This is a genomic window from Stenotrophomonas thermophila (assembly GCF_001499715.1).
Lineage (GTDB): Bacteria > Pseudomonadota > Gammaproteobacteria > Xanthomonadales > Xanthomonadaceae > Stenotrophomonas > Stenotrophomonas hibiscicola.
In genome coordinates this window covers 1-54,303 of the sequence record NZ_CVIW01000004.1, presented here as the reverse complement: position 1 = coordinate 54,303, position 54,303 = coordinate 1, and the positions used below count along the sequence as shown (strand labels likewise).

Genomic DNA, 54,303 nt, shown 5'->3' with positions numbered 1-54,303 from the left:
CAGCGTCTTGTAACCGCCACTGCCCACCAGCGAGATCTCGGCACGGGTGCCGGTGGCACCGGTATTCAGCAGGACCTGGCGAATTTCACCGGCCCACGCGCTGACGCTCGCCAGACCCAGTCCGACGGCGGCACAGATGGCGATGAGACGGTTCCCCGGGCGCATGGCTCAGGATTCAATCACCGCGCTGAACGGAATGCAACACCTTTTTCCTTAATAATCCGTAACCTGCCGGTGTTTGTTCTCGTCAGCCGACAGATATGGCCTGCAAGTCGCCTCCTTGGGGAAGCCGTTTCAGCCATTCATGCCCTGCGTCGCTGGCGCCAGTGAGACGAACGCGACGCCCTTGTCCCTCGATCTCCAGCGCCACCACCAGGTCGGTTGGCGGCAGCGCACCGGCACCGCGTTCCGGCCATTCAACCAGCCACAGTACCGCGCTGCCCTCGTCCAGCCCGAGGAAATCGAGTTCGCCGGCCTGCCCGATCCGGTACAGATCCAGATGCCAGGCCTCGCCACCGCCGGCCAGCGGATAGCGCTCGACCAGGGTGTAGGTCGGGCTGCGGATGGCGCCCTGGACACCCAGCGCGCGCAGCAGTGCGCGGGCCGTGGTGGATTTGCCGGCCCCCAGGTCGCCGCGCAGTTCGACCAGCGCCTGCGGCGGCCGGGGGGCCGCCAGCCATTGCCCGAGCAGTTCAGTGGCATCGCTGTCGGCAAGGAAGAAATCGATCATCGGGAAAGTTCCGGGTTGGCCAGTCGCCGCAACGGCGACAGCAGATCAGTAGGAAGCAGGCCGCGCGCGCCATCGGCGGCCGCGGCGTCGCCCGCGAGCCCATGCAGCAGCGCACCGGCCGCGGCGGCGTCGAAGGCGGCCAGGCCCTGCGCGCGCAGGCTGGCGATGATGCCGGTGAGCAGATCGCCCATGCCTCCCACGGCCATGCCGGGATTGCCTGCAGCGATCAGCCGTGGCGCCTGCCCGGGCGCCGTCACGATGCTGCCTGCGCCCTTCAACACCACCACGGCGTGGAAGCGTTCGGCCAACGCCTGCGCACAGCGGTAGCGATCGGCCTGGATGTCAGCGGTACTGCAGCCGAGCAGACGCGCGGCCTCGCCCGGATGTGGCGTAAGGATGGCGTCCGGTAGCGCGCGCGGATCCTGCGCCAGCAGGTTCAGTGCATCGGCATCGACCACCAGCGGTCTGGCGCTGGCCAGCGCACGCGCAAACAGCGCGCGCGCCCATTCGTCCTGGCCCAGGCCCGGCCCGATCGCCACCACCCTGGCCTTGTCCAGCAGCGCCGGCAGCACATCGCCGTCTTCCAGCGCATGGGTCATCGCCTCCGGCAGGCGCGCCAGCAACGGGCCGACGTGATCGCGGCGGGTGCCCAGGCTCAGCAATCCGGCGCCGGCACGCAGCGCGGCCTCGGCCGCCATGGCGATGGCACCGCCGCTGCCATGGTTGCCGCCGACGCACAGCACGTGCCCGGATTCGCCCTTGTGGCTGTTGGCGCGGCGCGGCGGCAGCAGTGCCGGCAAGCGCGCCTGGGTCCAGTGCTCCACGGCGGGTGACACGCCCTGCCATGCGGCCGCGGGCAGCTGCAGCGGCGCCAACGCCTTCCGCCCGCAATGATCCAGCGCATCGCCGGTATACAGCCCGCGATGCGGCACGATGAACTGCAGGGTCAAAGCGGCCTTCACGGCCACGCCCGGTACGGCACCGCGATCAGCGTCGACGCCACTGGGGACGTCCAGCCCCAGAACCGGCGCTGCCTGAGCGTTGAGGGCGGCGATCAGCGCCTGCGCCGCGCCTTCCGGCACGCGATCGAAGCCCAGACCGAACAGGGCATCGACCCAGATATCGACCTCGGGCAGCACGCCGTCGAAATCGGTGAGGGTGCCGCCGTCGGACGTGAATTCCGATGCTGCACGCTGTGCCAGCGACGTCGCCGGTGGCTTACCCGGCAAGGCGATCACCGCCACCGCGCGCCCGGCCTTCCGTGCGTGGCGGGCCAGCACCAGGCCGTCGCCGCCGTTGTTGCCTGCTCCGACCACCACGCCGATCCGCTGCGCCTGCGGCCAGTGCTGCAGCAGGCACTGCCAGGCGGCCTGGCCGGCCTGCGCCATCAGGCCCCAGCCGCCCTCGGCAGCCAGTGCCGAGGCCTGCACATCAAGCGCACGCGCGGCAGCGGAATCGAACAGAGCGGCAAGGTTGGCCATGCGGGGATTTTATACTGGTGCATATGTCTCCCGCCCCGCCCCTGTCGATCCGGTCCAGGCCGTACAGCGCATCCGCGAACTGGCGCGTGCGCATGGCTTCCAGCGCTGCGGCATCGCCGGCATCGAGCTGGGCGAGGACGAGGCGCACCTGGCCGACTGGCTGGGCCAGGGCCTGTACGGCACGATGGACTGGATGGCGCGCCACGGCACCCTGCGCGCGCGCCCGGCCGAGCTGCTGCCCGGCACGGTGCGGGTGATCTCGGTAGGCATGGACTACAGCCACAAGGACGACACCGAAGCCTGGGCAACCCTGGCCGACCCGGGCCGCGCCTACGTAGCGCGCTATGCGCTGGGCCGCGACTACCACAAGCTGATGCGCAACCGGCTGCAGAAGCTGGCCACGCAGATCAACGATGAAGTGGCGCCGCTGGGCTACCGGGTATTCGTTGATTCGGCGCCGGTGCTGGAGCGCGCACTGGCGCGCAACGCGGGGCTGGGCTGGATCGGCAAGCACACCTGCCTGATCGACCGCAACGGCGGTTCCTGGTTCTTCATCGGCGAGATCTACATCGATATCCCGCTGCCGATCGATGCGCCGGCTACGGCACACTGCGGCACCTGCACGCGCTGCATCGATGTCTGCCCTACCCAGGCCATCACCGGCCCGCAGCGGCTGGACGCGCGGCGCTGTATTTCCTACCTGACCATCGAGCACGACGGTGCCATCCCCGAAGACATGCGGCCGTTGATCGGCAACCGCATCTACGGCTGTGACGACTGCCAGCTGGTCTGCCCCTGGAACAAGTTCGCCAAGCGTACCGACGAAGCCGATTTCCGCGCGCGCAACAACCTCGACACTGCCCGTCTGGACCAGCTGTTTGCCTGGGACGAAGCTGAATTCCTGCGCCGTACCGAAGGCAGCCCGATCCGGCGCAGCGGCCATGAACGCTGGCTGCGCAACATCGCCGTGGCACTGGGCAATGCACCGTCCTCGGCCGAAGCGTTGGCCGCGTTGCATACCCGCGTCGATGATCCCTCGCCGCTGGTGCGTGAACACGTGCAGTGGGCGCTGGGCCAGCACACGGTGCGCTGACGTGCGATCCTGAGCCCCCGTTCCGCCCGCAGCACGCCGTTCCCATGCAGCCACGCAACAACGACATCCTCACCCCCAGCCAGCTCAACACCCTGGCCCGCGACCTGCTGGAAGGCAGCTTCCCGGCGATCTGGGTCGAGGCCGAACTGGGCAGCGTGGCGCGTCCCGCCTCCGGGCATCTGTATTTCACCCTGAAGGACGCACGTGCGCAGCTGCGCGCGGCGATGTTCCGGATGAAGGCGCAGTACCTGAAGTTTGTGCCGCGCGAAGGCATGCGCGTGCTGGTGCGCGGCAAGGTGACCCTGTACGACGCCCGTGGCGAGTACCAGATGGTGCTGGACCACATGGAGGAAGCCGGCGAAGGCGCACTGCGCCGCGCCTTCGAGGAGCTGAAGGCACGCCTGGAGGCAGAGGGCCTGTTCGACCCGGCACGCAAGCGGCCGTTGCCGGCGCACGTGCAGCGCCTGGCGGTGATCACCTCGCCCACCGGCGCCGCCCTGCGCGACGTGCTGAGCGTGCTCGGCCGCCGCTTCCCGCTGCTGGAAGTGGACCTGCTGCCGACCCTGGTTCAAGGCAGCAGTGCCGCCGCGCAGATCACCCGGCTGCTGCAGGCCGCCGATGCCAGCGGCCGCTACGACGTGATCCTGCTGACCCGCGGTGGCGGTTCGCTGGAAGACCTGTGGGCCTTCAACGATGAAGCATTGGCCCGTGCGATCGCCGCCAGCCGCACCCCGGTAGTGTCTGCGGTGGGCCATGAAACCGACTTCAGCCTGAGCGACTTCGCCGCCGACCTGCGTGCACCGACGCCATCGGTGGCGGCTGAGCTGCTGGTACCGGACCAGCGCGAACTGGCCCTGCGCCTGCGCCGCACCGCGGCACGCATGGCGCAGCTGCAGCGGCACACGATGCAGCAGGCGATGCAACGTGCTGACCGTGCCCTGCTGCGCCTGAACGCGCAGAGCCCGCAGGCGCGACTGGACCTGTTGCGCCGCCGCCAGCTCGATCTGGGCCGGCGCCTGCATACCGCGTTCAACCAGCAGCAGGAGCGCCGTGCTGCGCGCCTTCGCCATGCAGCGGCGGTCCTGCGCGGGCACCACCCACAGCGCCAGCTCGACACGATGCAACGCCGCCTGGCCGCCCTGCGCGGACGACCGCAGGCAGCGATGCAGCGTCTGCTGGAACGCGATGCGCTGCGCCTGCGCGGGCTGGCGCGTTCGCTGGAAGCGGTCAGCCCGCTGGCGACTGTAGCGCGCGGCTACAGCATCCTGACCCGCAGTGACGATGGCACGCTGGTGCGCCAGGTCGATCAGGTACAGCCCGGCGACGCATTGCAGGCGCGCGTGGGCGACGGCGTGATCGACGTGCAGGTCAAGTAAAGGGGTTCGGCAGGGCTGCGCCCTGCACCTGCAGAGGCAAATGCAACAGCCGAAGCAACAGCGAAAGCGGCTCTGGATTGTTGATAGCTTGGCGGGGTGGTGTGGCTGTGCAGGACACGCCGTAAACCCATCCCTGGGGGCTCGATGGCGCCATCCATGGCGCCAACGGTCCTGCACAGCCACACCGCCCCACCCTCGACAGTGTCCCGATGACGGTCGGTAGATCCACGCCATGCGTGGATGAATCTCTTTCAGATATCGAATCAATTCGGGGTCAGATCCGTTTTCCTGCGGAAAACGGATCTGACCCCAAGCGCCATTCCGGCAGATCGCGGACATCTGTCGAAGGCGGGGTGGGTCCGGTTGCGGGGGCGTGAGCCGCATGGATGCGGCGACCGAGCTTACATGGCCGTACTTGCAGCGGCCCCCGCAACCGGACCCACCCCGCCATCCCACGGAATGCACGCTGTTGCTGTTGCTGTTGCTGTTGCTGTTGCTGTTGCTTCGGCAGGGGCAGGGCTGCAAGCCCTGCCGAACAACCCCCTACTTTGCCTGCTCGCAGAACTTCTGCCGGTACTCGAGTGCCTTCGGCATCAACGCCTGCAGGTTCTGGATACGGGTACCCGGGTTCGGGTGAGTCGACGCGAACTCCGGCGGTGACTGGCCACCACTGGCCTGGCCCATGCGCTGCCACAGCGGCACCGCCTCGCGCGGGTCGAAGCACGCCGCTGCGGCCAGCATCAGTCCCACTTCGTCGGCCTGGGTCTCGTGGCTGCGCGCATACGGCAACAGATACCCATAGCCCATCGCCGACATCATCATCTGTTGCTGCTGCGCATCCATGCCGCTGGCGGCGCCGGCCATCTGCCCGATCTGGGTCAGCTTCTGCTGCGCCATCCGCTGCGCACCGTGGCGCAGCAGCGCATGGGCAATCTCGTGGCCCATCACCACCGCCATCGCGTCGCGCGTGCGCGCCACCGGCACCAGGCCGGTATAGACCGCCATCTTGCCCCCAGGCAGGCAGAATGCGTTGGCCTGTTCAGATGGGATCACGTTGACTTCCCACTGGAAATCACGCGCGAAATGCGCCGGCTGAACGCCGTGCTCCTGCGCCAGTGCAGTCTCCACCACATCAACCTTGGCAATCAGGCGCTGGGCGATGTCGCGCACATCGCGCGCGATCGGCGCGTTGGAGTCCATCGGCGGCTCCTCCGAGAGGATCTGCTGGTAGGCCTGCAAGCCCAAGGCGGTCTCCTGGCGGGCGTCCAGGCTGCTGTCAATCATCACCTTCTCGCCGGTGTAGGGGTCCACCGTGCGATTGGAAAACCAGTAGAAGAGCGCATAGCCGGCGGCCAGCAACAGCACCCACCAGCGGATGTTGCCAAACAGGCCGCGACGCTGCGGGCCTTGGGGCGAGCGGGAAAAGGGATCATTGCGCATCAGGGGTCGTCCAGCAGGCCCCGCCGGCCGGCGGGCACGGCGCAATCTTAGTGCGCGGGCGCCAGCAGCGGGTGAAGCCCGGTGCCGCTCAGATGCCCCGCACCAGGCGGAAACCGATGCGCGCGCTGGTGGTGTCCGAATCCTGCGACTGCCGCCACGCCGCACGGGTCTGCTCCGGCGCGTTGGCCCAGTTGCCCCCGCGGATCACCCGCGCGCGACAGCCCGGGTTGAACCAGGCCGCGCCATCGGAGGGCGCGCGCCGGTAGCTGGCATGCCAGCAATCGGCCACCCACTCGCTGAGATTGCCCGCCATGTCGTGCAGGCCGAAGGCATTGGCCTGGAAACTGGCCACCGGCGCGGGCCCCCACCAGCCATCGCCATAGCCGATGAAGGCGTTGTGCCAGTGCCGTCCCGATGGCGAGACATCCTTGCTGCCAGTGAAGTTGCCAGCACCGGGCGGCGGCGTGCCGGCGGCGCCCCACGGATAGCGGCCACTGCTGCCGGCGCGCAGCGCGTATTCGAACTCGGCCTCGCTGGGCAACCGGTAGCTGCGCCCGGTCTGCTCGGACAACCACGCCGCATAGTTTTCGGCATCGCGGATACTGACATGCATCACCGGCGAATTGGCCATCGCGAGGCCACCGTCGTAGTCCGAACGCCAGTCCACGCCGCTGCGGCGGATGAAGTTGCCGCTGCGTTCGTCATAGACCACCGAATGGCCGCGACGGGTCGCACGCGGGCGCGCATTGGTCGCCTTCACGTAGCGCTGGAAATCGCTGACCGTCACCTCGGTGATCGCCATCGCGAAGCCTCGATCAAAGCGTACATAATGCGATGGCCGCTCGGCATCGCTGGCGCCCGGCTCGGCATCACCGGCCCCCATCTGGAAGCCGCCGTGCGGGACCACCACCATCTGCGGCCCGCGCCCGCCATCGCGCATGGCATCGCTGAATACCTGCCCCGGGCGGAAGCTGCCGTAGTGCGTGGCCAGGTCAATGCGCTCACGCAGCTGGGCCACCACCGGGTCTCCCGGCAGGGCGATGCGCAGGGCCTCGGCCAGCTTCTCGCGTGCCGGCTTCAGGCCCTGCGGCGTGGACAGATCGCGCAGGCCGTCATCGCGCAGCTGCAGCAACACCGCCGCACGGATCTGCTCGATGCGCTCGAACGCGTCGGCAATGGTCGGCGATGAGTCGCGCACCTTGCTGGCTTCGGCCAACCAAGTGCCCGCGCTGGCGAAATCGCGCGCGCGTGCAGCATCTTCTGCGCGGCGGATCAGCCCGCTTTCGGCTGCGGCCAGTCCCTGCCGCGCGCGGCTGTTATTCCCATCCAGTGCCAGTGCCTCGCGGAAGTTGCCAATAGCCCCGTCCCCGTCTTCGCCGATCCGGCCCGAGCGCAGGTCCTCTTCACCGGCGCGGTTGTAAGCGACCACCCGCTGGGCAAGCTCCACCCGACCCTGCAGTGCGCGTACCTTCTCGTCCTTGGGCGCCAGGGTCAGCAGCACCAGCGCCTGGCGGCTGGCCTCGGCCAGCGCCTCGCGCTGCTTCAGCGGCCGCACCAGCAACGCATCCGCCTGCTGCTGCAGGCGCTGGCGGGCACGCTGCAGGCCCTGGCGGGCCTGGCGGTCATCCGGGTCCTCTTCCTGTACTGCCAGCCACAGCGGAATGGCGGCATCGGCATCCTCATACAGCCGGCCCTCAGTGAAGGCCTGCCCGGCCGCGCGGCGCAACTGGGCCAGGCTGCGGCCCTGGCGGTCCACCCGCGGCGGCGTCCACTGCTGTACATCCTCGGCGGCATCCTCACCGGCGATGGTCACGCTGCCCTGCCCGGCCTGCGGGCGCTCGTCGCTGTCTGCGTTCGCGGACGGGCGCGCCTCCTCCCCGGCACTCCGGTCCACTGCCGTGGGGGGCGACGGCGTGCAGCCTGCCAGGGCCATGGCCAAGGCGGTGCACAGCGCGGACGACAGCGGAAAACGCAAGCAGGATCTCCTTCGGCAGGGACGCGCACCGACGTTAGGCTATTCTCCCCTGCCTGAGCAAACCCGAGTAGTAGGCCCTGACCCGTGGCAACCTGGATCACCACCCCCGCCGAGCTGGATGCGTACTTCCAGCAGCGTCCGGCCCGCATCGGCCTGGACACCGAATTCATCCGTGAACGCACCTTCTGGCCGCAGTTGGCTCTGGTGCAGATGGCGGTCGGGCAGGACATCCTGCTGATCGATCCGCTGATTCCCGGCATGACCGAGGCACTGGCGCCGTGGCTGGCCGATGAATCGATCACCAAGGTGATGCACAGCGCCAGCGAAGACCTGGTTGCCTTCAAGTGGACCTGCGGCGTGTTGCCGCGACCGCTGTTCGACACACAGATCGGCGCCTCGCTGGCCGGCATTGGTGGCGGCATGGGCTACCAGAAGCTGGTCGCGGAAATCACCGGCGTGGCGCTGGCCAAGGGCGAAACCCGCTCGGACTGGATGCGCCGTCCACTCTCGGAGTCGCAACTGCAATACGCCGCCGACGACGTCGAGCACCTGTTCGCGCTGCATGACGCCATTGATGCCAAGTTGCAGGCGCTGGGCCGCCAACAGTGGCTGCACGACGACGGCGAGCGCCTGCTGGCCAGCGTCGCCAATGACGAGGACCGCTGGCCACATCTGGCGATGCGCTCAGCGCAGTTTCTCGATGCTCCCGCGCAGCGCCGCCTGCTGCGCCTGCTGCGCTGGCGTGATGTGCAGGCACGCAGCAGCGACCGCCCGCGCAGCTGGATCCTGGACAACGAACTGGCCGCCACGCTGGCACGCACGCCACCGGCCGATGCCGCCGCGCTGGCCACGCTGTTTGAACAGTTCCCGAAGGCACCGCGCAAGCTCGCCGGCGCGGTGTGGCAGGCGCTGGACACGCCGCTGGCCGATGAGGCCGAGGCACCGCTGGCGTTGCCCGCCAACGACACCAACAAGCAGGCACTGAAGAGGCTGCAGGACGCCGTTGCCGAGCGCAGCCGCGAGCTGGGCCTGCCGGATGGCGTGCTGGCCTCGCGCAAGCATCTGGAAAGCTACCTGGAGCGCCGCCAATGGCCGGCCGCTCTGGCCGGCTGGCGCCAGCAGGAACTGGAGTCGCGGCTGCAGGCGTTGCTGCCCGCACGTTGATGACAAGGCGCCGGACCACGCCGGCGCCGTGCACCTCAAGCCTGCAGGGGCCGTGCTAGGGTTGGGCGGTACTGACAAGGAGACGTCGATGCAGACCCTCAAGATCGCGACCGCCTGCGCACCGCTGCTAACCACGTTGGGCCTGGCATGCTCTGGGCAGGCCGCACCGCTTTCCTATGCACAGGAAAAGGAGAACACAGCCAAGCTGGTGGACATCATTGACGGTGCCACCCGCGACGGTCTGGTTGCCGTGCTGGTGCCGGCCCCGTATGTCGTGCACAACGGCGGGCCAGGTGTCGGCTCTCCGGTCCCCGGCTTTCATCTGGGCAACCGCTCGACCGACCTACCCGGGTTCTCGACGCGGGTGTCCTTCCAGCACAAGGATATTCCCTCCCAGGGCTATGTGCAGCTGTTCAACACCAACGAACTGGAAACCGGCCCGCAGCGGACGGTGTTGATGGACGTGTTCGAGGTGCATCTGATTCCGCCGGGCACCTATCTGCTGAACGGTGCGGAGAACTACCGCCTGAACACCCGCGTGGCCAAGCTGAAGCCGCTGGGGACCACGGACGAAGTATCGAAGGACATCGGCGCCACCCGCCTGGCCGACGTCGATTACCGTTTCTATTCCTGGAAGAAGGTCTGGGTACCACCCGGCGTCCTGACCGATCAGCACTCCCAGCAGGTCTGCATCTCGGTGCATGTGGCCTCCGGCAACTGCGTGGCATGGGGCACCCAGAACTACGAAACCTCGCGCCCGACCGAAGGCTACTGGGATGACAGGATCGTCCCTGAAGACATCCCTGCCGTACGCATCCAGGCGGTCATCGCCAAGGCCCACGCGCCACTGGCCTTCACTGCCCGCGAAGGGCAGATCCTGCTCAGCCCCTTCATTGTTGCCGCCGACGGCGATATCGATTTCAACGCCAACGACTGCGCACCGGTCGACAAGCTGATGGGATGCGCCCTGCGCCGCTTCACGGTGCACTACCAACCCGCGCCGCTGGACGCTGCACGCAAGCACATCGCAATCACCTCGCGCGGCCTCAACGGCAAGCAGCGCAAGGTACTGGAGCGGATGGAGGCGATGCAGCTGCAGGTGCTGGGCCCCAGTGCGCCGTCCGATGCAGCGCTGGGCAAGGGCGTCAGCGCCACGCCTTGAGCACGGATGATGCCTGGCCAGCAACGAAAAACGGCGCTCGATGAGCGCCGTTTCCGGTACACGACGGGGTAAGGCTTACCAGTTCATGTTCAGCGAGACACCGACGGTGCGCGGTTCGTTGTAGACCGCGGCCATGTAGTTCTCGATCACACCCTTGAGGTTCTTCTCGTTGGTGATGTTGCGCGCGAACAACGCCACTTCGTAGGCACCGTAATTGCCCGAGTAGCCGATCTTCAGGCCACCTTCGAAGTCACCCTTGGAGTTGAACTCCTTGCTGTCGTACAGCACGAAGCTGGTGTAACCCTGCTTGTTCCAGTCGGTGGACACGAACATGGTGCCAGCGTCGCTGACCGGGAAGTCGTAGCGGGCAGCCAGGTTCACGTTGTACTTCGGTGCATTCGGCAGCGGGTTGCCGTCGATCTGCGCGAAGGTGTTGGCGCCGACCTTGATGGTCGGGTCGTTCACCGTGCACACCACCTGGCCGTTGAGGCCGCAGACCTGTGCGTAGACGCGCTTGTCCTTGATTTCGCTGTGCAGCAGGCTCAGGCCGGCGCTCAAGGTCAGGTTCGGGATCGGGCGCAGCTCCATGTCCGCTTCGAAACCATAGGCCCTGGCCTTGTCGGCGTTGAACAGCACGCCGTTGCCGTCCGAATCGTTGCCGTTGAGCTGGATGTCGTTGACGGTGTAGGTGAACGCGGTGGCGTTCAAGCGCAGGCGGTTGTCCCACAGGCTGCTCTTCACGCCCGCTTCCCAGGACAGGATGGTCTCGGAATCGGCGGTGGTGAAGTCGGCATTGAACACGGCCGAGCGGCCCTGGATGGTCGGGCCGCGGAAGCCGCGGGCGACCTTGGCATAGACGCTCACGTCCGGCGTGACCTGATACATCGCGCTCAGATCCCAGCTCGGGGTGGTGTCGGACATCTTGACGTCGGTGCGGCCCTTGTAGGTGACCACGCCAGCGGCAGTGTCAGCCGTCTTCAGCAGGCGGGTGTGCTTCTCGTCCCGGGTCTGGCGCAGGCCGGCGGTAACGGTGAACTTGTCGGTGAAGGCATAGCTCAGCTGGCCGAAACCGGCCCACGAGGTGTTCTTGTTGCGCAGGCGCACCCAGTTGTTCGGGTTACGTGCCGGGCCCTGCAGGAACCACGCGCGCTGGTAGAAGTCGGTGGTGTCGCTGCCGTTGAAGTAGAACGCACCGGCCTGCCACTGCAGCGCGCGGTCGTCATGGCTGGCCAGGCGGAATTCCTGGGTCCACTGGTCCAGGTCGCGGATGCGGCCCATCGACTGGCCGTAGCCGTTCGGCACGCCGTTGACCGGGAAGTTCGCCGCGGCGCCACCGTCGGTGTCACCACGGCTGTAACCGGAAGTGGTCTCGTAGGCGGTGATCGAGGTGAAGTCGATCGCACCGAAGTCGTAGCGTGCCTTCACCGAGCCGCCGTAGGTCTTGTAGGCCTGCGGGTTGTTGTCGGCCTCGTCGTAGGCGACCTTGTCGCGCGGCACGTCGGTCTCGTTCGAGCCCTTGGTCAGCGCACCGCGCAGGAACAGGGTCGAGGTGCCTTCATAGTCGCGGGCGTGGGCCGAGGCCAGGATCGAGAACTGGTCGCTCGGGGTCAGCAGCAGCTGGGCGCGCACGTTGCGGTCGTCGAAGCCGCCCATGGCGTTCTTCTTCGGGCTGACCGTGCCATCGGCGCTCGGGCCCTTGTAGGTGTTGTCGACGTAGTCATCGCGGTGCTGGTACAGCGCCGACACGCGGAACGAGGCGATGTCGTTGATCGGGCCGCCGAAGCCGCCGTCGATCGACACGCTGTTGTAGGTGGCGTAGCTGGCGCTGACGCGGCCGGTGTAGTCCTGGGTCGGCTTCAGGGTGTCGAACTTGACGATGCCGGCGGTGGTGTTGCGGCCGAACAGCGAGCCCTGCGGGCCGCGCAGCACTTCCACCTGGTCCACGTCATAGACCGGGTTGGACTTCAGCACCACGTGCTCCAGCACCACGTCGTCCTGGATGATCGACACCGGCTGCGAGGCTCCCAGGTAGAAGTCGATGTTGCCCAGGCCGCGGATGTAGAAGCGCGGGAAGATGCGGCCGGTGGTGGTTTCCGCATACAGGCTCGGCACGCGGCCGGAGAGTGCCAGCAGGGTGTCGTCGCCGCCGGCGGTGAAGTCGCGCATGCGCTCCCCCTGCACCACACCCACCGAGACCGGCACTTCCTGCAGGTTCTGCTCACGGTGTTCGGCGGTCACGGTGATCGTGTCCAGGCCGGTTGGGGTCGGCGCGCTGTCCTGCGCGGCGGCACCGAAGCTGCCCGCCAGGGCCAGGCCAGCACAGGCCAGGGCCAGCGGGTGACGGCGGAAGGAAACAAAGGAAGACGACAGACCCGACAGGCGGCGGGAATCGGAATGGGAGGGCATGGAATGCTCTGAGGAGGCGTCCGTGCGGCCTGCGCGAGCCGGGCGGCAAAAGGGAGGAGAACTGCGCAAGCGGCCATTATCCCCCAAATTGTTACGATTTCGTTGCGCGGACCCCGCCGCGGCGAACCGAACGGTTTCGGCACCATTGCGCGCGCTCACGCCGCGTCGTCCGGCGTCCCGGATCGGCTTGGCAAGGCGCGGCCACTTGGCTACACTTGAGTCCTGCCGTGGGGCCATAGCTCAGCTGGGAGAGCGCGTCGTTCGCAATGACGAGGTCAGGAGTTCGATCCTCCTTGGCTCCACCACTTTTCAGAAGAACCCGCAGATCGCCATGATCTGCGGGTTTTTTTTTTAGCGCCCGCAACTCAGGCCGGCTCCTGGTCGCCGTCCTTGCGCTGCGGGCCGCGTGAGTGCGCATCGCGCACCTGCTGGTCGCGCTGCCCGGGCCGCTGCTTGGCCACATCGTCCTGCTTCCTGTCCTGGCGGCTTTCCTGGACGCCCTGCTTCGGGTCCTGATCCTTGTCTCGCTCGTTCATCGAAAACTCCCTCGTCGGCGACAGGCCAACGCTGTGCACCACGCTAGAGGCTGGCGGGTAATCCACAGGTCAGTCCTGCGCCAACGTCATGTGCAGGCACTGGCTTGCCGCCACTGCCCCCGCGCAGCCAGAATCCGAGGGCCAACGCCCACCGGTACGCCATGCCCTCTTCTGCCCAGCGCGCAGCACACGCCGTGCCGATGATCATTGATGCGACCGACGGCAGCATCCAGCTCGGCAATCTGCCGACTCTGATCGGCCCCACCCTGTCACGGGATGAGGCACGTGTCGCCTTCGTCACGCTGATGCATGGCGAACGCGATGTCGGCACCGGCTACGTCTGGCTCAGCCTGCACCAGCTCAGCCTGGGCGGCGCGCCCGCTGGCATCAGCCTGTGCTTCTTCGGGCAACAGCTCGACATGGTGACGATGGGCGTCGATCTACCCGGTGCGACGTTGGAAGACGGCTGGCCGACCCAGGCGGCAATCGATGCCGAAGTCGCCTTCATGCGCCGCACGCTGGGTGCGGCGCTAGGGCGCAAACTGGCCGGCGGCCACGCCCGCTTCGACTGGGGCGAGGCATGGGCCCGTTTCGATCCGAAGGGCTTCATGGCCAGCAGCGGTATCCGCTACGCGCCACGCTCCTGACCCCGCTCAGGTACGTGTGATCGACACGCCGCCTTCAACACGCATCGCGGTTCCGGTAACGAAACTGCTTTCATCGCTGGCCAGGAACAGCGCCGCGTTGGCGATCTCCTCCGGCTCGGCCATGCGCTTGAGTGCATGCAGCGAGCGCACGAAGTCGCGGGCATCGCCGGTCGGTGCGGCCTGCCGGCCCATTTCGGTATCGGTGCCACCGGGCAACAGCACATTGCTGCGTACGCCGCGCGCGCCGTACTCGGCCGCGATCACCTGGCTCAGGCCGATCAGCCCCGCCTTGCTCGACGCATAGGCCGCCATGCCCGGGAAGCCCACGGTATGGCCGACAAACGTGCCGACAAACACCAGCGAGCCGCCGCCGCGCGCCAGCAATGCCGGCAACTGCGCGCGTGCCGCGTGGAAAGCGGCATCCAGATTGGTCGCCATCACTTCGCGCCAGGCGTCCACCGGGAACTCCGCCGCAGGTACGCCCGGGCCGAGCATGCCGGCATTGTTGAGCGCGATGTCCAAGCCACCAAATGACTGCCGGGCCAGTTCCACCAGCGCCGGCGCCGTGGCCGGATCCGCCACGTCGGCGGCATGCACCACCACCTGGCCACCGGCGGCGCGGATCTGCTGGGCCAGCGTGTGCAATGGCTCCGGTCGCCGCGCGTTGAGCACCAGCTTTGCCCCTTCGGCAGCAAAGCGCAGCGCGCTGGCGCGGCCAATGCCGGCGCTGGCACCGGTGATGAGGGCGATCTTGTCGTTCAGGCGCATGGTCGTGGTACCGGTTGTGAAGTGGCCATCACGATGCCGCGCCTCCGGTCCGCCAACACTCCGTTTCCAGGCCTCACAGATGAGTGCAGGAAACGGAGTTTCCGCGGAACCGGCACGTGCCAGAATCCGGCCATGGACAGTACCGCCACCACCGCCCTCGATGCCCGCGTCGAACGGGTCTGCCGCCACCTGCAGACCAGCCTCGACGAACCCTCACTGCAGGAACTGGCCGACATCGCCGGCTGCAGCCCGACCCGGCTGCACCGCCTGTTCAAGCAGGCCACAGGGTTGACCCCCAAGCAGTACGCTGCCGCGCTGCGCGCCGACCGCCTGCGCACCGGGCTGGAACAGCAGGAACGCATCACCGACGCCTTCCACGATGCCGGCTTCGGCTCCAGCGGACGCTTCTACGAGAACGCACCGAAGTTGCTGGGCATGACTCCCAAGCAATGGCGCGCAGGTGGTCGTGGCGAAGTTATCCACTTCGCGCTTGCCGAGAGTTCGCTGGGCAGCGTGCTGGTGGCCAGCAGTGCCACCGGCGTGGTCGCGATCCTGCTCGGCGACGATCCGGAGACGCTGCTGCAGTCGCTGCAGCAACGCTTCCGCCAGGCCGAACTGGTCGGCGCCGACCAGGGCTATGAGCAACTGGTGGCACAGGTGGTAGGCCTGGTCGAGGATCCCTCGCGAGGCGCCACACTGCCGCTGGATATCCGAGGCACCGCCTTCCAGCAACGGGTATGGCAGGCACTGCAGCAGATTCCGCGAGGACAGACAGCATCGTATGCCGATATCGCCGCGCGCATCGGCGCGCCCCGCTCGAGCCGCGCCGTGGCCCGCGCATGCGCGAGCAATCCATTGGCGGTGGCGGTGCCCTGCCACCGCGTGGTGCGCCGCGACGGCGACCTGTCCGGCTACGCCTGGGGCGTGGCACGCAAGCGCGAACTGCTGCGCAGGGAAAAGGCCTCGACTGCCTGAAGTGGGTGCCGACCTTGGTCGGCGCGCTCAGCTTCCGGTAGGTGCCGACCTTGGTCGGCACACCGCCAAGCCCTCAATCCAGCTTCACCACCAGCTTGCCGAAGTTGTGCCCCTTCAGCAGCCCGAAGAATGCCTCCGGTGCCTTCTCCAACCCTTCTACCACATCCTCGCGGTACTGGATGCGGCCCTCGCGAAGCCACTGCGGCATCTCGCGCTCGAAGTCCGGCCACAGGTGGTTGAAGTCGTGCACGATGAAACCGCGCACGGTCAGGCGCTGGCGCAGGATCTGGCTGAACAGTGACGGCAGGCGGTCCGGGCCAGGCTGCTCGACACCACGATCGTTGTAGGTGGCGATGGTGCCGCACACCGGAATGCGGGCGAAGTCATTGAGCAATGGCAGCACCGCATCCAGTACATGGCCCCCGACGTTCTCGAAGTACACGTCGATACCCGCAGGCACCGCCGCGCGCAGCTGCTCGGCGAAATCAGCAGCGCGATGATCCAGTGCCACGTCCACGCCCAGCGTCTGCAGATAGGCACGCTTGGCCTCACCACCGGCGATGGCGACCACGCGCGCGCCCTGCAGCTTGGCCAGCTGCGCCACGGTCGCGCCGACCGGCCCCGTCGCAGCGGCCACCACCAGCGTCTCTCCCGGCTGCAGTCGGGCGATTTCATGCAGGCTGGAATAGGCGGTGAAGCCCGGCATGCCATACACACCCAGCGCGGTACTCAGCGGCAGTCCAGCCGGGTCCAGGCGGCGCCCCAGTGCCTTGGCCGGCAGCACCGCGTGGGTCTGCCATCCGCCCGGCGCCAGCACCAGCTCACCCACTGCGACACCCTGAACATTGGACTGCAGCACCTCGGCCACGGTCTGGCCCTCCATCACCGCCCCTACCGCCACCGGCGCGGCATACGACGGGCCCTCATCCATGCGTCCACGCATGTACGGATCCAGCGAAAGATAGTGGTTGCGCAGCAGCACCTCGCCATCGGCCAATGCCGGCAGCGCGGCCCGCTCCAGGCGGAAGTTGGCTGCACCCGGTGCGCCCTGCGGACGCGACGCCAGCACAATGCGGGAAGTGGTCGATGAGTCGGACATGACGACGGTCTCTGCTGTTGCCAGCGTCAGGAAGAGAACGCCGACACTACGCCGCAGCGTGCCCCAATGGCGGTCACGAAAACAGCGTTCCATGTCAGGTGTCGATGCCGTCCACGCGCTGGCCCCGCCACACCGCTTTTGTCGATCACCGTGGCCCGCTGAATTCCGCCGCAGGCGATGATCACCGCGCCGCCGCGCCCGGATGAATCGGCATCCAGCGCGCCCCCGCCCCGCGACGGCGGATCAAGTACTTGCGCCTGCGCAGACGGCAATGTGAAGGTTTTTTGCCAAAATGCTTGCCGTAGGCGACTGACCTCCGTAATATGCGCGTCCTTGGCAGCGACCTCGCTGCAATGAACTACGTGGCCGAGTAGCTCAGTTGGTAGAGCAGGGGATTGAAAATCCCCGTGTCGGCGGTTCGATTCCGTCCTCGGCCACCACGTTCGACAGCCTGCAGAAATGCGGGTCTTTTTTCGGGAATCGCAGTTGATCGTGATTGCCACACAATTTGGCCGAGTAGCTCAGTTGGTAGAGCAGGGGATTGAAAATCCCCGTGTCGGCGGTTCGATTCCGTCTTCGGCCACCATCTTCAGAGACCTGCAGAAATGCAGGTCTTTTTTTTGCGTGACCGTGCCTGCCGGCTCTGTAGTACTGTCCTTGGTCCACTGTATGGAGCACTGATGACATGGATGACGCACCTTCTCTACCCCAACTGCAGCAATCGCTGCGACGCCTGCACTGGCTGGTTGCCGGGCTGTCCATGTTGTTGCTGGGCCTGGCCGCAGTCACGGCCTGGCTGCTTTCGCAGCGCGATGCCCCATTACACGTCGATCATTTGAGCACGCGGCAGCTGCAGGTACTCGACGAGCACGGCGTGGTGCGGGTGGAGATTGGCCAGGACAGCGCAGAAGACGGGCGACGAAGCCGCGCCGCGGGCATCCTGATTTTCGATGCTTCCGGCGCCGAGCGAGGCGGCCTGAGTACATTCGAGGACGACAGCGTCGCTCTTGCCCTGGATGCCCCGAAGGGACAGGGCGAGGACCGGTGGCGGGACCGGGCCGGACTCCGTGTGGACGCCGACGGCTCCGCGCAACTGCTGCTCACCGACAATCTGACCCGCGGCGCAGTACGCCTGCATTCCAAGGGAACCGGCGGCGGAGGGCTGGACACCTTCAAATGGGATATGAGCAGCGGCACGCTGCATACGCGAACGCTTACTTTTGACGGCGACGAGCGCAGTCAACGCCCGTTCGAGCAGTAGTTGCAAAAGTCGGCGGCAATGGTTGCCGGCGCATGGAACCTTTACACGTGGCCTTGGCCGCTCGCCTAAGCTCAGGACTCCTGAACGGAGTACGCCGATGCCTCTGCGCCCTGCCCTGCTCGCATTCCTGCTGCTCGCCACCTGCCCGGCCTTGGCCGCCGAGCCGGTGCGCGCGGTCGACGCGCTGGATATTGACCGCTACGCCGGCCAGTGGCACGAGATTGCGCATCTTCCGGTCTCGTTCCAGAAGCAGTGCGTGGGCGAGATCACCGCCAACTACGGACTGCGCCGCGATGGCCGCATCAGCGTCACCAATGCCTGCCGCAACGGCGACGGAGAACGCGTGGTTGCTGAAGGCGTGGCGCGCCCGGTTGCCGGCCATCCAGGCCAGTTGCAGGTGCGATTCGTTCCGGACTGGCTGAGCTGGGTGCCACTGGTCTGGGCCGACTACTGGGTCCTGGCAGTGGACCCGGACTATCAGTGGGCGTTGGTCGGTGAACCGGACCGAAAGTACCTGTGGATCCTCTCGCGCCTGCCGGAAATGGATCGCGCCCAGCTCGAACAGCTGAAAGCCAAGGCCGAGACGATGGGCTACGACCTCGGCCCGCTGCGCCTGATGGCCCCGATTCGCGATACACCCGCCGACTGAACCTCCCCGCATCCGGCGCGCCACACGCGCCCGATCCGGCGCCGCGCACGCCCGGGCGCCATCTTCACGCGCTACCCTCTGCGACGGGTCGCCACAGGCGATCCAAACGACCATACGCCGTAGTATGCTTATCCAACGCACCCCTTCAGAGGACCTGCGCCCATGCTCCACCGTTTCCGTATCGCCTTGATCGTCCTGTGCACCCTCGCCCTTGTTGCCTGCAACAACGGCATCGTCAAGCGTGTTTCGGAACCGGCGGCCAGCCTGCAGCAGCTGACCGTGCGCGCCGACGGCAACTGGACCGTGGCCCTGCGCCTGCAGAACTACAGCTCCATGCCCATGACCTTCGATGACGTCGCGCTGGCGCTGACCGTCGGCGACAGCGACGCCGGCACCCTGCAGGCCAAGCCGGGCATCTCCATCGGCGGCACCTCAGCCGATGTCATCAATGTTGACCTCGTGCCCAGCTCGGCCGCACGCCTGGTGGTGGCCGACGCGCTGGCCAGCAACCGCACCCTGGCTTACGGCCTGAAGGGAACGGTGGCGGCCACGCCGCAGGAAAAGAAGCAGCGCAGCTTCGATATCAGCAGCCGCAGCACCCTCAACCAGGCGCCCGGCCTGCCGGGCGTGCTGCGCTGATTTCCACCTTCCGTCGCGGCGCCTGGCGCCACTCTCCCTGCCCTGATCAAACCGAGACGTACCGATGAGCAGCTACACCGCCCCGCTTTCCGACCTCCGTTTCGCCCTGCACGATGTGCTCAAGGTCGAACCCCTGTTCGCCCGCCTGGGCTTCACCGACGCCACCGCCGACGTGGTCGATGCCGTACTGGAGGAAGCCGGCCGCTTCAGCGCCACCGTGCTGGCCCCGCTCAACAGCGTCGGCGACGAGATCGGCTGCGTGCTCGACCAGGCCACCGGTGAAGTGACCACCCCGCCCGGCTTCAAGCAGGCCTACGACCAGTTCGTCGATGGCGGCTGGACCGGCCTGACCGCCTCGCCGGAACTGGGTGGGCAGGGCCTGCCGCACACCCTGGGCGTGCCGCTCAACGAAATGATCAACGCCGCCAACCTGGCGTGGGGCAACTTCCCGCTGCTCTCGCACGGCGCCATCGAAGCGCTGAAGCAGCACGGTGAAGCCTGGCAGCACGAGGCCTTCCTCAAGCCGCTGATCGAAGGCCGCTGGACCGGCACCATGTGCCTGACCGAACCGCACTGCGGCACCGACCTGGGCCTGCTGAAGACCAAGGCCGAGCCGAATGCCGATGGCAGCTACGCGATCACCGGCACCAAGATCTTCATCACCGCCGGCGAGCACGACCTGACCGGCAACATCGTGCACCTGGTGCTGGCCAAGCTGCCCGACGCCCCTCCGGGCGCCAAGGGCATCTCGCTGTTCGTCACCCCCAAGTTCAAGGTCGACCGCGAAGGTAACGTCGGCGAGCGCAACACACTGCGCTGTGGCTCGATCGAGCACAAGATGGGCATCAAGGGGTCGGTCACCTGCGTGATGAACTTCGATGGCGCACAGGGCTACCTGGTCGGCCAGCCGCACAAGGGCCTGCAGGCGATGTTCACCATGATGAACACCGCGCGCCTGGGCGTTGGCCTGCAGGGCATCGGCCTGTCCGAGCGCGCCTACCAGAACGCACTGAAGTACAGCCGTGAGCGCCTGCAGTCGCGCGCCCTGAGTGGTGCCAGGTTCCCGGACAAGCCGGCCGACCCGATCCTGGTCCACCCGGATGTGCGACGCATGCTGCTGACGGTGAAGTCGCTGGTCGAAGGCAGCCGCCTGCTGGCGCTGCACGCTGCCACCCTGATCGACATTGCCCACCATGCCGAGGATGCCGCCGAGCGCGAGCGCGCCGACACCCTGGTGAGCTTCCTCACGCCCATCTCGAAGGCCTGCCAGACCGAGTGGGGCATCGAGAACACCTACAACGCCCTGCAGTGCTTCGGTGGCCACGGCTACATCCGCGAACACGGCATGGAACAGCTGGCCCGCGATGCGCGCATCACCACGCTGTATGAAGGCACCACCGGCATCCAGGCGCTGGACCTGATCGGCCGCAAGACCGCCTCCAGCCAGGGCGCCGGCCTGAAGCTGATGCTGGCCGAGATCGAAGCCTTCGCCAAGGAACACGAGGGCAACGAAGCGCTGGCCGAGTTCATTGGCCCGCTGCGCGCCAAGGCCGCCGAATGGGGCAAGCTGACGATGGACGTGCTGCAGCGCGCGGCCGGCAATCCGGACGAACTGGGCGCAGCCAGCTACGACTACCTGTTCTATTCGGGATACGTGGTTCTGGCCTACTGGTGGGCCCGCAGCGTGGCCGCCGCCGATGCCAGCGCGCACGGCGCCGCCTTCGCCCAGGGCAAGCGCGAGACCGCGCGGTTCTACTTCGCCCGCGTGCTGCCGCGCACGCTCAGCCACGCCGCCGCGATCCAGTCCGGCGCCGCCCCGCTGATGACGATGGACGACGAGCGCTTCGGCGCCTGAGCCGGGCTGCCGCCCGGCACCCGCGGTAGTGCCGGCCGCTGGCCGGCAACCGCAACAGCCGGCTTCCTGCGGGATGGCGAGGTGGGTCCAATTGCGGGGGACGGCGCAAGTACGTCCCTGTAGCCTCGGTCGCGCCATCCATGGCGCTCACGCCCCCGCAACCGGACCCACCCCGCCCTCGACAGATTTCTGCTGCTGGTAGGTGTCGACCTTGGTCGACACCGTAGATCCACGCCATGCGTGGATGGAAACCCCCGAAATCCCTCTGGAGAAGAGCCCCCTTTTGTTAAAGGGGGCGCGCCGACAGGCGCGGGGATTAGGAAGAATGCGCGGACCTGAATGTTGACGATTTGCGTATCGCCGACAGGCGATACCCAAATCGCAATGATTCAGGTATAAGCTGTTCTCCCGATGGAGACAGACACTACACGCTTGGGTCTGATCGAAGCCGGAGCTCCCCTTTCTGCTCCGGGCGCCGAAGCATCGCCCAACGCCACGACGCTGCATCGCCCCGGATCGGTCCGGCTGCTCTCGCTTGATGCCCACGGACGCGTACTGGACTGGATCACCTGGCAGGACGCAGCCTGCCTCTACGCCCGCGAAGCGGTTGCCTGGACGCTGGGCGATCCCTGCCTGCACATCCACGGCGGTACCAACCGCTTCAGCGGCCTGCAGAGCGGCATGGACCTGCACCCGATCATTGCCGCCCGCGGCCACGCCCGCTCCCGCGCGATCGATCCGACACCGAACCTGACCAACCCGGCCCTGTTCGCCCGCGACGCCCATCTGTGCATGTACTGCGGCCAGCAGTTCAACCGCCCCACGCTCACCCGCGACCACGTCGTGCCGCTGTCCAAGGGCGGCCTGGATTGCTGGGAAAACGTGGTTACCGCCTGCTTCCACTGCAATTCGCGCAAGAGCGACCGCACCCCGCAGCAGGCCGGCATGCCCCTGCTGGCAGTCCCCTACCGGCCCAGCTGGATCGAGCACCTGATCCTGTCCAATCGCAACATCCTGGCCGACCAGATGGCCTTCCTGAAGGCGCAATTGCCCAAGCGGTCGAAACTGAGCACCTGAACGCCCGAAAATGCAACCCTCACCGTCCTGTCACGGGCGGCGGCGTTTGCTTGCCCACCCCCGTTTGAGGGCGAAAATGGGCGTTCAGAAAAAGTGCGAACATGATGATCGACTCTGCCCGCTATCCCCGCCTCGCGCGCATCCAGACTCCGGATGACCTTCGCACGTTCGACGAATCCGAATTGAGGGCGGTCGCCGACGAACTGCGCGCCTACCTCATCGAATCGGTGGGCAAGAGCGGCGGCCACTTCGCCGCCGGCCTGGGCGTGATCGAACTCACCGTGGCCCTGCACTACCTCTACCAGACTCCGGTCGATCAGCTGGTCTGGGACGTGGGTCACCAGACCTACCCGCACAAGATCCTGACTGGCCGCCGCGACGAGATCCATACCGTCAAGCAGAAGGACGGCGTCGCGCCGTTCCCGAAGCGCGAGGAAAGCGAGTACGACACCTTCGGCGTCGGGCACTCCTCGACCTCGATCTCGGCGGCACTGGGCATGGCCATCGCCCGCCAGTCCGAAGGCGACGACCGCAAGATCGTGGCCGTGATCGGTGACGGCGCGATGACCGCCGGCATGGCGTTCGAAGCGCTGATGCATGCCGGCGGCATGGAGCCGGAACCGAACCTGCTGGTGATCCTCAACGACAACAACATGTCGATCTCCGAGGCGGTCGGCGGCCTGACCAAGATGCTCGGCCGTGCTACCGGCAGCCGCACGCTCAATGCGCTGCGCGAAGGCGGCAAGAAGATCCTCGGTGACAAGAAGAACAACCCGGCGCGCTTCGTGAAGCGCTGGGAAGAACACTGGAAGGGCATGTTCGTGCCGTCCACGATGTTCGAGGAAATGGGTTTCCACTACACCGGCCCGATCGACGGCCACGACATGCCCGCCCTGCTGTCCACGCTGAAGACGCTGCGCGCCTCCAAGGGCCCGAAGCTGCTGCACGTGATGACGACAAAGGGCAAGGGCTACGAGCCGGCTGAAGGCGATCAGATCGGCTACCACGCGGTGGGTCCGTTCGATCCGGACAAGGGCCTGGTGGCCAAGGCCGGTGCCAAGAAGCCGACCTACACCGATGTGTTCAGCGACTGGCTGTGCGATGCCGCCGCCGCCGAACCGCGCCTGTACGGCATCACCCCCGCGATGCGCGAAGGCTCCGGCCTGGTGCGTTTCAGCAAGGAATACCCGCAGCGCTACTTCGACGTGGCCATTGCCGAACAGCACGCGGTCACCCTCGCCGCCGGCATGGCGACCCAGGGGGGCAAGCCGGTGGTGGCGATCTACTCGACCTTCCTGCAGCGCGCGTACGACCAGTTGGTGCATGACGTGGCCATCCAGGACCTGGATGTGCTGTTCGCGATCGACCGCGCCGGCGTGGTCGGCCCGGACGGCGCGACCCATGCCGGCAACCTCGACCTGAGCTTCCTGCGTTGCGTGCCGAACATGGTGGTGATGGCCCCCTCCAACGAAGCAGAATGCCGGCAGATGCTCAGCACCGGCCTGCAGCACCCCGGCCCGGCAGCCGTGCGTTATCCGCGTGGCACCGGCACCGGCGTGGCTGCAGGCACCGACCTGTCCACCCTGCCGATCGGCAAGGGCGAGCTGCGCCTGCAGGGCAGCCGCATCGCCCTGCTGGCCTTCGGCAGCGCGGTGGCCGCCGCCGAGCAGGTCGGCCGCGAACTGGGCCTGAGCGTGGTCAACATGCGTTTCATCAAGCCGCTGGACCGCGAGCTGTTGCTGGCTGTGGCCGCCCAGCACGAGGGCCTGGTGACGATCGAAGACAACGTGGTGGCCGGTGGCGCCGGCTCCGGCGTCGGTGAGCTGCTCAACGCCGAAGGCGTGCTGCGCCCCATCCTGCACCTGGGCCTGCCCGACAGCTACCAGCACCACGCCAGCCGTGAAGACCTGCTGGCCGAAGCCGGTATCGATGCCGCGGGCATCCGCGCGGCGGTACTCAAGCGCTGGCCGCAGCTGGCCGCCGGCACTCCCCCGCTCAGCGCGGCAGGCTGAGGCCGATCACGACCCAGTGGATCCACGCATGGCGTGGATCTACTGCGGAACAGGGGGTCGATCCACGCCACGTGTGGAAGCAGATTCGAAGTAGAGCCACGCCATGCGTGGATGCAGATGCATAGTAGATCCACGCCATGCGTGGATAGCGGGCACCGGAAACAGGATCTGACCGGGAGCCCCAACCCTCAGCCGTAGCTGACCGCTTCCACGAAGGCGCCGCTGGCTTCCACCCGCACCGCAGCGCGCTGCCCGGTGTCGACGAAGTGGAGACGTGCAAGGGTCTCGGCGAAATCATAGGCTCTGGCACCGTCGCGGAACTCGATCGGTTCGGGCCGGTCCGGGTGCAGCACGCGCCATTGGCGTTGCTCGCATTGCAGGCGGATCAACATGCAGCTCACTCCTTGAGGCAGCGTATCGACGGTGGCGGGATGGGCGTGCCGGTTACGGCAGACTTCATCGCGACGGATCAGGGGCACGCAGGGGTGCCCTGATTCGCAGAAGATACGACGTTCAAAATGTGAGCTGTATCAGATTATTCTGATTTTCGAGGGGCGCGCTCAATTCACCTGGAACTGCGCCCGGCAGCCGTCGCTGACCCAGATGCCACGGCGGTCCCAGCCCCAGGTCTGGCCTTCGATGCAGGCACTGCGTGAATCCTGGCGGACCAGGCGCACGCCACGGCGGATGCGGGCATCGCAGTATTCCTGGCGGTGACCGTTGGAATGGCAGGTGATCACCTCGCCCCCGCCCCAGCCATTGCCACCATTGCCCCAGCCGTTGCCATGGCCACCACCCCAGCCACCGCCGCGGCGGTAGTCGCCGACGAACTCGGCACGGCAGCCCTGGGTGACCCAGACGCCGTAGCGCGATTGCCCCCAGGTCTCGCCTTCCACGCACGGCGAGCCGGACAACTGGCGGATCATCCGGGCACGGCCTTCCAGGCGGCATTCATTGCTGCGGTTCTTGATCGATTCGCAGCGTACGATGCCGCCGCCGTCGCGACCGCCATAGCGATCGTCGTCATAACCGTAGCCATAGCTCTGCGCCTGGGCGCCACCCGCCGCCAGCATCGGCAGCAGGGTGCAGGCCAGGGTGCGCCAGGTGAGTGCCTTGCCCATCGGAATCTCCACATGAATACGATGGCGCAAGCATCCGGGATTCGCGGCCCGGCGGACAGGGGGCGCCCCCAAGGCGGTTCTTTCCCCATTCAAACAGCTCAACCGTGGCTGACTGCACCTCGGCTGGGTGGTGTCAACGTCCGAAGTGGAGTGCGTCCACGAAATTGCCAAGCGCCTCGACCCGTACCGTGCTGCACTGGCCGGTGCGGCGGTGGTGCTCCTGGGCCCGCGCTGCGGCGACATCGAAGGCCTCGGCACCCCGTGCATAACGGGTTGCGTCATGCGCCTGCGGGTCCAGTACGGACCAGTGCCGGGCATTGCATTGAACGGTAATGACCATTGGAGACTCCTGCGGAATGGATCAAGCCGGCGACGGAAGGCCCTGAGCACCGGTACCCCATCAGGCTAGCGATCGCCTCCGGGATGGCCCATCAGATTTGTACGAAAATGCCGCGCCGCGCTGTCAGGGCGCCCCGCCATCACATCCCTGAGGCCGTTTAGTGAGTCCCCTTTCGTGACCCTTGTCACGGAGTTGGCGGAGCTTCACACTACCGTCACCAACAGGGGCCCCTTCCACATGCGCACCTTCTTCTCGCAGCAGCGTTGGACGTTGCTGAAGTTCTACTTCGTGGCCAGCTACCTCGTGCTGATCGAGGAACTGATCCGCGCCGCCATGCACTGAGCGCTTGCTGCAGGGCTATTTGCGGCAGACACTGTCGCTTTAGGCACGGAGCCCGCCCGATGAAAGCGCTTCTTCTGATTCCAGCCCTGCTGGTGCTGTCCGCCTGTGCCAACCAGCATCAGGCCGCTGCGCGTGCCGATACGGCGGCCACTTCGCCTGCCACGCCGAAGGTCGGTGGCGACCGCGATGCCCACGGTTGCATCGGTTCGGCCGGCTACCAGTGGTGCGAGCACAGCCAGCGTTGCGAACGTCCGTGGGAACTGGCGCAGGCACAGGGCCTGGCCAACACCGCCGAAGCCATCGATGCCTACTGCGCGAAGCCGGCCAGCCCGGCGCGCAAGTGAGTCGCGCCGCCCATGGCTGAGCTGAGTCCGCTACCCACCCTGGCCCCAGGCCGCTACCGCCACTTCAAGGGCGGCGAGTACGAAGTGCTCGACATCGTCCGCAGCAGTGAGACCCTGCAACCGATGGTGCTGTACCGCGCGCTGTATGGCGAAGGTGGCCTGTGGGTACGCCCGTACGCCATGTTCGTCGAGCAGGTGCCGGGCGAGCACGGACCGCAACCGCGTTTCGCCCGCATCGACGCATGATGGCTCCGCTGCCGACCTTGGCCGGCAGCGCGCGGCAACGCGGTGGGCCTGCGATACAGTCGTACCGTCCAGTCGGTTTCTTCCCGCCACGCCCGTATCCGCTCCTGTTCGCGCCGCAAGGCAGCGCTTGGCGTACCTGGAAGCGTGCGATGCTGGCCGTATTCCCTGGCGACGCCAACGGTGCGCGGCGCGCGGCGCGCTGCCAATGGCTGCTGGGCCACGGCCTACCCGCTCGACGCGCAGGAACGTGCCAGCGCATTGACCATGGCCGATCAGGCGCTGAAACTGAGCGCAATGAGCTGGAGCGGTCAATGAATTCCTATCTCTACCTTGCCGCTGCCATCGTGCTGGAAGTGATTGCCACATCACTGCTGAAGGCGTCCGACGGCATGAGCCGGCTGGCGCCGACACTGGGCGCACTGGTCGGCTATGGACTGTGCTTCTACCTGTTGTCGATGACCATGAAGTCGATCCCGACCGGCATCGCCTACGCGATCTGGTCCGGCGTCGGCATCGTGCTGATCTCGCTGATCGGGCTGGTGGTGTTCAAGCAGCGCCTGGATGCACCCGCGCTGATCGGCATCGGCCTGATCTGCGCCGGTGTACTCGTGATCAACCTGTTTTCGCGCAGCAGCGCGCACTGAGCACGCTGCTGCGCGATCAACGCTAGCTGACCTTCTTGGCCACGGTCATGCCGAGCAGGAACAGCACCACGGCGATGATGATGCCGGCCCAGAACAGGAACTTGGCGATGCCGACCGAGGCACCGGCGATGCCACCGAAGCCGAGCACGCCTGCGATCACACCGATGATGGCGAAGATGATGGCCCACTTGATCATGTCAAACCTTTCCCTGCGGGGACTGCGTACTGGATGATCAGGCTAGGCCGTCACCGATGCGGCAGTCGTGAACAGGCCGCGTGCGCGGCGTGAATCAGCGCGGACGAAAGCGCAGCAGCGCGACGGCAAACGCCAGGAACACGCTACCGACCAACCGCTCGAACCAGCGTCGCGCAAAGGGTTCGGCCAGCCAGCGGCGCAGGCCATGGCCACCGGCTGCATACATCACGTACCAGAACAGTTCGCAAGCGGCGAAGGTGGCCACCAGCACGCTGTACTGAAACGCCTGGCCACGTGACGGGTCAACGAACTGCGGCAGGAACGCCGCCGCGAACAGCAGCAGCTTGGGATTGCTCAGGCCCACCAGAAGGCCACCACGGAACACGGTCCAGGCACCAAGCGTCGGCATCATCGGCAGTGCGGCATCCACCGTCACCGTAGGCGCGGGACGGCAGCTGTCGCGCCATGCCTTCAGGCCCAGCCAGGCCAGGTAGGCCACGCCCAGATAGCGCAGCACTTCGAACAGCATCGGCGAGGAATGAAGCAATGCGCTCAGGCCAGCAGCGGACGCGGCCAGCACCAGCAGCATCGCCAGCAGGCAGCCGGCCATCGCCGGTACACTGCCGCGGAAGCCGAGTCCGACGCTGCGGCCGAGGATATGCAGCATGTTCGGCCCCGGCGTGCCACACAGAACGAACACCGTGGCGAGGAACCACCACCAGGTATGCAGGGCCATGGCGCACATCCACTTCAGAAGACCGTACCAGCATAGAGTGCGTCTGCAACGCGCGGCACATACAGCACAGCGTGGATGTGGTGGTTACAGAGGCAGGCTCAGGCCGCGTGCTCGTCGCGCCGTACCAGTACCTGGTCGATCAGGCCCCATTCGCATGCCTGCTCGGCACTCATGAAACGATCGCGGTCCAGGGTCTGCTCGACCTCCTCGACACTGCGTCCGCAATGCTGCGCATACAGCCGGGTGATGCGCTGCTTGGTGCGCTGCATTTCCTCGGCGTGGATGAAGATGTCCGAAGCCTGGCCCTGTACCCCGCCCAGCGGCTGGTGCACGTGCAGGCTGGCATTGGCCAACGCCGCGCGGTGACCCGGCTCGCCGGCCATCAGCAGGAACGACCCCATCGACCGCGCGGTGCCCATGCACAGCGTATGCACCGGAGCAGAGATGTATTGCATCGTGTCGTACATCGCCAAGCCGCTGGAAATGACTCCGCCTGGCGAGTTGATGTACAGATGGATCGGCTTCTCCGGGTTTTCCGATTCCAGGAACAGCAGCTGCGCGCAGACCAGCGCCGATACGGTGTCATCGACTTCGCCGTTGAGAAAGATGATGCGCTCGCGCAGCAGCCGCGAGTAGATGTCATAGGAACGCTCGCCGCGCTCGCTGCGTTCCACCACCATCGGTACCAGCTGCATCCTGTCCCGCATGTGCCTGCTCCCTATAGCGTTCGATCCAAGCGCTGGTTCAAGCCGCGCGCATCACCGTGCGATGCTCATCGTTGGAAGCCGGCGGGATCAGAGAACGCCGGTCAGTGAGCCGATGCACGATGGTCAGCACCGTCCCTCCACCCTCATCCGCGCGCAGCCGGAAACACACCAGACTGTGCAGATGTGGGGGCTGCGCATCGCGCAAGCGGAAGCCCAGCTCCCGTCCCTCCTCGCACAGGCAGGGCTGCGGGTCGGCAAGATCGGCTGCGGGCAACCAGCGCTCACGCAGCGCCGGGTCCAACAGTGCGCGCCAGACCCGTTCCGGTGGCGCTGGCAGCCACTGCTCCATCACCAACGCAGGAGCCACTTCGTTCAGAACGTCGTCCATCAATCCATCTCCTTCAGCAGATCCTGCAAGGCATCCATACGCGCGGGCCAGTAGGCCCGGTAGCGCTGCAGCCAGTTGCCGATGTGGGCCAGTCCGCGCGGATCGACCTCGTAGTAGACGAAGCGGCCTTGGCGCTGTTCGCTCACCAGCCCGGCATCGCGCAGCACCGCCAGGTGCTGGGACATCGCAGACTGGCTGATCGCCATGCCCTCGCGCAGCGCGCTGGCATGCTGCCCGCCCTCGGCCAGCTTTTCGAAGATGTGGCGGCGGGTGGGGTCGGCCAGCGCTTTGAAGAGGGCGTTCTCGATCATGACCAATACATTAGCAATCACTAATGTGTAGTTCAACTCCCGCATCGGCTGTGCTGCAATGACGGCTCCCCGGCATGGAGCTGTGCATGAAGACCCTTGGCCTGATCGGCGGCATGAGCTGGGAAAGCTCGGCGCAGTATTACCGGCTCATCAACGAGGACGTGCGGCAGCGCCTCGGTGGCGCACATTCGGCGCAGCTGCTGCTGTGGTCGGTGGACTTCGCCCCGATCAAGCAGCTGCAGCACGACGGCGACTGGGATGCACTGGGCGACCACATGGTTGAGGCCGCACGGCGCCTGCAGGCCGGTGGTGCCGAACTGCTGCTGGTCTGCACCAACACCATGCACCAACTGGCCGACCGCATCGAGGCGGCCTGCCCACTGCCACTGCTGCATATCGCCGACCCCACCGCCCAGGCCATCGTGCAGGCAGGGGCGCGAAAGGTGGGCCTGCTCGGCACCGCCTTCACCATGGAGCAGGACTTCTACCGCGGCCGGCTGCAGGATCGCTTCGGATTGGAGGTCCTGGTTCCCGAAGCCGATGATCGTCGCAGCGTGCACGACATCATCTACCAGGAACTGATCGCCGGCGTGGTCAGCGAACACTCACGACAGGTCTACGCCGGCGTGATCGAGAGACTGGTCGCGCGCGGCGCCGAGGCCATCATCCTCGGCTGTACCGAGATCATGCTGCTGGTACGGCCGGAGGACAGCACAGTGCCGCTGTTCGATACCACTGCACTGCATGCGCGGGCCGCCGTGGACGCGGCGCTGGCGTGAATCAATGCGCGCCGGAACGCGGAATCAGTCCGCGCCCTGCACTTCCAGCGCGGTGATCAGCCATTCGACCACCGCCTGGGAATCGCACAGGAAGAAGATGGCATCGCCGGAGCGCGCTTCGGTGAGCAGGCGATAGACCGTGATCGCCACCGCCGACTGGTTGGCGATGAACACTTCCGGGCTGCGCGGCCCTTCGCTGTGGCCGGCAACCGCGTGCAGCGCCTTGCGTGCGGCCACGGTCGCAACCGGGTCCGCGCTGCGGGTCAGTTCCGGCCCGCGCAGGCCCCAGGCAGTGAACACGTGCTTGCCCTTGAACGTGGTGTCCAGGACCCGCACCTCGGCGCCGCCTGCGTCGGCCGAGCGATGAATGACGGTACTGCTGATCAACGCAACCCCCTGTGGTCGTCGTGGTCCGCGCATCCTCCCGCACAGGCCGCCCGCACACCAGTGACGGCAGCCACAGGCTGCGCCGACAGGCGTGGAAGACATGTAAGAAGGTGTAAACCGATGCGATCGGATGTGCAGCGATGATACGGGATGTAAGCCTCTGCATGGGCCGGTGCGCACTACTAAATCCTTACTGAGCCACTTCCGGAACGATGCGTTCCGACGGCCCCGTGCTGGGTCATTCTTGCCGCCCGAATCCCCCGCTCGAGGCTCCCCATGACTCTTCGCCCGCTGCTGCCGATCACCGGTGCCGTCCTTGCCCTGCTGCTGGCCGCCACCGCCGTGGCCGCCCAGGACCACGACACTGATCACATTCCAGCGCTGCGCTGCGAATCCCAGTTCAACAAGACCGAGCAATGCCCCATTGAGGGCCCGATGCGCCTGGCCAGGCAACTGTCGGTCACCCGCTGCGTGGAGAACCAGAACTGGGGCCAGAGCCGCCGCACGTTATGGGTGACCGACGGCTGCCGCGCCGAGTTCGTCGCCGACGGATACGGGCGCTGGCCGGGACGTGGCCGTGATCGCGACAACGAGGGTGAACGCCTGGTCTGCGAGTCCTACGAGAACAAGGACAAGGAGTGCCGCATCCGCGTCCGCCACGAGGTGCGGCTGGTCAAGCAGAAATCGGTGACGACCTGCATCGAGGACCGCAACTGGGGCTGGGACCGTCGCGGCGTGTGGGTCAGCGACGGCTGCCGTGCCGAGTTCCGGGTGTATTGACTGCCTGCCACGCGCTGGCTGTGGCGCATGCGCGGACACGGCCGACGTGATCGATAGACTGGGCGCAACCAGCCCAGGAGCTTCGATGGTGCCGCCCGATCCTTCCTCGACGACGCTGCATATCCGCGAGGCAACGCCCGCCGACGTTCCCGCGTTGATCGCGCTCGACAGCGTTGCGGCCCACGATCCGCGGCGCGCACGGCAGATCAGCGACTGGCAGGCCAGCGGTGGCATGCACGTGGCCGAACGGTCCGGCCAGCTGGCCGGTTACCTGGTCATCCATCGTCACTTCTTCGGCGAAGCCTTCGCCGAGATGCTCATGGTGGCGCGCGAACAACGCAGACAGGACGCCGGCGCCGCCCTGCTGCGCCATGCCATCGCGCTGCAGGGGCAAGGCAAGCTGTTTACTTCGACGAATGCATCCAACACCAGCATGCAATGCCTGCTCGCCGCCTCGGGTTTCATCGAAAGTGGCATCGTGCATGGATTGGACGAAGGCGATCCGGAACTGATCTACTGCTTTGCCGGCAGCTGATCGAGATACACGGCCACCTTGGCGTCCAGCAGGTCCATCAACAGCGGATCCATGTAGCGATAGTCGTCGGGGATGTCCAGGCAATGCAGGCGCTTGTGTTCCAGCAGTCGCGCGTACGTGGCCTGCAGGCGATGCTGGTGCTTGGCCTCCATCGCGAAGATGACATCGGCCCAGCGGATATCCGCCGGGCCGATGGGGCATCGTGCGTGCGGGCTGGTACCGGCCGACAGCGCGTTGAAGCCGGGCCGCCGTCGCCACATGGCTTCGGCGGTCGGGCTGCGCAGCTGGTTGCGGCTGCAGACGAACAGCAGGTTGATCATTGCTGTTCCTGCATTTGGCGGGCGCTGAGGACCGGATAGGTGAAGCCCAGCTGGCGTGCGCGCGCGAGCTTGGCATCGCGCGTATACAGCAGCTTCCAGTTCTTCTCGGGCTTGTAGCTGTAGGCGGTCGTGGCGCGGTCGCCACCATGGTTGCGGGCCTGGCTGCGACGCCAGGCACGGTTTCTTGCAGATTCCATGATGTGTTCTCGTGAGTACCGGGTTCAGCAGCCGCGGTAGTACGAGTGGCGCGCAGCATACACCGCACGCACAAAAAAAACCCACGCATCGCTGCGCGGGCTTCTTGATTCATCACAGTGGTCGGGACGGCCGGATTCGAACCGACGACCCTCTGCCCCCAGGCATCATCACTGGTTGCCCCATCCCGTTGATCTATAAGGGTTTCAGGCCTGCACCGGGCCTCCCATAAGTGCCGATTGAGGCCCAATTCAATCAATTACTTCCGCGCTGATAGGGTTGCAGCCACCGGGACTAAACATGGCTCCGCATCTGCTGCGGCCCTGCCCTCATCTACGCCCTACGGGCGTCGCTCGGACGGAGCTTGGTCACCGGCGGCGGCTTGGCGGGCTCCAATGACCGCACCCTCCTGCCTCGGACTATTCCGGCGGAGAAAAACCGTGTGCTTGACCCAAAACGAAAAACTTGTACGCGTTCGGGAATCGAACAGCGCCTGGATGTGAGCTGGCCGCCAACTCTAGTGCGTACGAAAGAGATGAGACATTCTTGCCGGGGACCGGCGGATGCCGCAGCGCCATGCCCTTGTCGTCAGTAAAATGAGTGAACTCGTGGACCATCGTGCCAACCTTTGAGGGTTCACCAATGTGATTGGCGGGCAGCATAGATAGGGACCAAAATACAGGGCATGCGTGAATTACGTATGGAGCACCTGACTGCACATAAGCAATGGTGTCTGCCGGCACTTCGTCAGCATTGCACCGGCAGGAGAGGGACACCGGCGGCTTCGGGGTCACTCCGTCTCCCGAAATTCTCCAGATGATCGCCATCAAAGTGCTATCAACCAGCGCATCATCTTCGTTGACATCTTCACCGGCAACGACGTTGACGTCCGGGCCATGCTCCCCGAAGTAGCGCGTATAGTGAACTGAGGGGCTGAACCTCAGCCACAACTCAGTTTCAGATGTTGTATCGACCTCAGTCATCTGCTGGAGCTGGCTCAGCGCATTTCCTGCACCAATCGTTACCCCAGCCAATACACTCTGAAAAATTGCACTTTTTTTGGCCGAAGGCGGGGTGCCGGCCGGATCGACACATGCCACAGGTTCAAGAAACTCCCCCGCCCGGGCTTGCTTCATTGTTCTTCCAGTAACGGGTACAACAACCGTGCGGGGTGCGGGATACGCACTTTGCCACTTGCCTGATTGCCGCTTTATGGGCCCAGCTTCCGCATTCCTGCCGTCGGCGGTGCGATAGGAAATCGGGGCTCGCAAGCCAATGGTGTAACTCAGCCCTGGCGACAGACTATAGCCACTTGCAAGATTTATATCTAGGCTGAAACTGCCGCCAGGAGGTATGGACAAATAACTCGGAGTTTCGGAGAGCGTATCCCTCATTATCCCGAAGAACTGGACTTCGCGCCCATCCTGCTGTTTCACTATGAAGGGATCATCCAACAACATTTTGCGAGCATTGAGCGTCGGCAGAGAAGACTCAGCGACTACCGCAACCTGGTCACCGACATTCGAGAGCTTCAGCGCGATTGAAGTTTCTCCCAGGTCGCCCTTCAGCGGAACTATTTCGACTTGTAGCCGAGCGTCGGCCATCGCAACATTGCTGCTAAAAAGCGCGATGAACAGCATTGCCACTTTAATGGGTGATTTCATTCCGCCACCTGCCTTCTTCCATGATTCAAGATGCGTTTAACATACAGATCAGCATTTTCCAACCCGAACCTCAGCCATCGATCTGTAGGACTTCCCCGAACCGCAGATTAAATTTTCGAACCGCCATAAGAATCACGTTTTTGCAGGCACTGACCTCCAGGATCTTTTGCTACCGCGCCTACGCCACTGTGCCGAGCTCGGCCATCATCGCAAAGGCCATCGCCGGCGAGACCGTTGGACTTCAGTGAAGCGTCGAAGAACTACGCCTTTCGCCTGGCAATCGAGCGCATCAGCGGAGAGCCGCGAGTTCCAGGACGTCCGCGAGTCAATCAGCTTGGATCGGCATGCATCAGGTGTCACTCCAGGAGATCCGCAGGCTTGGCGGTGCTCTTCCACACAACCGTCGAGGTTGGTCGGAAGAACAAGTGCAGCACCTTCTCACACACAGCTCGCCGGCGATGACCGAGGTGTATCTGGAAGGCCACGAAAGGCCGTGGACCGAGATCAACACGGGCATCCTCGCCATTCGATAGGGTGGCGATAGGGTGCACAACGAAGAAGGGCCTGCACCGTATGGCGCAAGCCCTTGTTCTATCGCTGCTTTTGGTCGGGACGGCCGGATTCGAACCGACGACCCTCTGCCCCCCAGGCAGATGCGCTACCAGGCTGCGCTACGCCCCGACTGATGCTGCGATGTGCCCGCCAGTGCGGCGGGCCGTGAAGTATAGCGGATTACGATGGAAATGGGATCAGCGGCGCAACAACTGCAGCACTTCTTCCAGCTCCATGCGCACCTGCTTGATGATCTGGTTGCTCAGCGCCGATTCCTCGCGGGCATCGGGGCCGTCCAGACGCAGGCGTGCACCACCGATGGTGTAGCCCTGTTCGTACAGCAGGCTGCGGATCTGCCGCACCATCAGCACGTCGTGGCGCTGGTAGTAGCGGCGGTTGCCTCGGCGCTTGGCCGGCTCAAGGCTGGGAAACTCGGTTTCCCAGTAGCGCAGGACGTGCGGCTTGACGTCGCACAGCTCGCTGACTTCACCGATGGTGAAGTAGCGCTTGGCCGGAATCGGCGGTAGTTCGCGGTTACTGCCCGGATCCAGCATAAGCTTCCACCCTCTCCTTGAGCTTCTGGCCCGGACGGAAGGTGACCACCGTACGGGCGGAAATCGGAATTTCCTCGCCGGTCTTGGGGTTGCGACCCGGGCGCTGGTTCTTGCGCCGCAGATCGAAATTACCGAAGCCCGACAGCTTCACCTGACGTCCCTGTTCCAATGCTTCACGCAGCACATCGAAAAACGCGTCGACGAATTCCTTGGCTTCCCGCTTGTTCAGACCGACTTCGTCGAACAGCTTTTCCGCCATCTCCGCCTTGGTCAATGCCATTGCCTGCTACCCCCGAGTGCTGCCCGCTCAGCCGCGGATCCGGGCGTGGTGTTCACGCTCGATGGCAGTGACCGCCTCGGCCACCACCGCTTCCACGTCGCGGTCCGTCAGAGTGCGCGACTTGTCCTGCAAAATCAAGCCCATAGCGAGACTCTTGAATCCCGGCTCGACGCCCTGGCCGACATAGCGGTCGAACAGGTTCAGGTCGCGCAGCAACGGGCCGGCGGCCTGGCGGACGGTCGCCGCCAGATCGGCCCAGGCCACCTGTTCAGGCACCAGGAATGCCAGGTCGCGGCGTACCGCCGGGAAGCGCGACAGTTCGCCGGCACGCGGCAGGCGGCGCGCGGTCAGCGGTTCCAGGTCCAGTTCGAAGGCGTAGACGTCGGCTTCGATGTCCATCGCCCTGGCCAGGCGCGGGTGAACCTGGCCGATCCAGCCGATCGCCACGCCATCGCGCAACACCTCGGCCGAACGCGCCGGGTGGCCGTAGGCGCGGGTGGACGGACGGAACTCCAGCTGCGCACCACTGGCGGCCGCCAGCGATTCGAGGTCACCCTTCAGGTCATGGAAATCGACCTTGCGGGTCGGCAGGCCCCACTGCACCGCCTGCGCATCACCGCAGACCGCAGCGGCCACGCGCGGGGTTTCCAGCGGTGCCGGCTGGCCGTCTCCGGCCTGCTGGGCGAACACGCGGCCGAGCTCGAACAGGCGCACGCGGCCGAGCTGGCGAGCGGCATTGCGGCCTAGGGTGGCAACCAGGCCCGGCAGCAGCGACGGGCGCATCACCGCCAGTTCGGCCGACAGTGGGTTGGCCAGCGGCACCAGGCCGTCGCGAAGCTGCCACTGGGCCAGCAGTGCGTCGTCGACGAAGGCGAAATTGACGGTTTCCTGCAGGTCGCGGGCGATCAGCTGGCGGCGCACGCTCAGCGCGTCCAGCTGGGTCTCGCTCGGCATCGCCACGCGCGAGGCACCGCCCGGCAGCGTGGTCGGGATCTGCTCGTAACCGTGGATGCGGGCCAGTTCTTCGATCAGGTCCTCTTCGATGGCGATATCGAAGCGGCGGCTCGGCGCGGTGACCTGCCAGCCGTCGGCGGTGGCGGCCACGTCCATGCCCAGCGCACGCAGGATGCGCTCGACTTCGGCATCGTCAATGGTGATGCCAAGCACGCGGGTGATGCGCGTGCGGCGCAGCACGATCGTGGCCGGCTGCGGCAGATCGGCCTCGCGCACAGCTTCGGTGACCGGCGCCGGGGTACCGCCGGCCAGGTCCAGCACCAGGTGGGTGGCGTACTCGATCGCGGTACGCGGCAGTGCCGGATCGACACCGCGCTCGAAGCGGTGGCCGGCATCGGTGTGCAGGCCCAGCTTGCGGCCACGGCCCATGATCGCGGCCGGCGCGAAGTGCGCGGCCTCCAGGAACACGGCGGTGGTAGCGTCGGTGACACGGGTGTCGAAGCCGCCCATCAGGCCGGCCAGGCCGACCGCACGATCGGCGTCGGTGACCACCAGGAAGCTGTCGTCCAGCGCGGCATCGCGGCCGTCCAGCAGCTTCAGCGTCTCGCCCGCGCGCGAACGGCGCACGGCAATGCTGCCCTGCAGGGTGGCCAGGTCGTAGGCATGCATCGGCTGGCCCAGTTCCAGCATCACGTACTGGGTGATGTCGACCAGCAGCGAGACCGGACGCACGCCACTGCGGCGCAGGCGCTCGGCCATCCACAGTGGGGTCTTGGCGGCAGCGTTGACGCCCTCGATCACACGGCCCAGGTAACGCGGCGCTTCGGCGCCAGCGTCGAGCTGGATGGCCAGCTCACGGCTGCCGGCAGCCGGAATGGCGTCGGCGGCGAAATCCAGCACTTCACTGCGGGTAGCGGCGGCGACGTCGTAGGCAATGCCGCGCAGGCTGAAGCAGTCGGCGCGGTTCGGGGTCAGCTTGATTTCGATACTGGCGTCCGGCAGGCCCAGGTACTCGACCAGGGTCTGGCCGACCGGGGCGTCATCGGGCAGTTCCAGCAGTCCGGAGGCATCGTTGTCCAGGCCCAGCTCCTTGGCCGAGCACAGCATGCCGTTGGACTCTACGCCACGCAGCTTGGCCGGCTTGATCTTCAGCTCGCCGATCTGCGCACCGACCATCGCCAGTGGCGCGACCAGGCCCGCGCGGGCGTTCGGCGCACCGCAGACGATCTGCAGCAGCTCGCCCTGCCCGGCATCGACCTTGCACACCTGCAGGCGATCGGCTTCCGGGTGGCGCGAGGCCTCGACGATGCGTGCCACGACCACGTGATCGAGGCCTTCGCCCAGCGCGGTTACTTCTTCCACTTCCAGGCCGATGGCGGTCAGCACCGCGCTCAGCTCATCGCGCGAGGCGGAGGTCGGGACGTGGCTGCGCAGCCAGTTTTCGGAGAATTTCATGGTGTCACCCTGGTGGGAGGCGTGCCTCCCGTTGCGGTTTTTGTGGTCGCCCAGCGCATGCGCAAGGAGGCGTCCATCCAGAAAGGCAGCCGAGCATGGCCCGGCTCTGCACGGTTGCGGCTTACGCGAACTGCTTCAGGAACCGCACATCGTTCTCGAAGAACGCGCGCAGGTCGTTGACGCCGTAGCGCAGCATCGCGAAACGCTCCACGCCCATGCCGAAGGCAAAGCCGGTGTAACGCTCCGGATCGATGCCGACATTGCGCAGCACGTTCGGATGCACCATGCCGCAGCCGAGCACTTCCAGCCAGCGGGTGCTGCCATCGGGCTGCTGCCAGGCGATGTCCACTTCCGCACCCGGTTCGACGAACGGGAAGTAGCTGGGACGGAAGCGCATCTCGAAATCGCGCTCGAAGAACGCGCGCACGAATTCTGCCAACGTGCCCTTCAGGTCGGCGAAGGTCGAGTGCTCGTCCACCAGCAGGCCTTCGACCTGGTGGAACATCGGCGAATGGGTCTGGTCGCTGTCGCTGCGGTACACCTTGCCGGCAGCGATCATGCGCAGCGGCGGCGCGTGGTCGCCCATGTAGCGCACCTGCACACCGGAGGTATGCGTGCGCAGCAGGCGGCCGTCGCCGAAGTAGAAGGTGTCGTGCATGGCGCGCGCCGGGTGGTGCGGCGGGAAATTCAGCGCCTCGAAATTGTGCCAGTCATCCTCGATCTCCGGCCCTTCCGACAGCTCGTAGCCCAGCCGGCCGAAAATACCGGTGATGCGTTCCAGGGTACGGGTGATCGGATGCAGGCCAGCGCGGTCGCCATTGCGGCCCGGCAGGGTGATGTCGATGGCTTCGGCAGCCAGCCGCGCGTCCAGTGCGGCGTCTTCCAGCAGCGCCTTGCGCTCGGCCAGCGCACGGGTCAGTGTGTCGCGGGCCTGGTTGATCGCTTCACCGGCGGCCTTGCGCTCCTCGGCCGGCAGGGTACCGAGCTGCTTGAGCTGCGAGGTGATGCTGCCGCTCTTGCCAAGCAGGGCCACGCGCAGCTGTTCCAGCACGTCAGGGCTCTGTGCGGCGGCCACATCGGCCAGCGCCTGGGTGGTGAGGGATTGGATGTCGCTCATGGGGGGCCGGAACTCCAGTCGATCTGCCATCGCGATGCGCGAAGGGCCGACCCCTGTCGCCACCGCCGTCCCCGCGCTGCCGCTGTGGCCGCACCGGGACCCAAAAAAGAATGGGGAAGGACTTGCGCCCTTCCCCATGCATTGCCTTGACCTGACACCGTTCCGAGTGAACGGTTACGGCATCGGGAAGGACTTATGCCGCCAGCGCGCCCTTGGCCTTTTCGGCCAGCGCGGCAAAACCGGCTGCGTCGTGCACGGCGATGTCAGCCAGGACCTTGCGATCCAGGGTGATGCCGGCCTTCAGCAGGCCGTTCATGAAGCGGCTGTAGCTCAGGCCGTTGATGCGGGCAGCCGCATTGATGCGGGTGATCCACAGCGAACGGAAGTTGCGCTTCTTCTGCTTACGGCCGATGTAGGCGTACTGCTGTGCCTTGATGACCGCCTGCTTGGCAACGCGGAAGACCTTGCGACGGGCGTTGTAATAGCCCTTGGCGAGATCCAGAATCTTCTTGTGGCGGCGACGCGCCTGTACGCCACGCTTAACTCGTGCCATTTTTCAGTTCCTCAGAGGTAAGGGAGCATGCGGTCCAGACGGCCTGCGTCTTCTGCACGGACATGGCCCGTCTGACGCAGATTACGCTTACGCTTGGTCGCTTTCTTCGTGAGGATGTGGCTACGGTTGGCGTGGCCGCACTTGTACTTGCCCGAGGCGGTCTTGCGGAAACGCTTGGCCGCTGCCCGGTTGGTCTTGATCTTGGGCATTGCAATGTCCTTGATGGGATTTGACCCTGGTTTCTGACTGATCTGGCGGCGGCCTGGGCCGCTCTTTCCGTCCTGCCATGATCGGCGTACGACCCGTCCTGGGTGGGTCGAGCCGGGCATGATACAGGCAAAACGGCCCTGCCACCAGCCCCTGCCCGCCTTTCATCCGCAACCCGCCGGCCCGCCACAAAAGCAAAGGGACGCCAGCGGCGCCCCCTTACCCTGAACCATTCAGCCAGGCGCCCCGAAAGGCAGCCCGTCGGGCCTCAGGTCTTCTTCTTCGGCGCGATCATCATGACCATCTGACGCCCTTCCAGGCGCGGACGGGATTCAATGACGATGTCCTCGCCCAGATCGGCCTCGATCCGGTTGGCCATTTCGCGGCCCAGCTCCTGGTGGCTCATTTCACGGCCACGGAAGCGGATGTTGACCTTGATCTTGTCACCATCTTCGAGGAACCCGCGCATCTTGCGCAGCTTGATCTGGTAGTCGCCCTCGTCCGTGACCGGACGGAACTTCACTTCCTTGATCTCGACCTGCTTGGTCTTCTTCTTGGCCTCGCTGGCCTTCTTCTGCGCTTCGAACTTGAACTTGCCGAAGTCCATGATCTTACAGACAGGCGGATCGGCCTGCGGCTGGATTTCGACCAGGTCCAGGCCTTCATCTTCGGCCATGGACAGCGCTTCGTCGCGCGACAACACGCCGATCATTTCTCCGTCACTGCCGATCACGCGGACGCGCGGCACACGGATTTCCTGATTCTTGCGGTTCTGTTTGTTGTCAGGGGTGCTGATATTACGTTCTCCCAAGGGTATCGAACCGGCCCGGGTGCCTGTGCCCCCGGACCGGACCTTTGCTTACGCGCCCTCGGCGTGGAGCCGCTCGATGAAGGCCTGCAGGCTCATGCTGCCCAGGTCTTCGCCAGAACGCGTACGCACCGCCACAGCCCCATTTTCCTTCTCGCGGTCACCGATGACCAGCAGGTAGGGCACGCGCTGCAACGTATGCTCGCGGATTTTATAGCCGATCTTCTCGTTACGCAAATCCGAGCTGACGCGGAAGCCTTGCTCCGCAAGGGTTTTGGTCACGCCCGAGACATAGTCGGCCTGGGCGTCGGTGATATTGGCCACCACCACCTGGGTCGGCGCCAGCCAGGCCGGGAACTGGCCGGCATGGTGCTCGATCAGGATGCCCAGGAAACGCTCCATCGAGCCGACGATGGCCCGGTGCAGCATCACCGGGTGCTTCTTCTGGCTGTTCTCGTCCACGTACTCGGCGCCCAGGCGGCCGGGCATCATGAAGTCGACCTGCATCGTGCCCAGCTGCCAGGTACGGCCGATGGCATCCTTCAGGTGGTACTCGATCTTCGGGCCGTAGAAGGCGCCCTCGCCCGGCAGCTCCTGCCATTCCACGCCACAGGCGGTCAGCGCCGAGCGCAGCGCGCCTTCGGCCTTGTCCCAGGTGGCGTCGTCACCCAGGCGCGATTCCGGGCGCAGCGCGATCTTGATCTGGATCTCGTCGAAGCCGAAGTGCTGGTAGACCGCCAGCGCCTGCTGGTGGAAGGCGGTCACTTCCGACTCGATCTGGTTTTCCGTGCAGAACACGTGGCCGTCGTCCTGGGTGAAGCCACGCACGCGCAGGATGCCGTGCAGCGCGCCGGACGGCTCGTTGCGGTGGCACGACCCGAACTCGCCGTAGCGGATCGGCAGGTCGCGGTAGCTGTGCAGGCCCTGGTTGAACACCTGGATGTGGCCCGGGCAGTTCATCGGCTTGACCGCGTAAGTGCGTTTCTCCGATTCGGTGAAGAACATGTTGTCCTGGTAGTTATCCCAGTGGCCGGACTTCTTCCACAGGCTCACGTCCAGAATCTGCGGGCAACGCACTTCGCCATAGCCGCTGTTGCGGTAGACCTTGCGCATGTACTGCTCCACCACCTGCCACAGCGCCCAGCCCTTCGGGTGCCAGAACACCAGGCCCGGGGCTTCTTCCTGCAGGTGGAACAGGTCCTGCTGCTTGCCGATGCGGCGGTGGTCGCGCATTTCGGCTTCTTCGATGCGCTTGATGTACGCCTCCAGCTGCTTCTTGTCGGCCCAGGCGGTGCCGTAGATGCGCTGCAGCTGCTCGTTCTGCGCGTCACCGCGCCAGTAGGCGCCGGAGATGCGGGTCAGCTTGAAGGCCTTCAGGAAGCGCGTGTTCGGCACGTGCGGGCCGCGGCACATGTCCACATATTCCTGGTGGTAGTACATGCCCATCGCCTGGATGTCGTCGGCCATGTCCTCGATCAGGCGCAGCTTGTAGTCCTCGCCACGGGCCTTGAAGATCTCGACCACTTCGGCGCGCGGCGTCATCTTCTTGATGACGTCGTAGTCCTGGGCGATCAGTTCACCCATGCGCTTCTCGATCGCGGCCATGTCGTCCGGGGTGAACGGGCGCTCGGAATAGATGTCGTAGTAGAAGCCTTCGGCGATCACCGGACCGATCACCATCTTCACATCCGGGTACAGCTGCTTGACGGCGTGGCCGACCAAGTGGGCGCAGGAGTGGCGGATGATCTCCACGCCCTCCTCGTCCTTGGCGGTGATGATGCGCAGGCTGGCGTCGTGGTCGATGACGTCGCTGGCATCGACCAGCACGCCATCCACGGCACCGGCGATGGTGGCCTTGGCCAGGCCGGCGCCGATCGACTGGGCAACCTCCATGACGCTCACAGGGTTTTCGAATTCGCGGCGGCTGCCGTCGGGAAGGGTAATGTTGATCATCGCAGTGGCTTCGTGCGGGGCCCGCCGGGCGGGCTGGAAAGCGTTCCCGGGCCGTTGCCCGGGCAATAAAAAAGCGCCGCGAGGGCGCCTGGAACGCAGGGCCTTCGGGGGCAGGTCAACAGTGGGCGGTGGTAGTGCTCATGTCGCACGCTCGGCCGGCGCTGGGCGCGGGCCACCTTGTTCCAGTCAGGGGTTTGCGATGATCTTAAACCAGCGCACCGGAAAGCCCAAGGGCCACCGTACGGCCCGCTGAATGAGCCGCGCTGGCGGCGTGAAAACGCAATGATTACCATGTGCGGGCAGCCCGCCCCGTGCCAGCCTGCCCGCTTTCCCCCAGGACCTCGTGATGCGCCACCCGCTTCGACCGGCTGCCGCCGGCCCCGCCCGTGCCCCGCGTTCGCCGACCCGCCGCCGCGCAGGCTGCCCGCGATGATCACCGTCGGCCTCTCCACGCTGGGTTTCTGCAGCCTGGGCATGCTGGCGGCGATATTCTCGGCACTGGCCTTCTATGCGGCCTCGCCCCACTGCCGCTGGCCGCGCCTGCGCCGCGCCGGGCGTCTTGGCCACCAGATCGGCCTGGTCGCCGCTGCGGCCGCGCTGTGGCTGTGGATGGCCGAACTCGGCTTCGCCGCCGGCCTGGTGGCGATGCTGTGCACCTGGATGCTCGCGGCGATGCTGCTGCCGGCGCTGGCCGCCTGGCACCGACCGGGCACGGAGTTGCCCTGATGTGGGCGCGCGCCTTCGCCGGCATCATCGTCGGCTTCCTGCTTGCAGCCGCCGTTACCGGCCTGCTGGCCTGGCTTCCGCCGGGCCCTTGGCAGCGTGCGCTGGTACCTACCCTGGTCGCCTTCATCCCGCTGTGGATGCTGGCCGCCCTGTGGGCGTTCAGCTTCCGCAGCGCGCTGCGCGCCTGGCTGGTGCTGGGCGGCAGCGCCGCCACCGGCTTCGTCGTGCTCGGGCTGCTGCGCCTGACCGGCGCGGTGCAATGAGATCCACGCCATGAAGTTCAGTTCGCAGACCCTGCGCACGTTCACCACCCTGCACACCTGGGTCGGCCTGGTGGCCGGCTTCGGCCTGTTCGTGGCTTTTTACGCAGGCTCGCTGACCCTGTTCCACCATGACCTGCCGCGGTGGCAGACACCGGGCGCCGCCACGGCACTCCCGGCCAGCCTGGATGACGCCCAGTACCTGCTGGAGGACGTGCTGGCGGCGCATCCGGAAGCGCGCCGCCACGTCGGCATGACCTTCCCCGGCACCGAACACCCGCAGCCTCTGGCGTACTGGCAGGCCGATGACGGCAGCTGGCGCTATGCGTGGCCGGGGCAGATCGCCGGCAGCCCCGCGCCGCCGCAGTCCGGACTGGCCGAACTGGTCAACGAACTGCACTACAGTCTCGGCCTGCCGGTGGCCGGCATCTACGTGATGGGCATCGTCAGCCTGCTGTATGGCATGGCGTTGCTGAGCGGCCTGGTGATCCACCTGCCCAGGCTGCTCGGCGACCTGTTCGCACTGCGGCCGGGGCGCAACCTGAAGCAGCTGTGGCAGGACGCGCACAACGTGGTCGGTGTGCTCAGCCTGCCCTTCCACCTGATGTTCGCGGTCACCGGCGCCCTGCTCTGCCTGGTGTTCGTGCAGATGGCCCTGCTCAATCCGCTGATCTACGACGGCAAAGCGCTGCAGGCAGTACCGACTGCGATGGACACCGCGCCGGTGCGAAATGCCAGTGGCATCCCGGCACCGCCGGGCAGCCTGCGCGTGCTGCATGCGCGCGCACTTGAAGTGGCCCGCGCACAGGGCGTGGCCAACTTCGAACCGGCCTATCTGAAGCTGGCCAGTGGCGGCGATGCCAACGCGACGATCGAGATCACCGGCGAGGCCAGTGGCACCCTCGGCCCGCTTGGTGCCGTGGCATTGGACGTCGCCACCGGCAATCTGCTCGCGTCGCAGCTGCCGGGCCAGCGCGACGCCAACCACGCCACGCTCAGCGCCGCCTACGCGTTGCACTTCGGCGAATTCGGCAATGGCGTGGTGGTCTGGCTGTACTTCCTGCTCGGACTCGGCGGTGCGTTCCTGTTCTACTCCGGCAACCTGCTGTGGATCGAGTCGCGGCGCAAGCGTCGCCAGCCGCAACAGCCACGTGCCGGTGTGAACATGGCGCGGGCCACGGTCGGCGTGTGCATCGGCCTGTGCGTGGCGATCTCGATCGCGTTCGGCACCGCACTGGTGCTGGAGCGGCTGGCACCGTCGGCGGTCGACCACGGCATCCGCTGGGCCTGCTTCGGCAGTTGGGCGGCCTGCGCGCTATGGGCCGCACTGCGCCGCCCGGCGCAGGCGGCGCGCGAACTGCTGTGGGCGGCGGCGGTCAGTACCGCGCTGGTGCCGGTGCTGCACGGCGCACTCAATGGTGACTGGCTGTGGCGTGCGGCTGCGCGTGGCCACTGGCCGCTGTTCTGGGTCGATGCCATCGCGCTGGCGATGGCCTTCGGCTTTGCGCGTCTGGCCGTGGCCAGCCAACGCCGCGCCCGCAACGGCGATCCGAACAGCGTCTGGGCGAACTGAAGCGTGGCCGGGCATGGCCCGGCGCTACTGGAAGTCGGCTTGGCAGGGGCAACGAGGTACACCGCAGTGTGTGTATCAGGTCGGTGACGTTGCGGCATGGGCCCAGCACGACGCGCCACCCGGTACTCAATCGCCGATGCGCGCCTTCTGCCAGGGGCCCAGCATGGCATTGAGCAGGCTGGCCTGTTCGTCATCGCCGGTCAGTTCCCACATGAACACCCCGGCCAGGCCCTGCTCACGGGCGAACTGCGCACGCAGCCCGATCGAGCGCGGGTCTTCATAGCTGATGAAGATCTTCTGCGCGGCGTTGTACAGCCACGGGCTCTGCGCCTGCGGCTGCCAGTGTTTCGTCCAACCCGGCTGGTCGAGATAGCGCGCCTTGATCACCCGCCAGTCGCCGGCATCAGCCGGCGCACTGTAGGCCTGGTACAGCCCATCCGGGGCGTCGCCGGTGACCTTGAAGCCGCGCCCGTAGAACGGTACGCCCAGCACCAGCTTCCCGGCCGGCACGCCGTGCTCGCGGTAGAACTGCACCGCGCCGGCCACGTTGTTCCAGCGCCGCAGCTCCGGCGCCAGCGGATCGGCCGGCACTTCATGCAGAGGCGCATTGAAGGTCGACACCGAGGAGAAGCCGGTGCCCATGTCGTAGCTCATCAGGTTGATGAAATCGAACACCTTGGCCAGCGCCGGCAGGTCATAGCTCGCTGCTGGATCGTAGGGGCCATCGGTCTGCAGGCGACCGGCGGCCAGCGCGGCAGTCAGCAGCATCGACTGCCCCGTCCTGCGGCCGCGCGCATCGAGTGCCGCGCGGAAGGCCTGGGCAAGCCGGGTCAGATTGACGCGATCCTGCGGGCGATGCGCCAGCTCCTTCGGTCCGCCACTGACCGGGAACTCCCAATCGATGTCCACGCCGTCGAAGCTGCCGGCATGGCGATCGAAGAACAGCGCCATGCACGAATCGACCAAGCGCTTGCGGCTGGCCTCGGTCAGCGCTGCATCGGAGAACCCACCCGCACCCCAGCCACCGATCGAAATCAGCGTGCGCAGGTGCGGATGCGCCTTCTTGAGTTCGGCCAGTGCGGCGAAATTCTTCGGCGCTTCCGCACCGATCGTGCAGCGCCCGTCCTCGATGGTGGAGAACGCATAGAACAGATGCGTCAGGCGCTCGGCTGGAATGCTGGAGACCGGATAGCGTTCGGCCGAGCCGCCCGGGTAGTAGGCGCCGAAGATCGGCGGCTGCGCGGGCGCCGCGTGCGCGGCGATGGGCAAGACACCGGCAATCAGCACGGCAAGGACGGCCACGGTCTGGCGGAACATGGAGATCTCCCGGTTCGAAGGCGCCGCCACGTTAGCAAACCGATGGGGCTGCGGTACGGGTGTCGCGGCATGTCGTCCCATGGACAGGCGCGATCCGTGCAACCGAGACAGAACGATGGCCGCGTGGCGGCCCTCATGCACTGCAGCAGGACATGCAGCGACCTGGATGAGCTTCTCTTCGCAACATCGAGGCAAAGAAAAAGCGGGCCGAAGCCCGCTTTTTCAATTGCGAAAGCGTGAGGACCAACGGTCCTCACCCACCGCACGATCAGCAGTACCGATTATTCGGCGCTGGCGCCTTCGCCTTCTTCGACGGCCTTCATCGACAGGCGGATACGGCCCTGCTTGTCGACTTCCAGCACCTTGACCTTGACCACATCGCCTTCCTTCAGCTTGTCGCCGACCTTCTCGACGCGCTCGCTGGAGATCTGCGAGACGTGGACCAGGCCATCCTTGCCCGGCAGGATGGTGACGAACGCACCGAAGTCCATGATCTTGGCGACCTTGCCTTCGTAGATGCGGCCCGGCTCGACGTCCGAAGTGATCTGCTCGATGCGGGCCTTGGCGGCCTGGGCAGCGATGGCGTTGACCGACGCGATGACGATGGTGCCGTCGTCCTGGATGTCGATCTGGGTGCCGGTTTCCTTGGTGATGGCCTGGATGGTCGAGCCGCCCTTGCCGATCACTTCGCGGATCTTGTCCGGGTGGATCTTGATGGTCAGCAGGCGCGGCGCGTAGTCCGACAGCTCCTCACGCGGAGCGGTCAGGCCGTGGGCCATTTCACCCAGGATGTGCAGACGGCCAGCCTTGGCCTGCTGCAGGGCCTGCTTCATGATCTCTTCGGTGATGCCTTCGATCTTGATGTCCATCTGCAGGGCGGAAATGCCCTCAGCGGTACCGGCCACCTTGAAGTCCATGTCGCCCAGGTGATCTTCGTCACCCAGGATGTCGGACAGGACCACGAAACGGTCGCCTTCCTTGACCAGACCCATGGCGATACCGGCCACCGGGGCCTTCACCGGCACGCCGGCGTCCATCAGCGCCAGCGACGAGCCGCAGACCGAGGCCATCGACGAGGAACCGTTCGACTCGGTGATTTCCGAAACGACGCGGATGGTGTACGGGAAGGCTTCCAGCGACGGCATGACAGCCAGCACGCCGCGCTTGGCCAGACGACCGTGGCCGATTTCGCGGCGCTTCGGGCCCATCATGCGGCCGCACTCGCCCACCGAGAACGGAGGGAAGTTGTAGTGGAACAGGAAGTTTTCCTTGTACTCACCGGCAACGGCGTCGATGACCTGGCCATCACGGGCGGTGCCCAGGGTGATGGTCACGATGGCCTGGGTTTCGCCGCGGGTGAACAGCGAGGAACCGTGGGTACGCGGCAGCACGCCGGTCTTCACGGTGATCGGGCGGACGGTGTCCAGCGCACGGCCGTCGATGCGGACCTTGGTGTCCAGCACCGAGTCACGCATGGTGCGGTATTCCAGCTCGCCGAATTCCTTCGACAGCTCGGCCGGGTTCCAGCCTTCGGCGGCCACGCGGCCCGCCAGGGCTTCGAACACGTCCTTCTTGATCGCCGAGATGGCGTCGCGGCGCTGCAGCTTGTCACGCACCTGGAAGGCTTCGCCCAGGCGCGGGCCGATGGCTTCCTTCAGGGCGGAGATCAGCGCGTCGTTCTTGGCCGGGGCTTCCCAGGTCGACGGCTTGGTGCCGGCTTCGACGGTCAGCTCGTTGATCGCGTTGATGACCTTCTGCATTTCGCGGTGACCGAAGGTCACGGCGCCCAGCATCACTTCTTCGGACAGCAGCGCGGCTTCGGATTCGACCATCAGCACGGCGTTGGAGGTACCGGCGACGACCAGTTCCAGCTGCGAGTCAGCCAGTTCGCTGACGGTCGGGTTCAGGATGTACTCGCCGTTCTTGTAACCGACCTTGGCAGCGCCGATCGGACCCATGAACGGGGTACCGGCCAGGGCCAGGGCAGCCGAGGCACCGATCAGGGCCGGGATGTCACCGTCCACGTCCGGGTTCAGCGACATCACCGTGGCGATGATCTGCACTTCGTTCTTGTAGTCCTCCGGGAACAGCGGGCGGATCGGACGGTCGATCAGGCGCGAGATCAGCGTTTCCTTCTCGGTCGCACGGCCTTCACGCTTGAAGAAACCACCCGGGATACGGCCGCCGGCGTAGAACTTTTCCTGATAATCGACGGTCAGCGGGAAGAAGTCCTGGCCTTCGCGCGCGCTCTTGGCGGCGACGGCGGTGACCAGCAGTACGGTGTCGTCCATCTTGACGATGACGGCACCGCTGGCCTGGCGGGCGACTTCGCCGGTCTCAAGCGTGACGGTGTGCTTGCCGTACTGGAAGGTTTTGGTGATTTTTGCCACGGAGGGTGTCCTTGGGGATGCTGTCTGCGAATTTGGACCGTCGGCGACCCTTGCCGCCAGCGGGTGACCGGATCGTTCCGGCCTGAATCGGGGATTGCGGTACTACAAAACAAAACCGCGGCGCATCGCTGCGCCGCGGGGAATTCGTTGCTTAGCGACGCAGGCCAAGCTTCTCGATCAGGGCCTTGTAACGCTCGACGTCCTTCTTCTTCAGGTAGTCGAGCAGGCTGCGACGGCGGTTGACCATCTGCAGCAGGCCGCGGCGGCTGTGGTGGTCCTTCTTGTGGGTCTTGAAGTGGCCGGTCAGCAGTTCGATGCGGGCGGTCAGCAGGGCCACCTGGACTTCCGGGGAGCCGGTGTCAGCGGCGGTGCGCTTGTTGTCTTCAATGACCTTCTGGGTGTCGATCGACATTTCTTTTTTCTCTGTGATGCGTGGCCGGCAGGAACGCGCTTCGCGCACCGCCAGGCTCGCCGTGGACTACGAGGATGAAACCTGCACGAGGCAGGCTGCCGGAAAACGGCCGCGAAATTGTAACGGCCAGGGGCTTCCGGGACAAGGACCGGGGCTGAACCGCCCTGGCCCCGGTCAGAGGTTGAAACGACGCTGCGGAGCCAGCAGGCCACTGTCATCGACCTGGCCCAGCCCCTGGACAGCATCGCCCGGACCGAACACCGCCACCAGGCCGTGGGGCCAGGACGGGTCGCGCTGGCGCTGGCCGACGCAGAAGCGATGGGTCTGGTCGGCATCGAGATCGACCCGCGGGTATTCAGCCAGGCCGGCCGCCAGCGGCAGCAGCAGCGCATCCATGGCCGCCTCGTCGCCGGCCTCGGCCATCGCCCGCAGCTGGTCCAGGGTGACCATCGCCGGTTCGCGGAACGGCTCCACCCAGAGCCGGCGCAGCGCACTGATGTGTGCGCCACATCCCAGCGCCTCGCCCAGGTCGCGGGCCAGGCTGCGGATGTAGGTGCCCGAACCGCAGGTCACGCGCAGCCGCAAGCGCTCAGGCTGCTGCTCCAGCACGTCGATGGCGTGCACCTGCACCTCGCGTTCCGGCGCCTCGATGACGTCACCACGGCGAGCCTTCACATACAGCGGCTCACCACCCTGCTTCAGTGCCGAATAGACCGGGGCACGCTGGCGGATGTTGCCGGTCAGCGGCGCCAACGCGGCCTGCAGGGCCTCGGCACCGATCGCCGGTACCGGGCGCTGCAGCAGCACCTGGCCCTCGGAATCGTCGGTATCGGTCGTCTGGCCGAGCACGATCTCGGCATCGTAGGCCTTGGCCGACCCCAGCAGCAGCCCAGCGATCTTGGTCGCCTCGCCGAAGCACAGCGGCAGCAGACCGGTGGCCAGCGGGTCGAGGCTGCCGGTGTGGCCGCCCTTCTCGGCACGGAACAGGCGACGGGCCACCTGCAGGGCGGCGTTGGAGCTCATGCCGATCGACTTGTCGAGCAGCAGGATGCCATCCAGGCGGCGGAACTGAATTCGGGTCATGACAGATACGGGTAGCGCCGGGCCATGCCCGGCGAGCGCGAAGCGCGGCCAGCGTCCGGCCTCGCACGGTCAGAATGAAAAGACGCCGGGCATGGGCCCGGCGCTGGCTTATTCTTCGTCGCTCTCGCGACGCTTCTCCGCGGCCAGCGTATCGGGCAGGTCGCGCAGGAGGTTGTCGATATGCTCGCCACGATCGACCGAGTCGTCGTAGTGGAAATGCAGCTCCGGCACATGGCGCAGCTTCATCGCCCGGGCCAGGTCCATGCGCAGGCGGTAGCCCAGTTCCTTCAGGCCGGCCACCGCTTCCGCCGAACGCTCCGGCATCAGCGCGGTGACGAAGACCTTGGCATGAGCCATGTCGCGGGTGATTTCCACGTCGGACACGCTCACCGAGGGCAACCCGTGCTCGCGCACGGCGTTGTGCACCAGGGTGCCGAGTTCGCGGCGCAGCTGGGCAGAGACACGGTCGGTTCGATGGAAAGTCTTGGGCACGAGGAGCTCTTGGTTCAGTTGTCGCCCGACCAACGGTCGGGCGCTACCTTTGATTCGATTGTCGCCCGGCCAACGGTCGGGCGCCATCTTTGATTCGATTGTCGCCCGGCCAACGGTCGGGCGCTACATCTACCATGGTACCCGACCGTTGGTCGGGTTCTACATCACGGTAGGGCCCGACCGTTGGTCGGGCCGCCTTGCAGCATTACAGGGTGCGCGGCACTTCGATACGCTCGAAGCACTCGATCTGGTCACCCGGCTTGACGTCGTTGTAGGCCTTCACCGCGATACCGCATTCGGTACCGTTGCGGACTTCCTCGACGTTCTCCTTGAAGCGACGCAGCGATTCCAGCTCGCCCTCGAAGATCACCACGCTGTCGCGCAGCACGCGGATCGGCTTGTTGCGCTTGACCACGCCCTCGATGACCATCGAGCCGGCAACAGCGCCCAGCTTGGAGCTGCGGAAGACGTCGCGGACCTCGGCGATACCGATGATCTCTTCGCGGATCTCCACGCCCAGCAGGCCGGAGGCCACCTGCTTCACCTGATCGATCACGTCATAGATGATCGAGAAGTAACGCAGGTCCACGCCGTTGGATTCGATGATGCGACGGGCCGAAGCATCCGCACGCACGTTGAAGCCGATGACGGTGGCCTTCGAAGCGGCCGCCGAGTTGGCGTCCGACTCGGTGATGCCGCCCACGCCGGAGTGGATCACGTTGATGCGGATGTCGTCGTTGGACAGCGCGACCAGTGCCTGGCTCAGGGCCTGCACCGAACCCTGCACGTCGGCCTTGATGACCAGGTTGAGGACCTGCTGGCCCTCGCCCTTGCCCAGGGTCGCCATGATGTCTTCCATGCGGCTGCCCGCGGTGGCGACCAGGCGCGATTCACGGCGCTTGGTCTCACGCTGCTGGGCAACGTCCTTGGCCAAGCGCTCGTCCTCGACGACCACGAAGTCGTCACCGGCTTCCGGCACGCCGGACAGGCCCAGGACCTGCACCGGGATGGACGGGCCGGCGAACTCCGGCTGCTTGCCGGTTTCGTCGAACAGCGCACGCACGCGGCCGTACTGGATGCCGCACACCAGGTAGTCGCCCTTCTTCAGGCGACCCTGCTGCACCAGCACGGTGGCGACCGGGCCACGGCCCTTGTCCAGCGACGATTCGATCACCACGCCCGAGGCCCGGCCTTCGTCGACCGCCTTCAGTTCCAGCAGTTCGGCCTGGATCGAGATGGCGTCCAGCAGGTCGTCGATGCCCAGGCCGGTCTTGGCCGAGATCTCCACCATCTGGGTGTCACCACCGAAGTCCTCGGCCACGACCTGCTCGGACAGCAGTTCGTTCTTGACCCGCATCGGGTCGGCGTCGGACTTGTCGATCTTGTTGATCGCCACGATCAGCGGCACACCCGCCGAACGGGCGTGCTGGATCGCTTCCTTGGTCTGCGGCATGACGCCGTCATCGGCAGCAACGACCAGCACCACGATGTCGGTCAGCTTGGCGCCGCGCGCACGCATCGAGGTGAACGCCGCGTGGCCCGGGGTATCCAGGAAGCTGATCACGCCCTTGGGCGTATCCACGTGGTAGGCACCGATGTGCTGGGTGATGCCGCCGGCTTCGCCGGTGGCAACCTTGGTGCGGCGGATGTAATCCAGCAGCGAGGTCTTGCCGTGGTCGACGTGGCCCATGATGGTGACCACCGGCGGACGCTGGGTGGCTTCGCCCTGGTTTTCACCGGCCGAGGCCAGCAGCGCGTCTTCGGCGTCGTTGTCGTTGGCACGGATCGCCTTGTGGCCGAGTTCTTCGGTCACCAGCGCGGCGGTGTCATGGTCGATGGACTGGGTGATGGTGGCCATCACGCCCATCTTGAACAGCGCCTTCACCACCTCGCCACCCTTCAGCGCAAGCTTCTGCGCCAGGTCGGCGACGGTAATGGTGTCGCCGATCGCCACTTCGCGCACCACCGGTGCGGTCGGACGTTCGAACGCGTGCGGGCCGGCGTTGTTGCCACCACGCGACATGTCGCGACGGCCACCGGCCTGGTTGCGGCCGCCCGGACGACCACGGGTGTTGCTGTTGTTGCTGTTGCCACGACGCGCACGATCGGCCGCGGACAGGTGCATCTGGCCGGCGAAACGATCACCCGGGCCACGCTCGTTGCGCGGCGCGCTGCGGTTGTTGCGGTCGTCGTTGCGCGGCGGCGGCGCACTGCGCGGCGCAGCCGGGGCTGTCGCCGGGGCGCGCGGCGGGCGCGGCGCGGTTTCGTCGATCGGAGCACGCTTGGGCTTGCTGGCAGCCAGCGTCTCGGCCGCCTTGGCGGCAGCCGCAGCTTCCTCGGCGGCCTTCTTCTCGGCCTCGGCGCGTTCCTTGGCGGCGGCCTCTTCCTCGCGGGCACGGACGATGGCTTCGTCGCGCAGACGATCCTTTTCGGCCAGCGCCTGCTGTTCGGCGAGGTTGCGCGCACGCGACTCTTCCAGCTTGCGCAGGATGTCGGCGCGCTCTTCGTCCGGCGTCATGGCGCGAGCACCATCCTTGACGTAGGTACGCTTCTGGCGCACCTCGACATTCACGGTCGTCTTGCTGCGACCGGAACTGACCGTCACTTCCTGCTGTTTCCGGCGGTTGAGCGTGATCTTCTTTGCAGACTGATCCGTCTCTTCCGGGGCCTGCTCGGGCTTGCCGTGCGAACGACGAAGGAAGCCCAGGAGCTTCACCTTCTCGGTACTGGTCACGACCTGGTCGGGACCGCTGAACTTCATGCCGGCACCGGCCAGCTGTTCCAGCAGTTTTTCGACCGGTGTGTTGACCAGTTCGGCAAGCTTGCGGATGGTGGTTTGCTGCGACATTCGGATCCTATGATCTTGTGGGCGCCCCCCCGCATCTGGAGGTGGCGCGGATTCTACGCCCTGAGCGGCTCAGGGCCCTGTTCATTGCCGGCTCATTCGCCGCGTTCCAGTCGGGCGATCTCCTCGGCACGCGCGGCCAGGATCAGCGCCGCGGCGCGCTCCTGGTCCAGCCCTTCAATGCCGAAGTCCATGACCTCGTCGGCGGCCAGGTCGGACAGGTCCTCGCTGGTACGCACGCCGTGGCCGGCCAGCGCATACGCGGTGGCTTCGTCCATGCCCTTCAGGGACAGCAGGTCCTGCGCCGGCTGGCCGTCTTCAAGGCCTTCCTCGACTGCCAGGGCCTCATTGAGCAGCGCATCGCGGGCACGAGCGCGCAGCTCTTCGACGAT

The 54,303-nt window shown here is 66.1% G+C and carries 57 protein-coding genes and 5 tRNA genes (1 of these 62 only partly in view); 24 read left to right on the top strand and 38 right to left on the bottom strand.

What is annotated here, in order from left to right:
- From BN1263_RS03775 to BN1263_RS03765, 3 genes are all read right to left on the bottom strand, one after another.
- On the bottom strand, window positions 1-165 hold the start of the coding sequence (locus BN1263_RS03775; protein WP_019660525.1) for an N-acetylmuramoyl-L-alanine amidase. 1,404 nt of this gene lie to the left of the window's left edge; 165 of the gene's 1,569 nt are visible here — the first part of the coding sequence; the start codon lies at window positions 163-165; the stop codon falls past the left edge of the window.
- A gap of 82 nt (window positions 166-247) precedes the next feature.
- Window positions 248-730: a tRNA (adenosine(37)-N6)-threonylcarbamoyltransferase complex ATPase subunit type 1 TsaE gene (gene tsaE, locus BN1263_RS03770; RefSeq protein WP_058979652.1), complete on the bottom strand. Its 483-nt coding sequence runs from the start codon at window positions 728-730 to the stop codon at window positions 248-250.
- Window positions 727-2,211 carry a bifunctional ADP-dependent NAD(P)H-hydrate dehydratase/NAD(P)H-hydrate epimerase gene (locus BN1263_RS03765; protein ID WP_058979650.1) on the bottom strand — a complete coding sequence of 495 codons (1,485 nt, stop codon included), beginning with the start codon at window positions 2,209-2,211 and terminating at the stop codon, window positions 727-729. The genes tsaE and BN1263_RS03765 overlap by 4 nt, the downstream gene beginning before the upstream one ends.
- Here BN1263_RS03765 and queG point away from each other — a divergent pair.
- Window positions 2,210-3,304, top strand: a complete 1,095-nt coding sequence (gene queG / locus BN1263_RS03760) for a tRNA epoxyqueuosine(34) reductase QueG (protein WP_058979648.1) — start codon at window positions 2,210-2,212, stop codon at window positions 3,302-3,304. The two genes, BN1263_RS03765 and queG, sit on opposite strands and share 2 nt — an antisense overlap.
- Before the next feature lie 44 nt (window positions 3,305-3,348).
- Window positions 3,349-4,680, top strand: coding sequence for an exodeoxyribonuclease VII large subunit (xseA, locus tag BN1263_RS03755; RefSeq protein WP_058979645.1), 1,332 nt, complete (start codon window positions 3,349-3,351; stop codon window positions 4,678-4,680).
- Window positions 4,681-5,223: 543 nt separating this feature from the next.
- On the opposite strand, the gene BN1263_RS03750 is transcribed toward xseA, so the two are convergent.
- Window positions 5,224-6,120: a M48 family metallopeptidase gene (locus BN1263_RS03750; protein ID WP_019660530.1), complete on the bottom strand. Its 897-nt coding sequence runs from the start codon at window positions 6,118-6,120 to the stop codon at window positions 5,224-5,226.
- An 88-nt stretch (window positions 6,121-6,208) separates the two neighbouring features.
- Window positions 6,209-8,095: a formylglycine-generating enzyme family protein gene (locus BN1263_RS03745; RefSeq protein ID WP_058979643.1), complete on the bottom strand. Its 1,887-nt coding sequence runs from the start codon at window positions 8,093-8,095 to the stop codon at window positions 6,209-6,211.
- 84 nt (window positions 8,096-8,179) lie between these two features.
- Between BN1263_RS03745 and rnd the strand changes: the two genes are divergently transcribed.
- Both rnd and BN1263_RS03735 read left to right on the top strand, forming a co-directional pair.
- A complete protein-coding gene (rnd, locus tag BN1263_RS03740) occupies window positions 8,180-9,259 on the top strand; it encodes a ribonuclease D (protein WP_019660532.1) in 1,080 nt (359 codons plus the stop codon).
- Window positions 9,260-9,347: 88 nt separating this feature from the next.
- Window positions 9,348-10,421: a hypothetical protein gene (locus BN1263_RS03735; RefSeq protein ID WP_058979641.1), complete on the top strand. Its 1,074-nt coding sequence runs from the start codon at window positions 9,348-9,350 to the stop codon at window positions 10,419-10,421.
- 75 nt (window positions 10,422-10,496) lie between these two features.
- On the opposite strand, the gene BN1263_RS03730 is transcribed toward BN1263_RS03735, so the two are convergent.
- Window positions 10,497-12,827 carry a TonB-dependent receptor gene (locus tag BN1263_RS03730; RefSeq protein WP_058979640.1) on the bottom strand — a complete coding sequence of 777 codons (2,331 nt, stop codon included), beginning with the start codon at window positions 12,825-12,827 and terminating at the stop codon, window positions 10,497-10,499.
- Between the two features lie 229 nt (window positions 12,828-13,056).
- Here BN1263_RS03730 and BN1263_RS03725 point away from each other — a divergent pair.
- Window positions 13,057-13,132: transfer RNA gene (locus tag BN1263_RS03725), tRNA-Ala, on the top strand.
- A 60-nt stretch (window positions 13,133-13,192) separates the two neighbouring features.
- Here the strand turns inward: BN1263_RS03725 and BN1263_RS20675 are convergent.
- A complete protein-coding gene (locus tag BN1263_RS20675) occupies window positions 13,193-13,363 on the bottom strand; it encodes a hypothetical protein (RefSeq protein WP_005410406.1) in 171 nt (56 codons plus the stop codon).
- 161 nt (window positions 13,364-13,524) lie between these two features.
- Between BN1263_RS20675 and BN1263_RS03720 the strand changes: the two genes are divergently transcribed.
- Window positions 13,525-14,010, top strand: coding sequence for a hypothetical protein (locus tag BN1263_RS03720; protein ID WP_058979638.1), 486 nt, complete (start codon window positions 13,525-13,527; stop codon window positions 14,008-14,010).
- Window positions 14,011-14,016: 6 nt separating this feature from the next.
- Here the strand turns inward: BN1263_RS03720 and BN1263_RS03715 are convergent, their stop codons facing one another.
- Window positions 14,017-14,778, bottom strand: coding sequence for an SDR family oxidoreductase (locus BN1263_RS03715; RefSeq protein ID WP_058979636.1), 762 nt, complete (start codon window positions 14,776-14,778; stop codon window positions 14,017-14,019).
- Between the two features lie 132 nt (window positions 14,779-14,910).
- Between BN1263_RS03715 and BN1263_RS03710 the strand changes: the two genes are divergently transcribed.
- Entirely contained in the window at window positions 14,911-15,753 is an 843-nt protein-coding gene (locus BN1263_RS03710) for a bifunctional transcriptional activator/DNA repair enzyme AdaA (protein ID WP_058979634.1), read from the top strand.
- Window positions 15,754-15,826: 73 nt separating this feature from the next.
- Here the strand turns inward: BN1263_RS03710 and curA are convergent, their stop codons facing one another.
- Window positions 15,827-16,852 (bottom strand): NADPH-dependent curcumin/dihydrocurcumin reductase, encoded by a 1,026-nt coding sequence (curA, locus tag BN1263_RS03705; protein WP_058979632.1) that lies wholly within the window; start codon window positions 16,850-16,852, stop codon window positions 15,827-15,829.
- Between the two features lie 364 nt (window positions 16,853-17,216).
- On the opposite strand from curA, the gene BN1263_RS03700 reads away from it, so the two are divergent.
- The 8 genes from BN1263_RS03700 (at window position 17,217) to dxs (ending at window position 24,345) form a co-directional block, all read left to right on the top strand.
- A tRNA-Phe gene (locus BN1263_RS03700) sits at window positions 17,217-17,292 on the top strand.
- Between the two features lie 70 nt (window positions 17,293-17,362).
- A tRNA-Phe gene (locus BN1263_RS03695) sits at window positions 17,363-17,438 on the top strand.
- 99 nt (window positions 17,439-17,537) lie between these two features.
- A complete protein-coding gene (locus BN1263_RS03690; RefSeq protein ID WP_058979630.1) occupies window positions 17,538-18,113 on the top strand; it encodes a hypothetical protein in 576 nt (191 codons plus the stop codon).
- Window positions 18,114-18,210: 97 nt separating this feature from the next.
- Entirely contained in the window at window positions 18,211-18,762 is a 552-nt protein-coding gene (locus BN1263_RS03685; RefSeq protein WP_058979628.1) for a lipocalin family protein, read from the top strand.
- Window positions 18,763-18,924: 162 nt separating this feature from the next.
- Window positions 18,925-19,401: an LEA/WHy family protein gene (locus BN1263_RS03680; protein WP_010486516.1), complete on the top strand. Its 477-nt coding sequence runs from the start codon at window positions 18,925-18,927 to the stop codon at window positions 19,399-19,401.
- A 64-nt stretch (window positions 19,402-19,465) separates the two neighbouring features.
- Entirely contained in the window at window positions 19,466-21,256 is a 1,791-nt protein-coding gene (locus tag BN1263_RS03675) for an acyl-CoA dehydrogenase C-terminal domain-containing protein (RefSeq protein ID WP_058979626.1), read from the top strand.
- A 411-nt stretch (window positions 21,257-21,667) separates the two neighbouring features.
- Complete coding sequence (locus BN1263_RS03670) at window positions 21,668-22,333, top strand: HNH endonuclease (protein ID WP_019660544.1); 666 nt, start codon at window positions 21,668-21,670, stop codon at window positions 22,331-22,333.
- A gap of 104 nt (window positions 22,334-22,437) precedes the next feature.
- Window positions 22,438-24,345 (top strand): 1-deoxy-D-xylulose-5-phosphate synthase, encoded by a 1,908-nt coding sequence (gene dxs / locus BN1263_RS03665; protein ID WP_058979711.1) that lies wholly within the window; start codon window positions 22,438-22,440, stop codon window positions 24,343-24,345.
- Between the two features lie 188 nt (window positions 24,346-24,533).
- Here the strand turns inward: dxs and BN1263_RS03660 are convergent, their stop codons facing one another.
- The 3 genes from BN1263_RS03660 to BN1263_RS03650 all read right to left on the bottom strand — a co-directional run bounded on the left by BN1263_RS03660 (window position 24,534) and on the right by BN1263_RS03650 (window position 25,806).
- Window positions 24,534-24,737 carry a hypothetical protein gene (locus tag BN1263_RS03660; RefSeq protein WP_005417823.1) on the bottom strand — a complete coding sequence of 68 codons (204 nt, stop codon included), beginning with the start codon at window positions 24,735-24,737 and terminating at the stop codon, window positions 24,534-24,536.
- Between the two features lie 168 nt (window positions 24,738-24,905).
- Complete coding sequence (locus BN1263_RS03655; RefSeq protein ID WP_058979623.1) at window positions 24,906-25,466, bottom strand: DUF3011 domain-containing protein; 561 nt, start codon at window positions 25,464-25,466, stop codon at window positions 24,906-24,908.
- 133 nt (window positions 25,467-25,599) lie between these two features.
- Window positions 25,600-25,806, bottom strand: coding sequence for a hypothetical protein (locus BN1263_RS03650; protein ID WP_058979621.1), 207 nt, complete (start codon window positions 25,804-25,806; stop codon window positions 25,600-25,602).
- A 401-nt stretch (window positions 25,807-26,207) separates the two neighbouring features.
- On the opposite strand from BN1263_RS03650, the gene BN1263_RS03645 reads away from it, so the two are divergent.
- The 3 genes from BN1263_RS03645 (at window position 26,208) to BN1263_RS03635 (ending at window position 27,382) form a co-directional block, all read left to right on the top strand.
- Complete coding sequence (locus BN1263_RS03645) at window positions 26,208-26,492, top strand: hypothetical protein (RefSeq protein ID WP_005410420.1); 285 nt, start codon at window positions 26,208-26,210, stop codon at window positions 26,490-26,492.
- A 12-nt stretch (window positions 26,493-26,504) separates the two neighbouring features.
- On the top strand, window positions 26,505-26,738 hold the full coding sequence (locus BN1263_RS03640; RefSeq protein ID WP_019660549.1) for a DUF1653 domain-containing protein: 234 nt from the start codon (window positions 26,505-26,507) through the stop codon (window positions 26,736-26,738).
- A 311-nt stretch (window positions 26,739-27,049) separates the two neighbouring features.
- A complete protein-coding gene (locus BN1263_RS03635; protein ID WP_019660551.1) occupies window positions 27,050-27,382 on the top strand; it encodes an SMR family transporter in 333 nt (110 codons plus the stop codon).
- A 22-nt stretch (window positions 27,383-27,404) separates the two neighbouring features.
- On the opposite strand, the gene BN1263_RS19935 is transcribed toward BN1263_RS03635, so the two are convergent.
- The 5 genes from BN1263_RS19935 to BN1263_RS03615 all read right to left on the bottom strand — a co-directional run bounded on the left by BN1263_RS19935 (window position 27,405) and on the right by BN1263_RS03615 (window position 29,720).
- Window positions 27,405-27,578, bottom strand: coding sequence for a DUF1328 domain-containing protein (locus BN1263_RS19935; RefSeq protein WP_021202178.1), 174 nt, complete (start codon window positions 27,576-27,578; stop codon window positions 27,405-27,407).
- Between the two features lie 94 nt (window positions 27,579-27,672).
- The gene (locus BN1263_RS03630; protein ID WP_019660553.1) at window positions 27,673-28,314 is read right to left on the bottom strand and encodes a LysE family translocator; all 642 of its coding nucleotides are present in this window, start codon (window positions 28,312-28,314) and stop codon (window positions 27,673-27,675) included.
- A 98-nt stretch (window positions 28,315-28,412) separates the two neighbouring features.
- Window positions 28,413-29,021, bottom strand: coding sequence for an ATP-dependent Clp protease proteolytic subunit (locus tag BN1263_RS03625; protein WP_021202179.1), 609 nt, complete (start codon window positions 29,019-29,021; stop codon window positions 28,413-28,415).
- Between the two features lie 37 nt (window positions 29,022-29,058).
- Window positions 29,059-29,409, bottom strand: a complete 351-nt coding sequence (locus BN1263_RS03620) for an SRPBCC family protein (protein WP_058979618.1) — start codon at window positions 29,407-29,409, stop codon at window positions 29,059-29,061.
- A complete protein-coding gene (locus tag BN1263_RS03615) occupies window positions 29,409-29,720 on the bottom strand; it encodes an ArsR/SmtB family transcription factor (RefSeq protein ID WP_021202181.1) in 312 nt (103 codons plus the stop codon). The genes BN1263_RS03620 and BN1263_RS03615 overlap by 1 nt, the downstream gene beginning before the upstream one ends.
- An 86-nt stretch (window positions 29,721-29,806) precedes the next feature.
- On the opposite strand from BN1263_RS03615, the gene BN1263_RS03610 reads away from it, so the two are divergent.
- Window positions 29,807-30,499 (top strand): aspartate/glutamate racemase family protein, encoded by a 693-nt coding sequence (locus BN1263_RS03610; protein ID WP_026347077.1) that lies wholly within the window; start codon window positions 29,807-29,809, stop codon window positions 30,497-30,499.
- 24 nt (window positions 30,500-30,523) lie between these two features.
- Here BN1263_RS03610 and BN1263_RS03605 read toward each other — a convergent pair whose 3' ends face one another.
- A complete protein-coding gene (locus tag BN1263_RS03605; RefSeq protein WP_019660558.1) occupies window positions 30,524-30,919 on the bottom strand; it encodes a hypothetical protein in 396 nt (131 codons plus the stop codon).
- A 243-nt stretch (window positions 30,920-31,162) separates the two neighbouring features.
- On the opposite strand from BN1263_RS03605, the gene BN1263_RS03600 reads away from it, so the two are divergent.
- The gene (locus tag BN1263_RS03600) at window positions 31,163-31,666 is read left to right on the top strand and encodes a DUF3011 domain-containing protein (protein ID WP_058979616.1); all 504 of its coding nucleotides are present in this window, start codon (window positions 31,163-31,165) and stop codon (window positions 31,664-31,666) included.
- An 85-nt stretch (window positions 31,667-31,751) separates the two neighbouring features.
- Complete coding sequence (locus BN1263_RS03595) at window positions 31,752-32,201, top strand: GNAT family N-acetyltransferase (protein ID WP_021202183.1); 450 nt, start codon at window positions 31,752-31,754, stop codon at window positions 32,199-32,201.
- Here BN1263_RS03595 and BN1263_RS03590 read toward each other — a convergent pair.
- The 13 genes from BN1263_RS03590 to thrS form a co-directional block, all read right to left on the bottom strand.
- Complete coding sequence (locus BN1263_RS03590; RefSeq protein ID WP_058979614.1) at window positions 32,180-32,521, bottom strand: low molecular weight protein tyrosine phosphatase family protein; 342 nt, start codon at window positions 32,519-32,521, stop codon at window positions 32,180-32,182. The two genes, BN1263_RS03595 and BN1263_RS03590, sit on opposite strands and share 22 nt — an antisense overlap.
- Window positions 32,518-32,718: a hypothetical protein gene (locus BN1263_RS03585; protein ID WP_058979611.1), complete on the bottom strand. Its 201-nt coding sequence runs from the start codon at window positions 32,716-32,718 to the stop codon at window positions 32,518-32,520. Before BN1263_RS03585 ends, BN1263_RS03590 begins: the two co-directional genes overlap by 4 nt.
- A 118-nt stretch (window positions 32,719-32,836) precedes the next feature.
- Window positions 32,837-32,906, bottom strand: a tRNA-OTHER gene (locus BN1263_RS20670).
- A 229-nt stretch (window positions 32,907-33,135) separates the two neighbouring features.
- Window positions 33,136-34,380: a M35 family metallo-endopeptidase gene (locus BN1263_RS19930; protein ID WP_080398768.1), complete on the bottom strand. Its 1,245-nt coding sequence runs from the start codon at window positions 34,378-34,380 to the stop codon at window positions 33,136-33,138.
- A 604-nt stretch (window positions 34,381-34,984) separates the two neighbouring features.
- Window positions 34,985-35,061: transfer RNA gene (locus BN1263_RS03580), tRNA-Pro, on the bottom strand.
- Between the two features lie 68 nt (window positions 35,062-35,129).
- Window positions 35,130-35,486 carry a MerR family transcriptional regulator gene (locus BN1263_RS03575; protein ID WP_005410431.1) on the bottom strand — a complete coding sequence of 119 codons (357 nt, stop codon included), beginning with the start codon at window positions 35,484-35,486 and terminating at the stop codon, window positions 35,130-35,132.
- Entirely contained in the window at window positions 35,467-35,766 is a 300-nt protein-coding gene (locus BN1263_RS03570; protein WP_005410432.1) for an integration host factor subunit alpha, read from the bottom strand. Before BN1263_RS03570 ends, BN1263_RS03575 begins: the two co-directional genes overlap by 20 nt.
- A gap of 27 nt (window positions 35,767-35,793) precedes the next feature.
- On the bottom strand, window positions 35,794-38,175 hold the full coding sequence (gene pheT / locus BN1263_RS03565) for a phenylalanine--tRNA ligase subunit beta (RefSeq protein WP_058979609.1): 2,382 nt from the start codon (window positions 38,173-38,175) through the stop codon (window positions 35,794-35,796).
- A gap of 121 nt (window positions 38,176-38,296) precedes the next feature.
- Window positions 38,297-39,292, bottom strand: a complete 996-nt coding sequence (gene pheS, locus BN1263_RS03560; RefSeq protein WP_021202188.1) for a phenylalanine--tRNA ligase subunit alpha — start codon at window positions 39,290-39,292, stop codon at window positions 38,297-38,299.
- 193 nt (window positions 39,293-39,485) lie between these two features.
- Window positions 39,486-39,845 (bottom strand): 50S ribosomal protein L20, encoded by a 360-nt coding sequence (gene rplT / locus BN1263_RS03555; protein WP_005410435.1) that lies wholly within the window; start codon window positions 39,843-39,845, stop codon window positions 39,486-39,488.
- Window positions 39,846-39,856: 11 nt separating this feature from the next.
- Entirely contained in the window at window positions 39,857-40,054 is a 198-nt protein-coding gene (gene rpmI, locus BN1263_RS19925; protein WP_005410436.1) for a 50S ribosomal protein L35, read from the bottom strand.
- 266 nt (window positions 40,055-40,320) lie between these two features.
- Entirely contained in the window at window positions 40,321-40,863 is a 543-nt protein-coding gene (gene infC / locus BN1263_RS03550) for a translation initiation factor IF-3 (protein WP_019660568.1), read from the bottom strand.
- Window positions 40,864-40,911: 48 nt separating this feature from the next.
- The gene (gene thrS, locus BN1263_RS03545; RefSeq protein ID WP_058979607.1) at window positions 40,912-42,813 is read right to left on the bottom strand and encodes a threonine--tRNA ligase; all 1,902 of its coding nucleotides are present in this window, start codon (window positions 42,811-42,813) and stop codon (window positions 40,912-40,914) included.
- A gap of 429 nt (window positions 42,814-43,242) precedes the next feature.
- Here thrS and BN1263_RS03540 point away from each other — a divergent pair, with 429 nt between their 5' ends.
- The 3 genes from BN1263_RS03540 to BN1263_RS03530 are packed head-to-tail and all read left to right on the top strand — an operon-like array spanning window position 43,243 to window position 45,372.
- On the top strand, window positions 43,243-43,539 hold the full coding sequence (locus tag BN1263_RS03540) for a hypothetical protein (RefSeq protein WP_058979604.1): 297 nt from the start codon (window positions 43,243-43,245) through the stop codon (window positions 43,537-43,539).
- Window positions 43,539-43,802 carry a hypothetical protein gene (locus BN1263_RS03535; protein ID WP_058979602.1) on the top strand — a complete coding sequence of 88 codons (264 nt, stop codon included), beginning with the start codon at window positions 43,539-43,541 and terminating at the stop codon, window positions 43,800-43,802. The genes BN1263_RS03540 and BN1263_RS03535 overlap by 1 nt, the downstream gene beginning before the upstream one ends.
- Before the next feature lie 10 nt (window positions 43,803-43,812).
- A complete protein-coding gene (locus BN1263_RS03530; protein WP_058979601.1) occupies window positions 43,813-45,372 on the top strand; it encodes a PepSY-associated TM helix domain-containing protein in 1,560 nt (519 codons plus the stop codon).
- A 126-nt stretch (window positions 45,373-45,498) separates the two neighbouring features.
- On the opposite strand, the gene BN1263_RS03525 is transcribed toward BN1263_RS03530, so the two are convergent.
- From BN1263_RS03525 to BN1263_RS03495, 7 genes are all read right to left on the bottom strand, one after another.
- Window positions 45,499-46,689, bottom strand: a complete 1,191-nt coding sequence (locus tag BN1263_RS03525) for a glycoside hydrolase family 18 protein (protein WP_021202193.1) — start codon at window positions 46,687-46,689, stop codon at window positions 45,499-45,501.
- Window positions 46,690-46,970: 281 nt separating this feature from the next.
- Window positions 46,971-49,079 (bottom strand): polyribonucleotide nucleotidyltransferase, encoded by a 2,109-nt coding sequence (gene pnp / locus BN1263_RS03520; protein WP_005417884.1) that lies wholly within the window; start codon window positions 49,077-49,079, stop codon window positions 46,971-46,973.
- Window positions 49,080-49,230: 151 nt separating this feature from the next.
- Window positions 49,231-49,491 carry a 30S ribosomal protein S15 gene (gene rpsO / locus BN1263_RS03515; RefSeq protein WP_058979599.1) on the bottom strand — a complete coding sequence of 87 codons (261 nt, stop codon included), beginning with the start codon at window positions 49,489-49,491 and terminating at the stop codon, window positions 49,231-49,233.
- A gap of 174 nt (window positions 49,492-49,665) precedes the next feature.
- On the bottom strand, window positions 49,666-50,574 hold the full coding sequence (truB, locus tag BN1263_RS03510; protein WP_058979597.1) for a tRNA pseudouridine(55) synthase TruB: 909 nt from the start codon (window positions 50,572-50,574) through the stop codon (window positions 49,666-49,668).
- A 108-nt stretch (window positions 50,575-50,682) separates the two neighbouring features.
- A complete protein-coding gene (rbfA, locus tag BN1263_RS03505; protein ID WP_019660575.1) occupies window positions 50,683-51,066 on the bottom strand; it encodes a 30S ribosome-binding factor RbfA in 384 nt (127 codons plus the stop codon).
- Between the two features lie 205 nt (window positions 51,067-51,271).
- Entirely contained in the window at window positions 51,272-53,914 is a 2,643-nt protein-coding gene (gene infB / locus BN1263_RS03500; RefSeq protein ID WP_019660576.1) for a translation initiation factor IF-2, read from the bottom strand.
- Window positions 53,915-54,006: 92 nt separating this feature from the next.
- Window positions 54,007-54,303 (bottom strand): helix-hairpin-helix domain-containing protein (locus BN1263_RS03495; protein WP_222102694.1); only part of this gene is annotated, 297 nt, incomplete at its 5' end.

What these genes read in the sequence shown, in the direction of transcription:
- tsaE (WP_058979652.1), bottom strand. Translation starts at nt 730, where the DNA reads ATGATCGATTTCTTCCTTGCCGACAGCGATGCCACTGAACTGCTCGGG.
- queG (WP_058979648.1), top strand. Translation starts at nt 2,210, where the DNA reads ATGCGGGGATTTTATACTGGTGCATATGTCTCCCGCCCCGCCCCTGTC.
- BN1263_RS03765 (WP_058979650.1), bottom strand. Translation starts at nt 2,211, where the DNA reads ATGGCCAACCTTGCCGCTCTGTTCGATTCCGCTGCCGCGCGTGCGCTT.
- xseA (WP_058979645.1), top strand. Translation starts at nt 3,349, where the DNA reads ATGCAGCCACGCAACAACGACATCCTCACCCCCAGCCAGCTCAACACC.
- BN1263_RS03750 (WP_019660530.1), bottom strand. Translation starts at nt 6,120, where the DNA reads ATGCGCAATGATCCCTTTTCCCGCTCGCCCCAAGGCCCGCAGCGTCGC.
- BN1263_RS03735 (WP_058979641.1), top strand. Translation starts at nt 9,348, where the DNA reads ATGCAGACCCTCAAGATCGCGACCGCCTGCGCACCGCTGCTAACCACG.
- BN1263_RS03730 (WP_058979640.1), bottom strand. Translation starts at nt 12,827, where the DNA reads ATGCCCTCCCATTCCGATTCCCGCCGCCTGTCGGGTCTGTCGTCTTCC.
- BN1263_RS20675 (WP_005410406.1), bottom strand. Translation starts at nt 13,363, where the DNA reads ATGAACGAGCGAGACAAGGATCAGGACCCGAAGCAGGGCGTCCAGGAA.
- BN1263_RS03720 (WP_058979638.1), top strand. Translation starts at nt 13,525, where the DNA reads ATGCCCTCTTCTGCCCAGCGCGCAGCACACGCCGTGCCGATGATCATT.
- BN1263_RS03715 (WP_058979636.1), bottom strand. Translation starts at nt 14,778, where the DNA reads ATGCGCCTGAACGACAAGATCGCCCTCATCACCGGTGCCAGCGCCGGC.
- BN1263_RS03710 (WP_058979634.1), top strand. Translation starts at nt 14,911, where the DNA reads ATGGACAGTACCGCCACCACCGCCCTCGATGCCCGCGTCGAACGGGTC.
- curA (WP_058979632.1), bottom strand. Translation starts at nt 16,852, where the DNA reads ATGTCCGACTCATCGACCACTTCCCGCATTGTGCTGGCGTCGCGTCCG.
- BN1263_RS03690 (WP_058979630.1), top strand. Translation starts at nt 17,538, where the DNA reads ATGGATGACGCACCTTCTCTACCCCAACTGCAGCAATCGCTGCGACGC.
- BN1263_RS03685 (WP_058979628.1), top strand. Translation starts at nt 18,211, where the DNA reads ATGCCTCTGCGCCCTGCCCTGCTCGCATTCCTGCTGCTCGCCACCTGC.
- BN1263_RS03680 (WP_010486516.1), top strand. Translation starts at nt 18,925, where the DNA reads ATGCTCCACCGTTTCCGTATCGCCTTGATCGTCCTGTGCACCCTCGCC.
- BN1263_RS03675 (WP_058979626.1), top strand. Translation starts at nt 19,466, where the DNA reads ATGAGCAGCTACACCGCCCCGCTTTCCGACCTCCGTTTCGCCCTGCAC.
- BN1263_RS03670 (WP_019660544.1), top strand. Translation starts at nt 21,668, where the DNA reads ATGGAGACAGACACTACACGCTTGGGTCTGATCGAAGCCGGAGCTCCC.
- dxs (WP_058979711.1), top strand. Translation starts at nt 22,438, where the DNA reads ATGATCGACTCTGCCCGCTATCCCCGCCTCGCGCGCATCCAGACTCCG.
- BN1263_RS03660 (WP_005417823.1), bottom strand. Translation starts at nt 24,737, where the DNA reads ATGTTGATCCGCCTGCAATGCGAGCAACGCCAATGGCGCGTGCTGCAC.
- BN1263_RS03655 (WP_058979623.1), bottom strand. Translation starts at nt 25,466, where the DNA reads ATGGGCAAGGCACTCACCTGGCGCACCCTGGCCTGCACCCTGCTGCCG.
- BN1263_RS03650 (WP_058979621.1), bottom strand. Translation starts at nt 25,806, where the DNA reads ATGGTCATTACCGTTCAATGCAATGCCCGGCACTGGTCCGTACTGGAC.
- BN1263_RS03645 (WP_005410420.1), top strand. Translation starts at nt 26,208, where the DNA reads ATGAAAGCGCTTCTTCTGATTCCAGCCCTGCTGGTGCTGTCCGCCTGT.
- BN1263_RS03640 (WP_019660549.1), top strand. Translation starts at nt 26,505, where the DNA reads ATGGCTGAGCTGAGTCCGCTACCCACCCTGGCCCCAGGCCGCTACCGC.
- BN1263_RS03635 (WP_019660551.1), top strand. Translation starts at nt 27,050, where the DNA reads ATGAATTCCTATCTCTACCTTGCCGCTGCCATCGTGCTGGAAGTGATT.
- BN1263_RS19935 (WP_021202178.1), bottom strand. Translation starts at nt 27,578, where the DNA reads ATGATCAAGTGGGCCATCATCTTCGCCATCATCGGTGTGATCGCAGGC.
- BN1263_RS03630 (WP_019660553.1), bottom strand. Translation starts at nt 28,314, where the DNA reads ATGGCCCTGCATACCTGGTGGTGGTTCCTCGCCACGGTGTTCGTTCTG.
- BN1263_RS03625 (WP_021202179.1), bottom strand. Translation starts at nt 29,021, where the DNA reads ATGCGGGACAGGATGCAGCTGGTACCGATGGTGGTGGAACGCAGCGAG.
- BN1263_RS03620 (WP_058979618.1), bottom strand. Translation starts at nt 29,409, where the DNA reads ATGGACGACGTTCTGAACGAAGTGGCTCCTGCGTTGGTGATGGAGCAG.
- BN1263_RS03615 (WP_021202181.1), bottom strand. Translation starts at nt 29,720, where the DNA reads ATGATCGAGAACGCCCTCTTCAAAGCGCTGGCCGACCCCACCCGCCGC.
- BN1263_RS03610 (WP_026347077.1), top strand. Translation starts at nt 29,807, where the DNA reads ATGAAGACCCTTGGCCTGATCGGCGGCATGAGCTGGGAAAGCTCGGCG.
- BN1263_RS03605 (WP_019660558.1), bottom strand. Translation starts at nt 30,919, where the DNA reads ATGCGCGGACCACGACGACCACAGGGGGTTGCGTTGATCAGCAGTACC.
- BN1263_RS03600 (WP_058979616.1), top strand. Translation starts at nt 31,163, where the DNA reads ATGACTCTTCGCCCGCTGCTGCCGATCACCGGTGCCGTCCTTGCCCTG.
- BN1263_RS03595 (WP_021202183.1), top strand. Translation starts at nt 31,752, where the DNA reads ATGGTGCCGCCCGATCCTTCCTCGACGACGCTGCATATCCGCGAGGCA.
- BN1263_RS03590 (WP_058979614.1), bottom strand. Translation starts at nt 32,521, where the DNA reads ATGATCAACCTGCTGTTCGTCTGCAGCCGCAACCAGCTGCGCAGCCCG.
- BN1263_RS03585 (WP_058979611.1), bottom strand. Translation starts at nt 32,718, where the DNA reads ATGGAATCTGCAAGAAACCGTGCCTGGCGTCGCAGCCAGGCCCGCAAC.
- BN1263_RS19930 (WP_080398768.1), bottom strand. Translation starts at nt 34,380, where the DNA reads ATGAAATCACCCATTAAAGTGGCAATGCTGTTCATCGCGCTTTTTAGC.
- BN1263_RS03575 (WP_005410431.1), bottom strand. Translation starts at nt 35,486, where the DNA reads ATGCTGGATCCGGGCAGTAACCGCGAACTACCGCCGATTCCGGCCAAG.
- BN1263_RS03570 (WP_005410432.1), bottom strand. Translation starts at nt 35,766, where the DNA reads ATGGCATTGACCAAGGCGGAGATGGCGGAAAAGCTGTTCGACGAAGTC.
- pheT (WP_058979609.1), bottom strand. Translation starts at nt 38,175, where the DNA reads ATGAAATTCTCCGAAAACTGGCTGCGCAGCCACGTCCCGACCTCCGCC.
- pheS (WP_021202188.1), bottom strand. Translation starts at nt 39,292, where the DNA reads ATGAGCGACATCCAATCCCTCACCACCCAGGCGCTGGCCGATGTGGCC.
- rplT (WP_005410435.1), bottom strand. Translation starts at nt 39,845, where the DNA reads ATGGCACGAGTTAAGCGTGGCGTACAGGCGCGTCGCCGCCACAAGAAG.
- rpmI (WP_005410436.1), bottom strand. Translation starts at nt 40,054, where the DNA reads ATGCCCAAGATCAAGACCAACCGGGCAGCGGCCAAGCGTTTCCGCAAG.
- thrS (WP_058979607.1), bottom strand. Translation starts at nt 42,813, where the DNA reads ATGATCAACATTACCCTTCCCGACGGCAGCCGCCGCGAATTCGAAAAC.
- BN1263_RS03540 (WP_058979604.1), top strand. Translation starts at nt 43,243, where the DNA reads ATGATCACCGTCGGCCTCTCCACGCTGGGTTTCTGCAGCCTGGGCATG.
- BN1263_RS03535 (WP_058979602.1), top strand. Translation starts at nt 43,539, where the DNA reads ATGTGGGCGCGCGCCTTCGCCGGCATCATCGTCGGCTTCCTGCTTGCA.
- BN1263_RS03530 (WP_058979601.1), top strand. Translation starts at nt 43,813, where the DNA reads ATGAAGTTCAGTTCGCAGACCCTGCGCACGTTCACCACCCTGCACACC.
- BN1263_RS03525 (WP_021202193.1), bottom strand. Translation starts at nt 46,689, where the DNA reads ATGTTCCGCCAGACCGTGGCCGTCCTTGCCGTGCTGATTGCCGGTGTC.
- rpsO (WP_058979599.1), bottom strand. Translation starts at nt 49,491, where the DNA reads ATGTCGATCGACACCCAGAAGGTCATTGAAGACAACAAGCGCACCGCC.
- truB (WP_058979597.1), bottom strand. Translation starts at nt 50,574, where the DNA reads ATGACCCGAATTCAGTTCCGCCGCCTGGATGGCATCCTGCTGCTCGAC.
- infB (WP_019660576.1), bottom strand. Translation starts at nt 53,914, where the DNA reads ATGTCGCAGCAAACCACCATCCGCAAGCTTGCCGAACTGGTCAACACA.